Genomic DNA, 57,671 nt, shown 5'->3' on the forward strand with positions numbered 1-57,671 from the left:
TTATGGCAATAAAATGAGCGGTGTCATGGCGATAGAAAGCCTCTATGACATTCCCCAATACAAACATAGTCTGGGTGTAAGCTTCATTAATGCCAGAGCCGGGTCACAGGGCACATTTGACGATGATAAAGGCACCTGGCTGGTATCAGTCAGACGCGGTTATCTTGATCTGGTACTGGATGCGGTAGAAGATGAATCGAACAAATTTGAGCCCATTTATGCGGATTTATTTGCGAAGGTCAGTTATGAGCTGACGGATACCCAGTCTTTGTCAGGACACTTTCTTTACGCCTGGGACGATGAAATACTTGATGACACCTTTACTGAATGGGATGGAGTCCGGGAATATCAGGTGAAGGAAAAGGTCAGTGGCGAGTACAGCAGCGCCTACGCGTAGGCGGTCCTGCACTCAGACTGGCGTGAGGATCTGAGCAGCCAGACGTTATTGTCAGTTGCCAGAGTCGAGGAAGACCGTAGCGGCGGTCAATACGACCCGACCGAAGTGTGGCTTACCCTGGACGATAACAAGTTCTTTTATGCCTACTCACTGAAACAAGACTGGCAATGGCGTGTTAGTGACAGTCATTATCTGGAGTCGGGTTTTGAAGCCAAATACCTAGATGCAGAGTATGATTACTGGCTGGAAGCCTGGTATCAGGTGAACTATGACGGTGAAGACTATCGTCAGCAAAAAACACAACTAACTGCATCCGGTAATGTGTTTGGTGCCTATATCAGTGATCGTTGGCGACTTAACCCTGACTGGGTAGCTGAGCTGGGTTTGCGCTGGGATCAGCAGGATTATTATGGGTTTACCAAAGCGCAATGGAGCCCGCGAGTTGCGCTCTTGTATCAGCCAGCCGACGAACAGCGGGTTTCCCTGAGCGCCGGAGATTATTACCAGCCTGAGGATATTCTCAGCTTGCAGGTCGCTGATGGCACCACTGAGTTTCATGGCGTAGAGAAAGCGCGTCATGTCATTCTATCTTATCAGCATGCGCTGAGCCCGGCTTTTCAATGGCGCGCTGAAGCGTATCTGAAAAAACTGTCACAGCTGCGGCCCTGGTATGAGAATGCGTTTGACCTTTATGAATTCTTACCAGAAGGGCAGGCCGACAGGTATCGGGTTGCCCCGGACTCAGCCAGAGTTAAAGGCGTTGAGCTGAGCTTTCAGCATCACATTACTTCTCAATGGCAGTGGCAGGCGAGTTACAGTTGGTCTAACGCACAGGACAGCATTAGCGGACGCTGGTATCCGCGTAGCTGGGACCAAAGGCATGCTATAAAGCTGACGAGTCGTTATCAGTTCGATAATGGCTGGCAGATCAGTGGGCTGGTGTATTTTCATTCCGGTTGGCCTATGACTGGCGAGTCAGGCCGTTTGGTAAAAAATACGCCCAATGGCGGTTACGAAATCCAGCGTAGTCTCAATGAGCGTAACAAGCTTAAACTGGGTAACTACAAACGTATAGATATGCGAATTCATAAAATCTATCCATTATCAAACAGTGAGTTAACTGTTTTCTTTGAAGTTTCTAATTTACTGAACTTTGACAATGAATGTTGTATAGATCGAACCAGCTACTCAGTAGATGGGCAGGGAAAGTTGCGTAAAAAAGAAGAGCGCGGGCACTGGTTGCCGATTATTCCGTCGTTCGGTGTGAAGTGGGCATTCTGATTTTTGGTGAGATAAAGCCCGGTTTTTACACCGGGCTTAAATCAGACGGTGGATCAGTCCTGAACTGAGCGAAGCAGGGCGTTGATCCCTACTTTTTCACGCGTTTGCTGGTCCACTTTCTTAACTATGATCGCCGCATACAGGCTGTGAGTACCATCTTTGCTTGGTAATGAACCTGGGACGACAACGGCACCTGCTGGAACTCGGCCGTAGTGGATCTCGCCGGTTTCGCGGTCATAGATACGCGTACTTTGTGAAATGTACACACCCATTGAAATTACCGCGCCTTCTTCAACAATGACCCCTTCAACAATTTCAGAGCGGGCACCGATGAAGCAGTTATCTTCGATAATGGTTGGGTTGGCTTGTAATGGCTCCAGTACACCGCCGATACCTACACCGCCAGAGAGGTGTACATTTTTGCCGATCTGAGCACATGAACCGACTGTGGCCCAGGTATCAACCATAGTGCCTTCGTCGACATAAGCGCCAATGTTGACATAAGACGGCATCAAAACCACATTTTTGCCGATGAAGCTACCCTGACGTGCAACGGCATTGGGGACCACACGCATGCCACCTTGCTGAAACTGCTCTGGTGTATAGTCGCTAAACTTTAGCGGGACTTTATCGAAAAACTGGTTTACCCCGTCATGCATAGGCTGGTTATCGCGAATACGGAATGACAGCAGAACCGCCTTTTTCAGCCACTGGTGCACAACCCACTCGCCACTGACTTTTTCAGCAACGCGTGCTGCGCCTGAGTCCAGTAAAGCCAGTGCATCAATGATGGCATTTTTTACCTGAGGTGACACATCACTGGGTGTGATGGTATCGCGTTGTTCCCAGGCTTGTTCAATTGTGGTTTTTAAATCCGACATAGTGTCCTCATTTATTCAGATTCTGCATTGAGTTTTTTCATCAGTGAGCGATGTAACGATGCTTTGGCATCTTCACTGAGACGTTGATAATCTTTGTCCGAGACCACAAAGAAATCCTCCGCGCGTTCGCCCACTGTGGTAATACGTGCGGCGTGAATATGCAGTGAATGGACTTGAAAAACTTCGGCTATTTTAGTCAATAAGCCTGGAATATCCACTGCCTGGATCTCTATTAGGTTTCGGTCACTGCGGGCGTGGGGGCGTACCACGACCTTAGGTTTAATATTAAAGTCTTTGAAACGTTGTGAGCGGTTTTTCTTCAGCCGGATTTTCTTCTTCGGATCTGTGAGGATCACTTCCAGGCTGCGCCGCAAAGCTTTGGCGCGGGTACCGCTGATGGGGCGACCATCTACTTCTAGTATGACAAAGCTAAAGACCACATAACCGTCTTTAGTTGTCAGTACCTGAGCATGCTGGATCTGGGCCTTTTTGGAACCAATTACTGCCACCAGTTTAGCAAACAAACTGGCTTCATAAGGCGCGTAAACAAAAACCTGGGTTCCGCCATGCATCGGTTGTTCTGAGACAACCACGCAGGGCTTGCTCAGGTCATCTCGGCCGAGTAGATATTCAGTTTGCCAGGAAATTTGTTGTTCGCTGAACGCGGTAAAATAGTTGGCTTTAAAGCGCGCCCAGATCATGTCAATTAGGTCTTCGCGGTAGTCTTTATTGATCAGCCGCTGTTTTGCCTGTTGTTTCTTATCGCGGATCTGATCACGCATATCCATGGGGTTTTCCAGACCCAGACGCAATGCTCGCTGCGTGAGCAAGTAAAGCTCCCGCAACAGGGTGTTTTTCCAGTCATTCCACAGGTTATCATTGGTTGCACGAATATCGGCAACGGTCAGACAATAGAGATAGTCGAGCTGGCGTTCATTCTTAATGCGCGAGGCAAATTCGTTGATCACTTCCGGATCATTGATGTCTTTACGCTGCGCGGTGACCGACATCAACAGGTGATTTTCGACTAACCAGGCAACAAGCTTGCAGTCGGATGAAGAGAACCCATGCATTTGTGCAAACGCAGATGCATCAACGGCCCCCAGCTCAGAGTGATCGCCACCCCGGCCTTTGGCAATATCATGGAAAATGCCTGCCAGATACAGCAACTCAGGTTTATCCATGCGCGTGACGATTTCAGTACACAGCGGAAATTCGCCCTGGTGCTCATGACTAAAATAGCGATAAATATTGTTGATGAGCTTGTGTGTGTGCTCATCAACGGTATAGGCATGAAATAAATCGAATTGCATCTGCCCGAAGATATTTCGCCATTGTGGCAAGTAGGCTGCAATGATCCCATGTTTGTGCATCAGGGTAAACGCGCGGCCCATGCCGTTGGGGTGTTTAAGCAGCCGCATTAATGCATCGCGGCAGGCGGCATAATCTTGCAAATCACCCAACAGGCGGCGTCTTACCTGGCGCACAGTGCGAATGGTGCTGGGATCGATGTCGGTAATTTCCGGGTTATCGGCAATATGTTCAAACAATAAAATGAGATTTTCCCGGCGAAAGAACACTGAAGGATTCTTTACCCGAATTTTATTGCCAACACGCTCAAAGTGGTTATCGAGCGGTATCACGGTTTGTTCGCTTTGATCTGGTAAAATGCTCTGCTCAAAATACGCCAGTAGCATCTGGTTCATTTCGCGCACACGACTCATGATCCGGAACAGACGTTTCATCATGCGTTCAACGGAAGCCTTGCCCTCGGAACCAAATCCTAACAGCTCAGCGGCATGAGGCTGGTAATCAAACAGCAAGCGATTTTCACTGCGTCCGGCTGCCAGATGGAGTGCAAAGCGGATATTCCAGAGGTTTTCCAGGCATTCCAGCAGTTCCTGGTACTCCTCGTGAGTCAGATAACCATGACTAATCAGCTCTTCGAGTGTTTCTGCATGAAAGTGTTTTTTAGCGACCCAGAAGATGGTCTGGAGATCGCGCAGGCCACCCGGATTTTCTTTGATATTCGGCTCAAGGTTATAGGCGGTACCGTGACACTTTCTGCGACGTAGTCGTTGCTCTTTGACCTTGGCGATAAAGAATTCATCTGATTGCCAGATGGGCGTCTCAACAATGTGACTTTTGAGGCGTTCAAACTCAACATGATTGCCGCAAATTAATCGGCTCTCAAGCAGGCTGGTGGTGAAGTGTACGTCTTCACGTTTTTGTTCGAGTACCTGCTCGTGGGTTCGGACACTGTGACCAATATCCAGGTTGAGGTCCCATAACAAGGTCATGAATGACTCGAGAGACTCTGTCAGTTCAGGTCCGGGTTCTTGTTTGCACAGCAGCAGAAAGTCAATGTCGGAATATGGATGTAATTCTCCACGACCATATCCGCCAACCCCTATTAGAGCCAAATCCGGGAATTGGGCCAGCCCGGTGTCGGAGTATAACTTAATCAATAAGCGGTCAATAAACTCGGCCCGGGCATTGATCAGCTGTCTGACGGGTTGCTTAGAAAACTGGTTGTTCAGCCACTTGTAAAAATAGGTCTGACAGTTTTTGTAATCGTTCAAGGTTTGCGCTTCGTCGAGAAGCGTTTTTACTTTGTTTGGTAGTGCCACCTGGACTCCCTATGTTGCGCGCAAAACTCACAGCTCAGTTTTACACTAAGTGACAAAAAAATGCGAGGTTGTGATTGGCGAAGGGCGTTTAACTGGATGAAAAGGCAGCATAGTGGATTAATGACAACGCCACCGCAAAGGTGGCGTTGTTTTGGAGTGATTAAGCGCTGTGCTCAATTACTCGCTCAATGGTGTCGTCGCTGCGTAATGTCAGGATCTCTACACCGTTTTCTGTGACCAGCAGCGTGTGTTCCCATTGCGCAGATAAGCTGCGGTCTTTGGTCACAACAGTCCAGTCGTCTTTCAGTAACTTACAGTGGCGTTTTCCGGCATTGACCATAGGTTCAATGGTCAGACACATACCTGCTTCAAGCGCTTCTCCGGTGCCTGCTTTACCATAGTGGACGATTTGCGGTTCTTCGTGGAATTCCGCACCAATGCCATGGCCGCAATATTCACGGACGATAGAGTAATTAAAGCCTTCCGCATATTTTTGGATAGCAGCGCCGATGTCGCCAATGCGTACGCCAGGTCTTACCATACGAATACCAATGTACAGCGCTTCTTGAGTGACTTCGCTCAGACGCTTACCCTGAATACTCGGTTTGCCCACGAAAAACATTTTTGAGGTATCGCCATGATAACCATCTTTGATAACCGTCACATCAATGTTGATGATGTCGCCATCTTTGAGTGGCTTGTCGTTTGGAATACCATGACAAATTACGTGGTTTACTGAGGTACAGATCGACTTCGGGAAACCGTGGTAGTTAAGAGGGGCAGGGACGGCTTGCTGCACATCTACAATGTAGTTATGACAAATGGTGTTTAGCTCATCGGTCGTCACCCCTGGTTTGACATAAGGTTCAATCATTTCCAAGACTTCAGCGGCTAACTTACCGGCAACACGCATCTTTTCGATTTCTTCAGGGGTTTTGATCACTGCACTCATTGAGACTCCAAGTCATAGTTTCGACGCAACAACACCGGGCTAGTTTATGAACGATTTTTAGCCCAAACGTTGAGTTAATTTCTTTTATATGGTATAAAGCGCGCCGTCTTTTTACAAATAAATCTTTTCGCCTTTCTGGTGGTCCAATTGACCACTGAATGATGCAAGACGGTTTTTTGTAACGAAGACAACACGAAATTTAATTTTAACACACACACATATCGACACATACACTTGGGTGCAGGCGAGGGGCAAATAACCGGGTTACCGGATTACCGAACTTGTTGGTGTTATGGGATATGTGGAGGCCTAACCCTACTTAATTTAGAGGAAAATACAAATGGCAAACGTTTCAATGCGCGATATGCTTCAAGCTGGTGTTCACTTTGGTCACCAGGCTCGTTACTGGAACCCTAAGATGAAGCCTTTCATCTTCGGCGCTCGTAACCGTGTTCATATCATCAACCTTGAAAAGACAGTTCCTATGTTCAACGATGCACTTAAGTTCCTTTCGAACGTTGCATCTAACAAAGGTAAAATCCTTTTCGTTGGTACTAAGCGCGCTGCAAGCGAAGCAGTTAAAGAAGCAGCTATTCAAAGCGAGCAGTTCTACGTAAATCACCGTTGGTTGGGTGGTATGTTGACTAACTGGAAAACAGTTCGTCAATCAATCAAGCGTCTTAAAGACCTTGAGACTCAAAGCCAAGACGGTACTTTCGAGAAGCTGACTAAAAAAGAAGCTTTGATGAAAACTCGCGAAATGGAAAAGCTTGAGAAGAGCCTTGGTGGTATCAAAGATATGGGCGGTCTTCCAGACGCTATCTTCATCATCGATGCTGACCACGAGCACATCGCTATCCGTGAAGCAAACAACCTGGGCATTCCAGTAGTATCTGTTGTTGATACTAACTCTAACCCAGACGGCGTTGACTTCATCATCCCAGGTAACGATGACGCGATCCGCGCTATCCAGCTTTACACTGGTGCTGTAGCGACTGCTATCACTGAAGGTCGTGAAAGCAACATCGTTGCTCAAGCTGAAAGCGACGACTTCGTAGAAGCTGAGTAATTGATTGCATACCGCGCCACTGGCAACGCCTAGTTTGCGGGTGGCCGGTCGCAACGCACTAAGCTGTCATCAAGTCTTCATCTTATTTTTCTGAAGACTTGATATTCTTTACAAGCGGTAATTCGCTTATCAAAAAACCGAATTCAGAATTGAGGATATTCTAATGGCTGTAACTGCTGCCCTAGTTAAAGAACTTCGCGAGCGCACTGGCGCTGGCATGATGGATTGTAAAAAAGCACTAACTGAAACTAACGGTGACATCGATCTAGCTATCGAAAACATGCGTAAGAGCGGTGCTGCTAAAGCGGCTAAAAAAGCTGGTAACATTGCTGCTGAAGGTACAATCCTTATCAAGCAAGGTGAAGGTTTCGCTGCACTTCTTGAAGTTAACTGTCAAACTGACTTCGTTGCTAAAGACGAAAACTTCCTGGGTTTTGCAAACACTGTTCTTGACGCTGCTGCTGAAGCGAAAACAGACATCGAAACTTTGAAAGCTAAGTTCGAAGAAACGCGTGTTGCACTAGTTGCTAAAATCGGTGAAAACATCAACGTACGTCGCGTTGAGTACATCGATGGTGCAAACATCTCTGCTTACCGTCACGGCGACCGTATCGGTGTTGTTGTAACTGGTGAAGCTGACGAAGAAACGCTGAAGCACGTTGCAATGCACGTTGCTGCTTCTAAGCCTGACTACCTAAACCCAGAAGATGTACCTGCTGAGGTTGTAGAGAAAGAAAAAGCGGTTCAGGTTGAAATCGCTATGAACGAAGGCAAGCCTGCTGAAATCGCTGAGAAAATGGTTGTTGGCCGCATGAAGAAGTTCACTGGTGAGATCTCTCTTACTGGTCAGGCTTTCATCATGGAGCCTAAGAAGTCTGTTGGTGAGTACCTGAAAGAAAAAGGTGCTTCTGTTTCTTCATTCATTCGCCTTGAAGTAGGTGAAGGTATCGAGAAGAAAGAAGAAGACTTCGCTGCTGAAGTTGCTGCTCAAATCGCGGCTGCTAAAGGCGAATAATCACGCTTAGGTGATTAAGTGATGCAAAAGCCTCCTCGAGATGAGATTTGCTTTTGCGTCACTGCACAAAATTCTCTAAAATAACCGCGCATTTATGTCTTTCATAAGCGCGGTTATTTTGTATCTCACTTTTAATTTGGCCCGGAAATTATGACTATCAATCGAAAACCTGTTTTTAGACGCGTTCTTCTTAAACTTAGCGGCGAAGCTTTGATGGGAGATGAAGGCTTTGGAATCGATCCTAAAGTATTGGATCGTATGGCCCAAGAAATAAAAGAACTTGTAGAACTCGACGTAGAAGTGGGTTTGGTTATCGGCGGCGGTAACTTCTTACGTGGCGGCTCGTTAGCCGAAGCGGGCATGAATCGCGTAGTGGGCGATCACATGGGAATGCTGGCAACTGTGATGAACGGCCTGGCAATGCGCGATGCGCTGCACAGAGCGTTTGTGAATGCACGCCTGATGTCTGCCATTCCTCTAAATGGTGTTTGTGATGCGTATAACTGGGCAGAAGCAATCAGCTTGCTGAAATCAGGTCGCGTGGTTATCTTCTCTGCGGGTACCGGTAACCCGTTCTTCACAACTGATTCAGCCGCCTGTTTGCGCGGTATTGAAATTGAAGCAGACACGGTTATCAAAGCGACCAAAGTAGACGGCGTATTCAGTGATGACCCAGTGAAAAACCCAGATGCAGAATTACACCGTCACCTGACGTACAATGAAGTGATTGAAAGAGAATTAAAGGTTATGGACCTTGCGGCATTCACGCTGGCCCGTGACCACAACATGCCTTTGAGCGTATTCAACATGAACAAGCCTGGCGCACTAAAGCGGGTTATCATGGGTGAAGAAGAAGGTACGTTAATCAGTACACAACCAGCTGCAGAGTAAGCGCTCTGGCGCATTGGCTGGCTACACCAGCAACTTAACCTGCAAGCTGAGTCCGATTAATACAGTAAAGAATAGGATAGCACTGTGATTGATGATATTAAAAAAGATGCGCAAGAGCGCATGACAAAAAGCGTAGCTGCGCTGGCAAGCCAGTTATCTAAAATCCGTACTGGCCGTGCACACCCGGCATTGCTTGATGGCATTTCTGTGTCTTACTACGGTGCTGACACGCCGCTTAACCAGGTTGCTAACGTGACGGTAGAAGATTCACGTACACTGGCTATCAGCGTATTTGACAAGTCTTTGGCACAAGCGGTAGAAAAAGCGATCATGGCGTCTGATTTGGGTCTTAACCCAATGTCTGCGGGTACGGTTATCCGTGTACCACTTCCTCCGCTGACAGAAGAGCGTCGTAAGGACCTGATCAAAATCGTACGTGGCGAAGTTGAAGGCGGCCGTGTTGCAGTGCGTAACATTCGTCGTGATGCCAACGGTGACGTGAAATCACTGCTGAAGGATAAAGAGATTTCTGAGGACGAAGCACGTCAGGCAGAAGACGAGATCCAGAAGCTAACTGATAAGTTTATCAAAGAGATGGACACTCAGCTGAGCGCTAAAGAAGCAGAGCTGATGGAAATCTAAGCAACCACAAATTTATTAGGTTTGCAGCGCCGTCTAAGGTATACTAGACGGCGTTTTTTTTTACTTAAATAGGCATTATGATTTTAACCGCTGACGCAATTTCACAGCAATCTCTGCCCAAACATGTCGCTATCATTATGGATGGAAATGGCCGCTGGGCTCAGGCGCGTAAGCGTCCCCGTGCATATGGACATAAAAAAGGGGTAGATTCAGTTCGCAATGCTGTGCAGTTTTGCTCTAAGCTAGGGATAGAGTCATTGACGTTGTTCGCTTTCAGTAGTGAAAACTGGCGCCGTCCTGAGGACGAAGTCAGCACTTTGATGGAATTATTCCTGTTTGTATTGAGTAAAGAAGTTAAGAAGCTCCATAAGAACAATGTGAAGCTGTCAATCATCGGAGATATCTCGCGCTTCCCAGCCGGGTTGCAGCAAAAAGTGGTCGATGCAGAACAATTGACCGAGCATAACTCGGGATTAAAGTTGAACATTGCGGCCAATTATGGCGGTCGCTGGGATATTATGCAGGCGGCTCAAGCCTTGGCTGAGCAGGTCGCTGAAGGCGCCATCCAGGCGAGCGACATTACAGAAGAGGCGATTTCGTCACAGTTGACGATGGCGGACCAAAGCCCGCTTGATCTATTGATCCGCACCGGTGGAGATTACCGCATTAGTAATTTCTTACTGTGGCAGGCAGCGTATGCTGAGCTCTACTTTACCGAAACATTATGGCCAGACTTTAATGAAGAAGCGTTTTCAGAAGCGCTTGCCTGTTACGTTTCGAGAGAACGACGTTTCGGTTGTACCGGCGAACAAATAAAACAATTACTCGCCGAGAGCAAAACAACAAGTTAAAGGTATAAAATTTGTTAAAACAACGTGTTATGACGTCGGTGGTGCTGGCGCCACTGGCTTTACTATTGGTATTTTTTACACCGCTGAATTTATTTAGTGTGATTGCCGGCGCCATTATCCTGATGGGTGCCTGGGAATGGGCTGCCTTTATTGGCCTCACAAATCGCCTGCACAAAGGTATTTATGTTGTCATGATGGCAGCAGTTCTGGCCGGCCTTCATATCCACTGGCCGATCACAGAGCTTTGGCATCAGGGGCGTCTGGTCGCTGATGCAAACTACGTCTTTACCCTTGCCGCTGCCTGGTGGCTGGTTGCAACCGTTCTGGTTATGAATTACCCGCGTATGGCCAAAGCCTGGAATGAAGGCATGATCATGCGTACCATTGCCGGCTTTTTGACCTTGATTCCACTTTGGCTGGCACTGAATGTGCTGCGCAGCGCTGAGTATCATCAGGCAGAGCAATACGGCTCAGTGTTAATCATGGTGGTGCTGGGCATCGTGTGGAGTGCAGACATAGGTGCTTACTTTGCCGGTAAGAATTTTGGCAAACACAAGTTAATGCCGAATGTCAGCCCCAATAAAACCATCGAAGGCTTGATCGGTGGCTTACTGACGTCTGTCGTGTTTGTGGTCATTTTCTGCTACTGCAGTGACGTAGCGCAACATCAATGGGTATTGTATGCAGGATTAACCGTTGTGATTGCGTTGTTTTCCGCTGTCGGTGATTTGCTGGAAAGCATGTTTAAACGTGAAGCCGGGTTAAAGGACTCAGGTAAATGTCTGCCGGGACACGGCGGTATTCTTGACCGTATCGATAGTTTAACTGCGGCTGCGCCGATTTTTGCCTTGCTGTACGCCTGGACGGTGACACTATGAGTGATAAGCAAAACCTGGTTATTTTAGGGTCAACTGGCTCTATTGGCACATCAACGCTGGATGTTGTCGAGCGAAATAGCACACAGTATCAGGTTTTTGCGCTGGTTGCCGGACGTAATGCACAGCTGGTTATTGAGCAGGCGTTGAAGCATCAGCCTCGCTATGTCGTGATGGGAGCTGAAGACGCAGCCACAGAGGTAAGGGAGGCACTTAACAGCCAACAGACTGAAGTGCTTAGTGGCACTCAGGCCATGTGTGACATCGCCGCTCATACTGACGTAGACATTGTGATGTCGGCCATTGTCGGTGCGGCGGGGTTATTGCCAACACTGGCGGCTGTAGAGCAGGGCAAGAAAGTCCTGCTGGCCAATAAAGAATCTCTGGTCATGTCCGGGCAGTTGTTTATGGACAAAGTAAAGCGCCATGGTGCAACTTTGCTGCCCATTGACAGTGAACACAATGCCATCTTTCAGTGCTTACCTGGTGTCTTACAAAAGGGCGACAGCACGGCACTTGATACTCAAGGGATCCGCAAAATTCTCCTGACAGGCTCCGGCGGACCATTCCTGACACGCGCCATTGATACGCTGGCCGATGTAACCGTTGCTGAGGCCGTCGCACACCCTAACTGGTCAATGGGACAGAAGATCTCTGTAGACTCCGCGACCATGATGAACAAAGGGCTGGAGTTCGTCGAAGCAAAATGGCTGTTTCATTGCCAGGCTGATGACATTGAAGTGGTTATTCATCCACAGAGTATGATCCATTCCATGGTGCAATACATAGACGGCTCTGTGATTGCGCAAATGGGCCAACCAGATATGCGAACTCCCATTGCTTATGGTCTTGCTTACCCAGAACGGATAGAAGCGGGCGTTAAGCCACTCGATTTTGCGGATATTGTCGATTTCACCTTTACCAAGCCTGATTTCAACCGCTATCCCAACTTAAAACTGGCAATCGATGCGTGTCGTAGCGGCCAGTCAGCTACAACGACACTGAATGCGGCGAACGAAATTGCTGTTGCGGCCTTTTTGAATGAGCAAATTGGCTTTTGTGATATTTATCGCATAAATGCTGAAGTGCTTGAACGTTGCCACCTCGAACCTTTACACTCTGTGGACGCGATAATGGCACAGGATGCGCAAGCCCGCAGACTTGCCAGGGAACTGATCAGTAAGTAGGAGTCACTATGTTGGAATTTTTCTGGAACCTGGGTTCTTTCATTGTCGCACTGGGGATCTTGGTGGCTGTACATGAATATGGCCACTTTTGGGTTGCCAGAAAAGCCGGTGTGAAAGTACTCCGGTTCTCAATTGGTTTTGGTAAACCTCTGGTCCGTTGGTATGACAAGCTCGGTACTGAATATGTCATTGCCGCCATTCCTTTGGGTGGGTACGTTCGTATGTTGGATGAGCGTGTGGATGAGGTGCCTGTTTCAGAACAACATCTGTCATTTAACAACAAACCCGTACTTTCCAGAATTGCCATTTCAGCCGCCGGACCCCTTGCGAACTTTCTTTTCGCTATTTTTGCTCTCGCACTTATGTATATGGTTGGCGTTCAGAATGCCAAGCCTATTGTTGGAAATGTGACCGACAGCAGTATTGCGGCTCTGGCTCAGGTGCAGCCGGGCGATCGTATTATCAGTGTCGACGACGAGGTTGTTCAGTCCTGGCAGGAAGTCACCTTTGCGTTGATGGGGGGACTGGGTGAATCGCAGGTTATCCTCAAAGTTCAGGACAGTCAGGGTCAGCTCGCTTTGCGTCAGCTAGATACTCGTGAGTGGCGATTGGATGAGCAAGATGTGCCACCTTTGACGTCTGTGGGTATCCAACCTTACCGCCCTAATCTGAAACTAGAAATTGCGCAAATAGCGTCAGGCTCTGCTGCCGAGCAAGGCGGTTTAGCGGTGGGTGATAAACTGCTGCGTTATAACAATGAAACGCTCGACTCATGGGAACAATTTGTACAGCTAGTACAAACCTCAGCGCAACAACGCAGTCATCTGGTCGTGCAAAGAGCTGGTGTTGAGGTTGATCTTTACCCTACGCCACAGGGCCGAGAAGACAACCAGGGGGTACTTATTGGCTATTTGGGCGTAGTACCAGTGCTTGAACCCTGGCCAAAAGGGTATATTGAAACTAGACAATACGGGGTATTCGATAGTATCGTGCTGGGCGTTAAAAAGACCTACGACTTAACTGCGCTCAGTTTTGAGATGATTGGTAATTTGTTGACCGGTCAGGTATCGGTTAAAAATCTCAGTGGGCCGGTTGGCATTGCTGTAGGGGCCGGAAATAGTGTGAGTTATGGGTTTGTCGCATTTTTAGGCTTTTTGGCTTTAATTAGCGTCAACCTAGGGGTTTTCAACCTTTTACCCCTGCCGGTCTTAGATGGCGGGCACTTAATGTATTACTTTATTGAACTTATTCGCAAAAAACCGGTCTCTGAAAAGACACAAGAGTTAGGCTATAAGGTGGGTGCAGTTGTGCTCCTGGCGCTAACTTGTTTTGCACTACTTAACGATGTATCGAGGCTTTAGGCCGCAAGGTGCGATAGCAATTGAGGCGCACTGTTCGCCGTAAGCTGTAAAGGATAAAGATAATAAAATGCCTATAAAAAAACATTTAGCTGTAACGAGTTTACTGGGCGCGAGCTTTGCTGCTCTGGGGCAAAACTCCTTTATCGTAGAAGATTTGAAAGTTGAAGGCCTGCAGCGCGTTGCGCTGGGCGCTGCGTTAACACACATTCCTATCAACGTGGGTGATCAAGTTGATGACTATACAGTGTCCAAGACGATTAAGGCGCTGTTTGCATCTGGCCATTTTGATGATATTGCTGCATTTAGAGATGGCAATCAGGTTATTTTCAAAGTTAAAGAACGTCCGACGATTGCTTCGATTGAATTTGATGGCAACAAAGACATCAAAGATGAGCAGCTTCAGGAAAGCTTAGATCAGCAAAATATCCGTGCCGGTGAAACTTTAGACAGAACGGTTATTGATAGCGTAGAGAAAGGCCTTATCGAATTCTTCCACAGTATCGGTAAGTACAACGCTAAGATTGAGATGACCATTGTTGAGCTGCCACGTAACCGGGTAAGACTGAAGCTGGACTTTAATGAAGGTGACGCGGCGTCGGTCAGGCAGATCAACCTGGTTGGTAACGAACTTTTCTCAGATGAAGAGCTGTTGAAATTGGTTGAATCGCAGCAGGATTTACCTTGGTGGAAATTCCTGTCTAGTGACCGCTATCAGAAGCAAACCATTGAAGGCGACTTGGAAAAGATCCGCAGTTACTATCTGGATCGTGGTTACCTGCGTTTCAACATTGACTCTACCCAGGTTTCCGTGAGCCCAGAGCGTGAGTCAGTCTATGTGACGGCAAACCTCACCGAGGGTGAGCAGTACATGGTAAAAGACTTTGAGTTTATCGGGGACTTGCTGGGTCGTGAAGAATTGATCCGCAGTGTTGTACCGTTAAGAAGTGGTGAGCTGTATAACGGCTCAATCGTCACTGCCACCGAAGAATTTATCAAGAGTTATCTGGCGCGCTTTGGCTATGCCAATGCTGAGGTACGTACCGTGCCTGACATTGATGACGAAAGCAAAGAAGTGAAGCTGACCCTGGCGGTTGACCCTGGCAAGCGTGTTTACGTACGCCGTATTGCAGTCAATGGCAACCAGGTGACTGCTGACCACGTTGTTCGTCGTGAAATGACACAGCTTGAAGGCGCCTGGCTATCTAACCAAAGCCTTGAACGTTCTAAGTTACAGATCCAGCGTCTGCCGTATATGGAAAGCGTTGACTTTGAAGTCAAGCCAATTCCGGGTGTTGACGATCAGGTCGATGTTGATTTTAAAGTTAAAGAGCAGCCCGCTGGTAGCTTCCAGGCCGGTGTGGCTTATGGCTCATATGGTGGCTTGCAGTTTAATGTGGGCGTGAGTGAGTCTAACTTCCTGGGAACTGGTAACCAGCTTGCCTTTAATATTAATACAGGCCGAGGGTCGAAGCGTTATACCGTTTCTTACACAAACCCATACTTTACGCCAGACGGTGTGTCACAAGGTAGCAGCATTTTCTACAGCGACTTTGATGGTAGTAAGCTGGGCCTGATTGATTATGACCAGACCAACTATGGTATTGGCACTAACTTTGGTTTCCCAATTGATGCCGTTAACCGAATCAACTTTGGTGTACGCTGGATTGAAGAAGAGCTGGATCGTATCCCGGATTACGAACAATCACGGGTGATGCGATTGGCGTTTACCGATCCGGAAAACCCGGATGCTGGTTTTGACTTTACTAAATATGAGTTGAGCGTTGGCTGGTCACGGATCACTGTTAACCGCGGTATGTTCCCGACAGACGGTTCACGTCAAAGTGCCACTTTCAGAGTCACGACACCTAACTCAGATCTGAATTTCTTCAAGCTGAATTATGACTCGCGTTTTTATTGGCCAATCAGTAATGACCATCGTTGGGTGTTCTCGGCGCGTGCCGGCCTTGCTTATGGTAATGGTTACGGTGAAGTCAATGGCTTTGAGCAAACCTTGCCGTTCCAGGAATTTTATCGCATCACAGAAATGGAGCTACGCGGCTTTGATCGTAATACGATCCTGCCACGTGCGTTGCAGCGTTCACCTTCCTCAATTGGTGGCACGCCACTGCCGGATGGCACAGTACCAGGTTCGATTGGCGGCGATCCGCAGTTTGACAACCTGATCCAAGGTGGCCGTATCGGTGGTAACGCAAAAGCCCTTGCAGGCATTGAGATGATTGTACCGACGCCTTTCCTGGAAGAGGAAAACACCAGCTCAGTGCGTACCAGCTTCTTCATTGACGCTGCGAACGTCTGGGACACGGAGTTCGATGCTGATCGTTATACGAACTTGTCGCCGGATGTATATAAAACACTATCAGATTACTCTGATCCCAGTCGGTTCAGGGTATCTACAGGCCTATCTGTACAGTGGATCTCGCCAATGGGACCAATGCTGATCAGTTTTGCCTACCCACTGAAAAAAGAAGAAGATGATGAAACTGACTTCATCAGCTTTAACATAAGTAATACGTTCTAAGGAGCTAATTGTGAAAAACCTTTTTAAAACTTCGGCCATGGCGCTGATGGCTACACTCATGATGGGGGCTTCTGCGTCTGCGTTTGCACACAAAGTTGGCCTGGTCGATATGCAAAATATCTACTCAAAATTGCCACAAATGGCAAAAATTGAGCAGACTTTACAAGCTGAATTTGCAGAGCGTCGTCAAGAATTAGAAAAACTACAAGGTGACATCCGTTTCGAAGCTGAAAAGTTCAAGCGTGAAAGCGCGACAATGAGTGAAGATCAGCAAGTTGCATTGCGTGAAAAAATTCAGGGCATGCAGCAAGAACTGGCTACAAAGGGTCGTCCTCTAGAGCAAGAAATCAAAGTACGTCAAAATCAGGAACTGGCAAAAGTACAGAAACTGATCGTTGATGCCATTGAAGAAGTTGCCAAAAAAGGAAAATACGACGAAGTTCGCGTAAAAGATACGACAATTTACTTCAACCCTGATAAAGTTTCTGACCTGTCGGATAAAATTGTTGAAGTAGTCAGTAAAAAGTAATGACCAAACACTACACTTTGTCGCAGTTGGCTGAAGCTGTGGGCGCCGAATTGCAAGGCGATCCGGCTCAGCCAATTGGGAAAATTGCCACCTTGCTTAGTGCGGGTGGTCAGGACATCGCGTTCCTGGCAAATAAAAAGTACCGCAGCCAACTTGCATCAACGCAAGCGGGTGCCGTGATCCTGGCACCTTCTGAGGCTGAACACTTCTCTGGCAATAAGCTAGTCTGTGACAACCCTTATGTTGCGTACGCTAAACTTGCGCAATACATGGATACCACACCCGATTCAGCTCAGGCGATCCACGAGCGCGCTTCAGTGCATGAGTCTGTGAAACTTGGCAACAATGTCAGTATCGGTGCCAATGCTGTGATAGAAGCGGGCGTTGAGCTGGGTGATGATGTACAGATTGGCCCAGGTTGTTTTGTCGGTAAACACACGCGCATCGGCGCAAAAACAAAACTTTGGGCAAATGTCACGATTTATCATGAGGTCGTGATTGGTGAATCCTGTTTATTTCAGTCAGGTGCTGTGATCGGCAGTGATGGCTTTGGTTATGCCAACGAAGGTGGAGAATGGGTTAAAATTCCTCAGCTTGGCAGCGTCATTATCGGTAACCGCGTAGAAGTCGGGGCGAGCACGACGATAGACCGTGGTGCGTTAGACGACACGGTGATCCATGATAATGTGATTTTGGATAACCAAATTCAGATCGCACACAATGTTGAAATTGGCTACGGCACAGCGATTGCGGGCTGTAGCGTTATGGCTGGCAGCGTTAAAATCGGCAAGTATTGCCAGATTGGCGGTATGGTGGCTGTCAATGGACACAATGAGGTGTGTGACGGAGTCGTCATTACGGGGATGAGCATGGTGACAAAAGGGATCTCCGAGCCGGGGATTTACTCGTCAGGTATGCCACACACCACTAATAAAGAGTGGCGTAAGAACATTGCTCACCTACGAAACCTTTCGGATTTTAAAGCGCGATTAAAAGCGCTGGAAAGCCTCACAGAACAGCTTAAACATACTGATAACTAAAGGATGTTATTTTGGCCAACGAATTAAATAGCTTCGATATTCAAGAAATCCTAAAGCTACTGCCGCACCGTTACCCGATGCTGCTGGTAGACAAGGTCATTGATCATAAGCCTGGCGAATACTTACATGCAGTTAAGAATGTAACTGCGAACGAGCCTATTTTTACAGGCCACTTTCCCGATCAACCTATTTTCCCAGGTGTGATGATTTTAGAAGCGCTGGCTCAGGCAACAGGCCTGTTGGGCTTCAAGACCGTCGAGAATCGCGGTGATAATGAACTATACTTGTTTGCAGCGATTGATAATGCGCGCTTCAAGCAGCCTGTTGTGCCTGGTGACACCATGCATTTACACGTTGAATTTGTTAAAGAGCGTCGTAATATCTGGAAATTTTCTGGTGTTGCAAAAGTTGACGATAAAGTCGTCTGTAGCGCTGAATTAATGTGTGCAAGAAGAGAGTTTTAAGCGTGATCCATCCTACTGCAATTATTGAGTCAGGTGCTCAGCTGGGCGAAAACGTATCGGTTGGACCTTATAGCTATATCGGTAATGATGTTGTTATCGGAGACAACTGTAAAATTGAATCTCACGTGGTAATAAAAGGACCTAGCGTGATTGGTTCTGGTAACCATATTTTTCAGTTCGCATCAGTGGGCGAAGCCTGCCAAGATAAAAAGTACAAGGATGAACCAACCAAACTCGTGATTGGTGACAACAATATTATCCGAGAGTGTGCCACTATCCACCGTGGAACTATTCAGGATAAAGGGATTACTGAGATAGGCAGCAACAACCTGTTTATGGCATACACCCATGTCGCACACGATGCCATCATTGGCAACAACGTGATTTTTGCCAACAACGCAAGCGTTGCAGGGCACGTTCACATCGGTGACTTTGTGATTTTGGCGGGCAATTCAGGTGTGCATCAGTTCTGTAAAATTGGTGCGCATGCCTTTGTTGGCATGTATAGCGGTGTGAATCAGGATGTCCCACCATTTGTGACGACGACCGGTACACCGGCAAGACCTGCGGCGATTAACACAGAAGGGTTAAAACGCCGTGGTTATGAGTCAGATGAGATTATGGCCATTCGTCGTGCATACAAGACCTTGTTCCGCAAAGGCCTGAAGCTGGACGAAGCACTGGAAGCCATGCGCGAAGATGCGGCAAAATTTGCTGGCGTACAGCAAATGATCGACTTTATTGCGACTTCTGAAAGAGGATTGGTACGTTAAATTTATATAACGATCGATAACCTTTCTACATCGTATATCTGTATCTGATATACTAACGCCATACAGCCTGTATGGCGTTTTTTTATTCTAAAAGAATCACATGGCCAACGAAAAAGAAATTACGATAGGGATTGTTGCCGGCGAGCTGTCTGGTGACATCTTAGGTGCGGGTTTGATCCATGCACTGCGTGAACATTACCCTAATGCTCGGTTTATCGGGATAGCCGGTCCAAAAATGCTCGATGCCGGGTGCGAAACCTTATTCGATATGGAAGAGCTGGCCGTGATGGGCCTGGTGGAAGTCCTGGGGCGTTTGCCACGATTACTGAAAATACGTAAACAACTGGTCGAACACTTCATTGCTCAAAAGCCGGATATTTATATAGGTATTGATGCACCCGACTTTAACCTGCGCGTAGAAAAACCACTCAAAGCAGCCGGGATTAAAACGGTTCAGTACGTTAGCCCCTCAGTGTGGGCATGGCGGCAAAAGCGAATTTTTAAAATCGCAGAAGCGACCAACCTGGTGTTGTCTCTTTTACCATTCGAAAAAGCTTTCTACGACAAGCATGAAGTGCCGTGCACTTTTGTCGGGCATACGCTGGCAGATGAAATCCCGCTGGATGTGGATGTCACAGCCGCGCGTGCGCAGCTGGGGTTAAAGGACTCTGATACGGTGCTGGCTCTGTTACCGGGTAGCCGTGGCTCTGAAGTAAGCCAGTTGAGCGAAACCTACTTGCTCACAGCCAAAGCTCTAGCTGACAAAATCCCCAACCTGAAAATTCTTGTGCCCCTGGTGAACGAAAAGCGCAAGGCACAGTTTCAGGCAATCAAATCGCAGGTGGCCCCCGAGCTGAGAACCATTCTACTGGATGGTCAGTCTTCTTTAGCGATGACAGCGGCCACCGCGGTATTACTGGCGTCTGGTACAGCGACACTCGAAGCTATGCTATACAAAAAGCCAATGGTCGTTGGTTATAAGCTCAAGCCAATGAGCTATTGGATTTTCAATACCTTTTTTACTTTCAACATTAAGCACTTTTCTTTGCCAAACTTGTTGGCGGATGAAGCGCTGGTTGAAGAGTTTTTACAACAGGATTGTAACCCAGATGCACTCACGGACGCCTTGCTACCTCTGCTGAGAGGCGATAACTCAGCCCTGATCCAAAGATTTTATGATATTCACCAGAATATACGCCGCGACGCCAGTAAACAGGCTGCGCAGGCAGTAGTGGAGTTAATGAATGCAAATTGAACGTCCTGATATGCAGTATATTGCAGGCGTAGATGAAGTAGGCCGTGGCCCTCTGGTAGGTGACGTGGTAACAGCAGCCGTGATTTTAGATCCGGCCAATCCGATAGCCGGGTTGGCAGATTCCAAGAAACTCACCGAAAAAAAACGCCTGCTACTGGCTGAAGAGATTAAACAAAAGGCGCTGTGCTATCATGTTGCACGTGCCACTGTGAGTGAAATTGATGAGCTAAATATCCTGCATGCCACTATGTTGGCTATGACGCGTGCTGTTGAAGGCCTGGCCGTTAAAGCACAGTTTGTGTTTGTCGACGGCAACCGTTTGCCCGAACTGAGCGTCCCTGCGCAGGCCGTGGTCAAAGGAGACAGCCTGGTTGCAGAGATCAGCGCTGCGTCTATACTGGCCAAAGTAACGCGCGATCAGGAAATGCTCGACCTGGACAAAGAGTATCCTCAGTATGGTTTTGCTGCACACAAAGGTTATCCGACCAAAGCCCATTTTGCGGCGCTGAGTGAGTTTGGTGCAACACCGCATCACAGAACCAGCTTCAAACCTGTACAGCGCATTTTGGCGGAGAAGCAGTAGTTATGGCAGCACCTGAGTTTGTTCATTTAAGAGTACACAGTGACTTTTCTATGGTTGACGGGCTGGCTAAAACTAAGCCCATTGTGGCGCGTGCCGCTGAACTGGGCATGCCAGCCTTTGCGATTACCGATCAGATGAACTTGTGCGGCCTGGTCCGTTTTTACGGTACTGCGCATGGTGCAGGCATTAAACCTCTGGTGGGGGCGGATTTTTGGCTGAAGAGCGATCAGTTTCCTGATGAGCCGAGTCGCATTGTGGTGCTGGCAAAAAACAATGAAGGCTATAAAAACCTTACTTTACTGATCTCCGAAGCCTATTTACGCGGGCATGTATTTCATCGGCCTGTTATTGATAAGGCATGGCTTGCCAAATATAAAGAAGGCCTGATCTTACTCTCAGGTGCCAAAGATGGCGATGTCGGTAAAGCCCTGCTCAAGGGTAACCCGCAGCTGGTTGCCGATACGGTTGAATTTTACGAGACCCATTTCGCCGATCATTATTATCTTGAACTGCACCGTACCGGCCGTGAGCAAGAAGAAGAATATCTGCATGCTGCAATCGCACTGGCCACACAAAGAGGCTTGCCTGTCGTCGCAACCAACGAAGTGGTGTTCCTGCATGAACAGGATTTTGAACCACACGAAATTCGTGTGGCCATCCACGACGGCTACACACTGGAAGACAAAAATCGACCCAGACGTTTCTCCAAAGAGCAGTATCTAAAAACCCCTGAGCAAATGCAGGAGTTATTCAGTGATATTCCAGAGGCGTTACAAAATACCGTTGAGATAGCCAAGCGCTGTAATGTTACGGTGCAGCTTGGGACCTACTTCCTGCCTGATTACCCAACTGGTGAGTTAAAGATTGAAGACTTCCTGGTCAAGGTATCCCGCGATGGTCTGGAAGAGCGACTGTTATTCTTATTCCCGGATGACGCGGAACGTGCCGAAAAGCGTATCCCTTATGATGAACGTCTGCAAATTGAACTTGACGTAATCAACCAGATGGGATTCCCGGGCTACTTCCTGATCGTAATGGAGTTCATCCAATGGAGTAAGGATAATGATATTCCGGTTGGACCGGGGCGGGGCTCCGGTGCGGGTTCTTTGGTTGCTTATGCGTTAAAGATCACCGATCTGGACCCACTTGAATTCGACCTGCTATTCGAACGTTTCCTTAACCCTGAACGTGTCTCGATGCCCGACTTCGACGTCGACTTCTGTATGGACCGACGGGATGAAGTAATCGACCACGTATCTAAACTGTATGGTCGTCAGGCGGTATCTCAGATCATCACCTTTGGTACGATGGCGGCTAAGGCGGTTATCCGGGATGTAGGCCGGGTGCTTGGGCACCCTTACGGCTTTGTTGACCGAATTTCTAAGCTGGTGCCTGGTGACCCGGGTATGACATTGGCCAAAGCGTTTGAGGTTGAGCCTCGATTGCCTGAAGTGTATGACGGCGATGAGGAAGTCCGCGAGCTGATCGACAAGTGTCGTATTCTTGAAGGCTGTACCCGTAACGCCGGTAAGCACGCCGGGGGCGTGGTTATCTCGCCTACCAGCATTACTGACTTCGCTGCATTGTATTGTGATGAAGAAGGTAAGTTCCCGGTCACTCAGTTTGATAAAAACGACGTTGAAACGGCCGGTCTGGTAAAGTTCGACTTCCTGGGTCTGCGTACTTTAACCATTTTGCAGTGGGCGTTGGACATGACCAACGAGCGACTGGCGCGCGACGGCATTGAGCCGGTCGATATTGCGGCCATCCCACTGGACGATCCGGCCAGTTTTGAAGTGTTACTGAGAGCCGAAACCACCGCGGTATTCCAGCTGGAATCACGGGGGATGAAAGATCTGATCCGCCGTCTGAAGCCGGACTGTTTCGAAGATATGATCGCACTGGTTGCTTTGTTCCGTCCGGGTCCGCTGCAATCGGGGATGGTAGATAACTTCATCGACCGTAAGCATGGTCGCGAAGATATCTCATATCCGGATGCGCAATACCAGCACGAGAGCCTGAAACCCATCCTGGAGCCGACCTACGGGATCATCCTATACCAGGAACAGGTAATGCAGATTGCCCAGGTCCTGGCGGGATACAGCCTGGGTGGCGCGGACTTGCTTCGTCGAGCCATGGGTAAGAAAAAGCCCGAGGAAATGGCGAAGCAGCGAACGACCTTTGAAGACGGTGCGAAAGACAACGGAGTTGATGGCGAACTTGCAATGAAGATCTTCGATCTTGTAGAGAAGTTCGCAGGTTACGGCTTTAACAAATCTCACTCTGCTGCTTATGCACTGGTGTCATATCAGACGCTGTGGATGAAGACCCATTATCCGGCCGAGTTTATGGCTGCGGTAATGTCGGCGGATATGGATAACACCGACAAAATCGTGACCCTGGTCGATGAATGCGAAAACATGAAGTTGACGCTGCTTCCACCAGACGTCAATGCGGGTGTCTACAAGTTTGCTGTAAACCGTCAGGGTGAGATAGTTTACGGTATCGGTGCCATCAAAGGGGTGGGTGAAGGCCCGGTAGAAGCCATCCTGGAAGCCCGGGAGCAGGACGGTCCGTTTAAAGATTTATTTGATTTCTGTGCCCGGGTTGACCTGAAACGCCTCAACCGTAGGGTTATTGAAAAACTGATCTACGCAGGCGCGCTGGATCAGCTGGGACCAGAGAAGACACAACCAGGCCGTGCTACTTTGCTTGCGAGCCTCAAAGATGCCATGAAGTCAGCCGAGCAGCATCACAAGGCTGAATCGCTGGGGCAGAGTGATTTGTTCGGTCTGCTGGCCGTTGAACCCGACGAAGTAGAACAAGCGTTTGTCAAAGCCATTGGGCTGTCAGACGATGAATGGTTGCAGGGTGAAAAAGACACTTTAGGCTTGTATCTGACGGGTCACCCGATCAATCAGTACAGAAAAGAGTTAAAAAATTACACTTCTGGTCGTCTAGTAGAATTACAGCCGACGAATCGCGATGTGCAATCGACGGCTGCCGGACTGGTTATCAATGCAAGGGTGCTGATCAATAAGAAAGGCAAACGCTGGGGTCTGATAACTTTAGATGACAAGAGCGCACGAATTGATGTACGCTTATTCCCTGAACAGTTTGAAATGTACCAAGATATGCTGCAAATGAACCAAATCTTGGTAATATCCGGACAGGTCAGCTTTGATAACTTCTCCGGCGGCATTACAATGACCGCCAGAGAAGTCTGTACCATAGCTCAGGCCCGCGAAAAGCGGATCAGTGCGATAAAAATGACATTGAATATGGTGCAAATAGACGCGAATTTCATAGATAATCTGAAAAAAGTACTGGAACCGTACAAATTTGGTACGTGTCCGGTAAAAATCCAATATCAGCGCCCAGACGCGATAGCGGAAGTGACATTAGGTATGCAATGGTGTGTGACGCCCAGTGATGATCTCCTCAGACGATTATCCAAGATGGCGGCGCAGGAAATAGAACTAGAATTTAATTAAACAGGTAGTTTAGAGCATGAGCCTCAATTATCTTGAATTTGAGCTTCCGATTGCAGAATTAGAAGCAAAAATCAATGAATTACAAAACGTAAGCCGCTCTGGCAGTCTTGATCTCAGCCTTGAAGAAGAGATCAGCCGCCTCAAGGAAAAAAGCGTAGAGCAAACGAAAAAGATCTTCGACAACCTGGGTGCCTGGCAGGTATCTCAGCTGGCGCGTCATCCGCTTCGTCCATATACTCGCGATTATATCGAGCGTATTTTCACTGAATTTGACGAGTTTGCAGGTGACCGTACGTTCGCAAACGATCCGGCCATTCTGGGCGGTGTAGCACGTCTAGATGATAAGCCAGTGATGATCATTGGTCAGCAGAAAGGCCGTGATACTGCTGAGAAAATCAAGCGCAACTTTGGTATGCCTAAGCCAGAAGGGTATCGTAAAGCACTACGCCTGATGGAAATGGCTGAGCGTTTTAAAATGCCAATCATCACCTTCATCGACACGCCGGGCGCTTACCCGGGCGTTGGCGCTGAAGAGCGTGGTCAGAGTGAAGCAATCGCACGTAACCTGAAAGTGATGGCTGCGCTGAAAGTACCGACCATTTGTACTGTCATTGGTGAAGGTGGTTCAGGTGGCGCACTGGCCATTGGTGTGGGTGACCGCGTTAACATGCTGCAATACAGCACTTACTCAGTTATCTCGCCGGAAGGCTGCGCGTCGATTCTGTGGAAGAGTGCTGAAAAAGCCCCATTGGCGGCAGAAGCTATGGGTGTTTCGGCAACGCGAGTGAAAGAGCTGGATCTGATCAATACCATTATTGACGAGCCTATGGGCGGCGCACATCGCAACTACGATACGATGGCGAAAAACCTTAAAGCACAGCTGAAGCGTGATCTGGGTGAGCTTGAAGCGCTCAGTACAGAAGAAATGCTGGAACAACGCTACCAGCGCCTGATGTCATTTGGTTACTGCTAAACCAGAGCGACACAGCAAAACCGAAAAAAGCCGCATCGCGGCTTTTTTTGTGCCTGCTAAATCGGGATAATACTGCCTAAGTACCTACAAAACCCGTGATTATGACTCAGACACCGCTTTATAAACGTTTTTCAGCCAGTTTAGACGTCTTACTGGCAAATGAGGTAGCACCTGATGAAACATTTGCGGTAACGCATACGGCAACACGCGGCCTCACCGTCGCGCTTTCGGGTGGTGTTGATTCAATGGTACTGCTGCACTTGTGTCACCACTACGTGCAAATCCATCCTCATCTGGCCCTGCATGCGATTTATGTTGATCATGGCTTGTCGCCCAATTCTTTGCAGTGGCAGACATTTTGCCAGGCACAGTGCGATGCATTGGCGGTTGCGTTTACCCCCGTCTCCGTCAAGGTCTTGGCACAAAACCGGCAAAGCCTCGAAGCTCAGGCCCGCACAGCACGGTATGAAGCATTGGACAAACGGGCGGATCAGGGGCATGCACTGGTGCTCGGCCAGCATGGTGACGATCAGGTTGAGACCTTTTTACTGCGTCTGAAACGGGGTTCAGGTCTGAAGGGGCTCGGTGCCATGCACGCGCACAGTACACTGCCATCTGGGCGCGTCTGTTTAAGGCCTTTGTTGTCATCAGAGCGCGCCGACATAGAGGCGTTTGCACAGACATTTGGCATTGCTCACATCGAAGACGAGTCAAATCTCAGTGATCGATTTGATCGCAATTTCTTGCGTAATCAGGTACTGCCTTTGCTAAAATCCCGTTTTTCGGGATTTATTCCCAGCGTTATGCGCACCGTTGAGTTGTTGCAGGGGCAGCAGGCCTTGCTGGACGAAATCACCCAGGCTGATCTGGCGCAATGTCGCAGTGAGCTGAGTTTATCTATCAGCCGCCTTGCACAGTTTGCTCCATTGCGGCAACAAAATCTGGTACGTGCCTGGTTAGCGGAGCTGGGTGTCCAGATGCCATCGCAGAAGCAGCTTGATCAGATCCTGAGCCAGGCACTTAATGCTCGGGCTGACGCACAAATGACGGTTTCGCTGTCTGGCGGGCAGGTCCGGCGCTTCAGAGATCAATTACATTGGGTGATCGAGCAGCCGCCGCGACAAGCACAGTGTGATGTTGGCCTGAAAAAGGTGGCGCTGGATGACAATACAACCTTAAGTGTGATTGAAGGTCAGGGAGTTCGTCACCCGACTGCAGATGAGCAGGTGTCAGTGCGGTTTAATTGCCTGAATGAAAAAGTTAAACCGCCCGGGCGCAGTGGCCGTAATACGCTTAAACATTGGCTCAAAGACTATGATGTGCCCACCTGGGAGCGCAGTCGCGTGCCTTTGATTTATTATAACGACGAGCTGGTGCAGGTCGTTGGGTTTTTCGTCAATGAGGCGTATGCATCGTCTCAGGGACTTAGCTGGAAGTTAGAAGATGCAAGAAACACAAAAAATCGGTGAATCGCTGGCAAATAAGGCCATCTGGGCAGTACTGGGTTGCGGTGCCTTGTTTATTGTTTTGGTGATGAACGGGGGTCTGAATATTGGAAATGTTGTGCTCAGCCTGAGTGTCGGCGCACTCAGTGCAGCATTGTTACTGGCGTACTGGCACGGTAAAGGTGGCAGCTTTTTTATCTTTGGTCTGGGTGCGCCCATGCTGGCAATCATCTTCAGTGACCTGCCCAACTTTTTATCACTGGCCTGGGTGATCAACAGCTTCTTTTGCGGCTTCTCTGCATTGTTATTGCTGTATAAATTGATTTTGCTGCGTAAGTAAAATTACCTGCAATACACGTTAAATGCCAGGTGGAGAACTCCTTTTACAAACCTTTCGGGGTGGTTTTTGACATCATTAATAAGGTAATTAGATCCCTGAAGCAGACGGGGATAAAGGCCATATTGCGTTAGGGGACGCAATATGGCGAGGCTGTCTGTATTAGAGTGTACGGGCGCAGTTTCGACCGGCGTCCTTGGCGCGATACAGACCTTTATCTGCCCGTGAGAAAATCTCGTTCGGGCAATCCTTGCTGGTTGCCAGTGTAAAGCCGATACTGGTGGTCACGTCATGATTCTTCATAATCGTACAGGTTCTGACGGACGCCATAATGCGCTCTGCAATCACCTTATTGGTGGTAAACGCCGGGTCGTCTATCAGTATTGCGAATTCATCGCCACCAAAACGGAAGACCGTATCGGTCGCACGCACCGAAGACTCCAGAATGCGGGCAAATTCAATCAACACATTGTCGCCCATTTTGTGGCCATACAGGTCGTTAACTTGTTTAAAGTTATCGAGATCCAGTAGCATCAGGCTAAAGTTGCTGTGATGACGACGACTGCGCTCCAGCTTTTTAGCCAGAAACTCATTAAACTGGCTACGGTTCGACAAGCCGGTCAGTGAATCTTTGGTTGCCAGCTTTAGCACCCTTTGATACATCAGGGCATTTCTCAGCGGATACAATAAGCAGGTGTGCAGCTGGATAAGCCGGGCCTGCAAAGCCTCGCTGAGACGATATTTACTGAAGTACACAATCTGACCCAGATGCTGGCTGTTTAACTCCAGATCAAAGGTATACGGGCTGAGCTGATTGTTGCTCTGCTGCATCTGAAACACCCCTTCGCTGGAGTGAAACTGTAATCCGGCCAGGTTGATAATACGCTTGATGTAGCCTGCAAAGATGTCAAGCAGGGCGTTGACATCCAGCGTTGTTTGTAATTTTTCGGTCAAACTCATCGGGTTTTCGGGGACGTGCGACATTTGCATTTGCGCATTAAACGGCAAAAAATCCCCGCGCGTCGGCGCCCGTTGAGTCAAAATATGGACATTTTCCATCTAGTATTCCCCTAAGTACAACATTCGAACTGTTCTAAGCGAGTTTCATGCCAAAAATTTAAACTGGCTGAAAAACAGCTGCTTGCTATATTTAATAGTGGATAAAAATTGCTCAACACTATTTTATTGACGCTTGGGAGGCGGTTTGCAGCAAAATTTTGCCGGGTTTTTAGGTGAGGATGTCACCAGTACGCTAGTTGCCGCCCTGGAAGGTCAGTTTGCCGGGTTGATAGCCTTATTGCTCTGCGCCGTTGTTTTGGTGTGGTCATTTAAGCGGGTTGGGCTGCCGCCTATTCTGGCTTATCTGCTGACGGGCCTGCTGGCTGGCAGCTATGGCTTTGGCTGGATCAGCAACAGTCACGAGATCCAGCTGATTGCCGAATTGGGCATCGTTTTTTTACTGTTTAGTCTTGGTCTTGAATTCTCTATTCCCAAATTAATGGCTATGCGCAGCGTCGTGTTTGGTCTGGGCAGCTTGCAGGTGCTGGTCACCACTGTGGTGTTGGCGGTGATATTAAAGTATCTGGGGTTTAACTGGATAGAGGCACTGATCATCGCCAGCTTAATTGCGCTGTCTTCAACCGCCGTGGTGGTTAAAGAACTCAAAGAGCGGGGAATATTGAATATTCGCCGGGGTCAGCTGGCTGTGGGGGTGTTGTTGTTCCAGGACATTGCCGTGGTGCCTTTGCTGATCACCATTCCTTTATTAAGTCAGTCTGATAATCAGGTGCTGGTGGGGGCACTTATACTGGCTCTCGCCAAAGGCGCATTCGTGTGTATGTTGTTATGGGCCATCGGCAAATGGGTCTTACCCAAAGTATTTAATGAAGTGGCCATGGCACGCACTGATGAGTTATTTGTACTGACTACCTTAGTGGTGGCGCTGTGTGCGGGTGCACTGACTTATGCATTTGGCTTGTCTATGGCGTTAGGGGCATTTCTGGCGGGAATGATGCTGGGCGAAAGCCAGTTCAGGCACCAGCTGGAAGCTGAGATCCGGCCATTTCGCGATATTCTGATGGGGCTGTTTTTTGTTACCGTTGGCACGCAACTGGATGTGTCTTACGTGATCCAGTCCTTTATTTATATCGTGCTGGTGCTGGCGCTGCTCATTGTTCTTAAACTGGCCATTATATTCCTGTTGGCACAACTGATGGGAGAGCGTCGCAAAGACGCTTTTGCAGCCGGGATCTTGCTATGGCAGATGGGTGAGTTCGGTTTTGTACTGGTGGCACTGGCCGGCAAGCACCAATTGATCAGTGCAGAAGTGGCGTCATTCCTGATAGCGCTGGGGGTGTTGTCTATGGCGTTAACCCCGTATTTGATCAGTGAAACAGACAGGCTCATTAAGCTGCTACGCATAGACAGCGAAGGTCGGCCAGAGCCACACGAGCAGGGTTTTATTACCTCCAGTAAAATTAAAAATCATGTGGTCATCTTTGGCTATGCCCGTGTCGGCCAGACCATAGCGCGCTTTTTGCGCCCGGAAGCCATTCCTTATATTGCCGTGGAGCGTAACCCGGCCATTGTTCAGGAGGCGCTGACCGCTGGTGAGCCCGTGGTGTTTGGTGATCCGACCCAGCACGAAGTGCTTAAGTCGGCCAATGTCAGTGAGGCGCGTCTGGTAATTGTGTCATTAAATGATTTTGACAAAGCTCAGGCCGTGATAGATGCGGTTAAACGCTTTGCGCCCGAAGTCAAAATTCTGGTCAGAATGAAGGACGATACCCATCTTGAGGCGCTCAAAGAACTCGGAGCCACTGAGGTGGTGCCAGAGTCGCTGGAAGCCAGTTTGATGATGGTGTCGCATGTGTTGTATATGTCTGGTGTACCCATGCGGCGGATCCTTAAACGGGTAAGCATTGAAAGGCAAAATCGCTACGAATATCTGCACGGCTTTTTCACCGGGGACAGCCAGGAAATGAAAGAGTACGCGGGGGCTGAAGGATCAGGCTATAGCTCTGATCGGCTTGAATACCTGCACGCCATAGCCTTACCGGACGAGGCCTTTGCGGTAGACAAATCAATCGCTGAGCTGGATCTGGCGCGGCACAAGGTGGTAGTAAAAGCGCTGCGGCGCAACGGCGAAGAAATTTCTATGCCCGATGAAGAGATCACCCTGTGTGCCAGTGATGTATTGCTGCTAAAAGGCAAGCCGCGCCGGGTCGAGCGTGCGGAGCAATTTTTGTTAGATGGCCTGCCATAACGCAGGCCCACAATTAATCCAGCTCCAAAAATGCCCGGATCTCATCCAGCCGGGCCAGTCCATCCTGATAACCATACTCTATCAGCTCCCGGGTATAGGCTTTTTCGAACAACAGATAACTGGTTAAACTCGACGGAGAGTGCCGTTTAACCCCGATGGAGCGCAGTAAGAGTTTAATGGCCATTGGCAGTTCATCGTAATAATGCAGCGCCAGTTCATTAAAATTATGCGTGGGGTTAACCACCAGAGTCTGGATGTGTTTAAGTTCTTTGTGTTTGTCTCTGGCGGGCAGTAATCCCACAGTGCGGTTAACCCGCTCCATGCGCTCCAGATCTGACTGTAACGTGTCGCTGAACACGCTATCGAGCAAATGACCCGCCACCACCGACATACCGGGAAAATGCGGCTCATAGCCAATGGGCGTTGGGATCTTGGGCTGCTCAACACCAATGACAAAAATTTTCTCGGCGCCCAGGTGGATTGAAGGGCTAAGTGGTGACAGCTGGTGGATAGAGCCATCGCCGTAATAATGGTGCCGAACCCGCACACTGGGAAATACCATGGGAATGGCACTGGAGGCCATCAGGTGGTCCAGTGTAATGTGGTCTGGCACACCAATGCGCTTGGCACGTTGCCAGGGGCGTGCATCTTTCGCCTGATAAAATGCCACCGAGCGGCCGGTTGAGTAGCTGGATACCGTCACCGACAGCGCATCCAGATAGCCGCGCTGAATGTGGCGGTCGATGCGGGACAGGTCGAGTACATCATTCAGCAGCTGGCGTAGTGGCGTGTTGTCCAGCAGGCTCGCGGGAGGCTGGTTGATATATTCAGCCTGAAAGCTGCGCATCATATTGCCCAGGATATGACCAAACGCACCCACAAAGCCGCTCTCGTAAACCATATCGGTATGAAAGTTCTTCCAGATTGATTCAATTTTGCGTATCGCCAGGTGCATATTTGAAGCATAGCAGGCCAGGCCTGCGGAATTAATGGCGCCCGCCGATGTACCATTAATAATGCGAAAGGGCAGCGGTGCAGTTCTGGGCAGGCTGTGTGCCAGCGCTTTCAGGACCCCAATCTGATAGGCTGCACGGGCCCCACCACCGGTTAGCAGCAGTGCCGAGCGAGGACATGAACGTGAACTGTGATGCTTACTCATATGCTTCCTTAACCGCTTATATGGTATGGGTTGATTTGAGAAATAATTGCCAGCCAGCACTGGCTTGATAGTGTTACTATAACGATTTGTTTAACTTAGTAAAATAGCAATACATCGCGGCTTGGGAACAAATTCATAGGCGATTCATATTGAGTCCATATGCTCACTAAGCACGAATTGGTATTGCACCTTGTCACGGATGCGATATCTTTTAATGGATACTCACCAATATTGGATGCATTTGTGAGTATACGCGTTTAAAGAGACTAAAAATGCCATAGGTTGCAGCTGCAAAGGTCGTAATAACGACCAGCAATAAGCTATAATCTTTTGTATATTATAGATTATTTTTGTTGCCTTACTGTGCGGTGATACGCCTTGATGGTATTTTAATCACCGTATGTGCAACTTATTCGTTTAGAAAAATTAATGGAGCTTCCATGTCAGAGCACAACTCAGCAGAACCAAGGAAAAGCAAGCCATCTAACAGCCACTTATTGCTTGCCGTAAGCGTGGTCATAGCCCTCGTTATTGTGGCCATATTTGTGCTTTCAAACCGGGATAATCAGCAGGAAAACACCAAATTTAAACAGGATGTCGTCGTACCGGAGAAAACCCCGGCGGAAGTGGTTAATACTGCCCGTCCGGAGCCCGTGCAGGAAGTCGAAGAAACCATTGAACCCGCGCCGGTTGTTGAGCCAGAACCTATGCCTGAACCCGAACCAGAGCCGCTGCCACAGCGTGAGCCTGAGCAACCTGTTGTTGCACCGCTGCCATCGCTGGACGACAGCGACGTAGCCCTGAGCGAGCAAATTTCGAATTACCTGAATGATACCGCGATGGATTTAGTGGTAACGGAAGACATGATCCGCCGCAGCGTGGTGTTTGTTGATAACCTGGCACAGGGTAAAGTGGCTAAAAAGCACTTCCCGGTCAGCAAGCCCAAAGACAGCTTTATGGTTATTGAAGATGACATCATCATCACCGATCCAAACAGCTTCGAGCGCTACACGCCTTATGTGAACATGCTTAATGCCATGAGTACTGCGCAGCTGGTACGTACGTACAACAAATTCAGACCCTTGATAGGTGAGGCCTATGAAGAAATTGGCTACGACAGCGGCGAATTCGACCTGACGTTACAAGAAGCCCTGGGCGAGCTGCTGGAAACCCCAATCCCGGAAACCAGCCTGCCGCTGTTGCAAGAGTCTGTGACCTACAAATATGCCTATGCAGAATGGGAACAGTTGTCTGATGCGCAAAAACTTTTCCTGCGCATGGGCCCGGAAAACATGAAAAAGATGAAGAAACGTCTGCAGGACCTAAAAGTCGCGCTGGCAAAGTAAGCTAAAACCGAAGAAAAAACCAACCAAAACAGCAAAGCTCGTCTAATTGTATATTCACTATGCAGTTAGCCGGGCTTTTTAATATTTCCCCTTGCAACCAGACGCGAAACTCGCGATAATCCCTCCCGCGCCAAACAAGGCCCTCAATGGTAGTCTTATTGGTCCTCTCGCAACGATAGTTCGTGAACCTGGTCAGGTCCGGAAGGAAGCAGCCACAGCGAATGACTCGTGTGCCGGGATGTGGCTGGTAAGACTGCCACCCAAACTCCAAAGTTTGCGGTGTCAGAATTCACTTCATAAAATTCATATATCATCCAGATTACAATTCCTATTTTTAATACGATACTCAATTACTCTCTAAACTATTTGATCCTGTATATCATCCGGTTAGGTTTTACATCGAGTCAATCGGTGAACACCTTATTTGCGAATGGCAATTGTGCGGTTAGCATCTAGACTAAATAAGCTCTACGCGATTTAATGTCTAGAAGCCCCGGAATGATTGCTTTTAAGCTGTGCTAGCGATGAATTCACTTATGGGAAAACTACAACAATAGGTGTGTAAAACTCAGCCTGATTTTAGCTAAGTGACAATTAGGTTGATCAAGCGCTGGAAATCGCAGTTAAATCGATAAGCAATTACCTAGATCAACAGTCCGACTCTTAATAAGTGGAAAAATAAAGAAGAGGATGAGATGCTACTTTGAGAATGTTAATACTCAATTATGTTGCCAAGCTCAAGTCCTGACCTTGAAGTACCTAACCTTTTGGAATAAGGAGAGAAGTATTATGGTTCGCCTGGAAGAACTCAAGCCATCTAGCAAGCAGCGCGTTTACGATATATTAAACGCGCTTGAATTTGATATGGCCGACTGGACGGAATCACTTGCCGATAAAGAACGTAGTCCCTCATCAAACCCTAAGTATTGCTATAATTGGTCGTTTGTTCGCGATGATAAAAAAGTGATTGTACTCTTTTTATGGTACGAAGAAATGGAAACTCTCCATGGTAGGATTTATCAAGAACACAGCTTTAGACAATATGCAGAAGAGCAAGAAAAGGGTAGAAAGAAAAGGTCGCTTGAAATTGATTATGCAATAAGACTGGCATATGAGACGAAGTTACCCCTTAACGTTGTAATATGTCAAAGAAGTGCAAATACCAATGGGGTTCTTAAAAGAGAACTAGACAACGAGAAGTGGTCTGTTACCGGTTATGATCAAGATACAGGGGCTTGTATTATAGAAAGAGGTTTTAACAAGTCTGATGAAGGATATTTCGATCAATTTGAAGTAGATGGTATTACCGAAAAAATACACAAATTTGAAAGGCATAGTTTTGAATATACCAGATCAAGCGTTATAAGAAGAAAGGTATTGCTAAGAGCCAATGGAAAATGTGAGGTTTGTTCATTAGATGGTTTTACCACAAAAAATGGTGATAAATATCTAGAGACACATCATATTGTACCTTTGAGTGAAGGCGGTGATGATTCCTATGAGAATGTGATTGCGTTATGTCCTAATGATCATCGAAAAGCTCACTTCGGAATAGACTCTTCATTAACGAAGGAAAAATTGATCAAAAAAGTGAAGTCCAAAATTGCTGGTGGTTAAACCAAAGTATTGTATAAAAGGATAGTGCTCTACATTCAGCCTTAATGGTGCTGGTTAGTTAGGGCATTTTAATCGGAGGTAGTATACTTCGAATGAGCTTAAGTGAATACAACGACATTATTTTAAAACATGAGACTGTAATAAAAACTGTGTAACTGCCTGTTATTAATACCGTGTTGGTATAGGCTGCCCTCAATGCTGAACTGGGTGAGTATTTGGGTTATCGAAAAATGGTAAACCGACTTCTCTAAACAGCCGAATTGGCTACTCCAATAAAACCATTGTTACTGAAGATGGCGCTATTGATGTAGAGACTCCGAGGGTCCGCCTCAGCACCTTTGAGCCTCAGCCGGTGAAGAAACAACAAACCGGTTTTACCAGCGTCCACTTCCACTCTAGTGTCTCAGCTTATGTGAAGTGGACACTTTATTTCAGTCATTCATCAGCTCTTAACTACTAACTGACTGTGAAAAAGCCCGGGATTTTAGACACTAATCAAGGGCTCAGAGCCCAACCTATCTGAAGTACACATCTTAGCAGAAACCACACTGAAAGCCGCTTGCACATTGCTTTTCGCTGGGTTTGAACTAGCTTGTAATAATCAAAAGATATGAGCCTACGGAAAATATGATAGGGACATTTCACAGCCCTGAGCTAGAAATCGTCATGGATACGGTCCTGGACGGATTCATCATCATTGATGAACATGGGGTGATTCAGAGTTTTAACAAAGCGGCCGTTAAAATATTTGGCTACGAACCTGCTGAGGTGAGGGGCCAGAATGTCAAAATGCTAATGCCGGCCCCATATCAGGATGAACATGACCAGTATCTGGTTAACTATCGAGAGACCAGGCAGCCAAAGATCATTGGCACTGGCCGGGAAATCATCGCAAAGCGCAAAGATGGGAGTTGTTTTCCCATGGAGCTTGCCGTCAACGAAATGAAGCTTGAGGGCCGCCGACTGTTTTTGGGGACCATTCGCGATATTTCTGAAAGGAAAAGTGCAGAGCAATCGATCCGTTACTACTTAGAGTACATCGAGACCATGATGAATACGGTGTTAGATGGGTTAATAACGATTGACTCGGAAGGCACCATTCACAGTTTTAACCTTGCCGCAGAAACTATTTTTGGTTATTCCAAATCCCAGGTGGTTGGCCAGAATGTTCGAATGCTGATGCCAGAGCCGTATCAGTCAGAGCACGATGTTTACTTGCATCATTATCATCAAACGGGAGAAAAAAAGATCATCGGCCTGGGCCGCGAGATCAAAGCACTTAAACGTGATGGCACTGTGTTTCCGATGGAGCTGGGCGTGAACGAAATGGTGGTGCAAGGAAAAAAGATGTTTGTGGGCACCATCCGCGATATATCCGAGCGTAAAGCGGCTGAGCGTGAGATCCAAGAGTATATCAATAAGCTAAAAATCAGTAACCAGGAATTAGATCAGTTTGCCTATATTGCTTCTCATGACCTGAAAGAGCCGCTTCGTGGACTGGCGAATAATGCCATGTTTTTGCAGGAAGATTATGAGGAAACACTCGGCGACGATGGCAAAAAGCGTTTAGGGCGCATTCGATTTTTGTGTGGGCGTATGGAGCAGCTCGTTGACAGTTTGCTTTATTACTCTCGCCTGGGCAGGCAAGAGTTAGCGATTGAAGTCGCAGATCTGAATACACTCGTTGCGAAAGTTAAAGAGCTCACCGTGCCTGAAGAAATCGGCGAGCATGTTGTGTTGTCTTTACCTGCCAAGTTGCCTCAAATCACCTGTGACGTACCCAGAGTCACTGAACTTTTTCGCAACCTCATTTCAAATGCAATTAAATATAACCACAGTGCAATCAAACATATTGAAATAGGAACAATACAGGCGACTAATCCGCTAACCGGCACTTCCGAACCCCTGGTTTTTTACGTTAAGGATAACGGAATAGGGATTGAATCTCGTTTTTTTGAAGACATATTTCGTATTTTCAAGCGCTTAAATGAGGAAAATGACTCAGTAAGAGGCACTGGGGTTGGCCTGACGTATGTTAAAAAAATTGTGGAGCGGCACAACGGTCATGTGTGGCTTGAGTCTACCCCGGGTAGCGGCTCTTGCTTTTACTTTACATTAAAACTGGAGCGTTAGAATGAGCCAGAATTTGGGATTGATCTTGTTAGTGGATGACAATGAGGATGATTATGAAGCCACACTCCGCAGCTTACGTAAAAACCATTTACTGAACCCTGTGCACTGGTGCAAGTCTGGGGGAGATGCCAGAGATTATTTATATCGTCAGGGGAAATACACAGATGATGACTCCGTGTGTCGCCCAACGCTGATGCTGTTGGATCTGAATATGCCGGGGTTAGATGGCAGGCAGTTACTGAGGGAATTAAAATCAGATAGGGATATGCGTGCTATCCCTACAATTATTTTGACCACCTCTAACGACCCAAAAGATATTGAAGAGTGTTATACCCTGGGTGCAAGCACCTTTATTCAAAAACCTGTCGAGTTTGAAGGACTAACAAAGGCCATACAAACAATGAAAGATTATTGGTTTGGTATTGCTCTGTTGCCAAAAAGTGACGAGGCGAACAATGGATAAACGCCATGTCCTAATTATAGACGATAGCCCTGATGATATTGAGCTGATAGAAAGGTCACTCGGGAAAGTGGCAGATTTATGTTATCAAATCGACTCTGCAACCCAACCTGATGAGCTGTGGCAGTGCCTTAAAAAGTCACACTATGATTGCCTTCTTATTGATTACCACCTGCCATCAACATCTGGTCTGGAAATTCTGAAAAGGGTCAGGAGGGAGTTCGCTTCTCTGCCTGTTGTTGTGTTAACCGGACAAGCCAATGAGTTACAGGCTGCAAACCTGATTAAGGCGGGCGCTCAGGATTATATTAATAAAACTCGCATTAATGGCCAGCGCTTACATGAGGTGATATCTGAAGCCATTGCTCGCGTTCAAAAAGAATCTCCGAGAAACCTTTTACCGGGAACTCAGTGTAATGTTTTGATAATAGATGATAACCCTGATGATATAGAGTTTTGTGTACGTAGCCTTAAACGTAAATCCAAACGTTATCGTTATCAGAGTGCCTCTTCAGGAGAAGAAGGACTATCACTGATAGAAACGTTTTTGCCAGACTGTGTCATCTTAGATCATTCACTTCCCGGCACCTCCGGGGTCGACTTTCTTCCGCAAATTCTGAATGTTCATCCGCACCTGCCTATCATCATTATGACCGGACAGGGTAATGAGCTGATTGCCGTAGAGGCAATGAAACGCGGGGCAGAAAATTACCTGATTAAATCAGAGCTTGATGGGGATACGTTGGATCAGAACATCACAGCGGCAGTCCGGAAGAAACAGCTGGAGCATGAGTTATCAAAAAAGGAGCGGGTGTTGACGAAAAAACAGCAAGAACTCAATGATGCCTATGCATTTCAGGACCTCGTATTTGACTCGTTACCTGATTATGTTTTTGTCAAAGATCATGAATTCAGGATTGTGCGGGCAAACCGGCCGTTTTTAGATCTATACCCTGACAAAAGTAAGGTCATTGGTTACACAACAGTAGAAGATTACCCGAAGGATGAGGCTGACGCCTTTTTGGCAAAAGACCGGGAGGCCTTTGATGTGGGTTTCAGCGAAACACTAGAGACCATTACTTTTCCTAACGGAGAAGTGCGTATTCTTTCTACGCAGAAGAAGCGATTTGAAAACGCAATAGGGGAAGTGTTTATACTCGGGGTCGCAAATGATGTAACCGAGCGAGAAACCACACTAAGGGCATTGCAAAAGTCCAATTATGACCTTGAACAGTTTGCTTATGTTGCTTCTCATGATTTGAAGTCACCACTCAATGGTATTAGAAAGCTGGTTAGTTGGATTGAAGAAGATCATCATGACGAGTTATCTAAAGAAGCCTTGCAGCATTTTACGATGGTAAAAAGCAGAGTTGACCGCATGAACCAGCTGCTGACTGATTTACTGGAATATGCCAGGGTCAACACCAAGTTATCTGATAGTGAATCTGTTAATTTCCATGAAATTTGCCACTACCTCCATGGGTTGAATGAATTTAGTGACGATTTTGTTTTGAAGGTGCCTGAGGTTGAGGTACAGCTGCCCAGGGTTGCATTGCAGCTTGTTATGATGAATCTGATTGGTAACGCCATTAAGCACCATGACAAGCCAACTGGACAGATTGAAATTGACATCCTTCCGTGCCCAGGAGGGTACAGCCTCACCGTTACTGACGATGGGCCTGGGATTGAAGCTAAGTACGCAGACAAAGTCTTTGAAATGTTTCAAACATTACAGCCCAGAGATGAAGTGGAAGGCAGTGGTATGGGGCTGGCTATGGTCAAAAAGGTAGTGGAATATTACTCCGGCCGAGTTGCGCTCGATACAAACTATGTTGCTGGCTGTAAGGTCGCACTTTTTTGGCCATCTAAAGACAATACTTTCAATCTGTCTAAACAAGCAGAGGTAACCGTATGACAATAGACGCTAATCAAGTCACTCTGTTTGTTGTAGAAGATGACGATATTGATTATATGACCATTAAGCGCAGCTTTAAGAAAATGAAAATTGTAAATCCATTAGTCAGAGCGAAAGATGGTCAGGAGGCTCTGGAGCAATTGGAGGCAAATATGATCCGCCTTCCTTTCATTATGTTACTGGATTTGCAAATGCCAAGATTGTCGGGTTTGGAGCTACTTGGAAAGTTACGTGACAGTGCGCAGTTAAAAGATACCGTGGTGTTTGTGCTGACCACATCAGCAGATGAACGGGATATTTTCGACAGCTACCAGCATAACGTCGCAGGGTATTTTGTTAAAGATGAGGTAGGCCGGGAGTTTTTGGAAGTACTTTCATTACTTGATGGATATTGGCGCATCGTCCATATGCCGGGAGAAAAGCAATGAAAAAGGGAGACATCAAAGTCTTGTTGGTAGACGACGATGCGATAGAAAGAAAGTCACTTAAAAGAGAGTTAACACTTAACCGCTGTGAATATCACGTTGTAGAAACCTCGACTGCTGAAGAGGCGTTCGTTTATTTAGACAACATGACATTTGATGTCGTGATCATTGATTACCATATGCCAAAAGTGAGCGGTATTGAGGCTGTAATACGTTTGCGTAGCATGCCTAATTTAAAACACACCGCAATTGTAATGGTAAGCAACAACAGTGATGAATCATTAATGCTTGAGTGCATTAATGCAGGTGCTCAGGATTTTTTATTAAAGTCAGAAGTGACAGAAAGTCAGTTAACCCGGACTATTTTACAGTCCAGGCAGCGTCATGAGTTGGAGCAGCAGCTTTATGAAAGCTATCAGGAGGTTAAAAAACTGGCTGAAAGGGATAAGCTCACAGGCCTGCACAACCGTTACTATTTTGATGAAGCACTGGTGCAAATGCTGGCACATCAAAAACGTCATCCCGACGAACTTACCGCGGTCATGCTGTTTGACTTAGATAAGTTTAAGCATATCAACGACACCTTTGGTCATGAAATGGGGGATAAATTGCTTGTTGCCGTCGCTGAACGACTATTTAAAGCGTTAAGGGGAGATACGCTGTTTGCTCGCTTTGGCGGTGATGAATTTGTGCTAGCGTGTTCTCAGCTACGTTCAATCAGGCATGTAAAGGGGCTCCTGAAACGACTGCTCAAGACATTTGATACCGCTTTTATCGTTGATAACCACGAACTTTTTTGTTCATGTAGCGTAGGAGTGGCTATCGCGCCGGCAAACGGCGAGTCTAGTGAAGAGCTACTCAAGTTAGCTGATATCGCTATGTATCGGGCTAAAAGGTCGCCTCAACTACAGTATTGTTTCTTTGAAGACAATATGCAGGAAGCCTTCTTGAGCAAATATAAGATAGAGTCAGAGCTCAGACACGCGGTTGAGCATGGTGAGTTTGTGCTGCATTATCAGCCAATTATCGATATGCAGAGCAACAGGGTGGTGGGTGCTGAAGCGCTCATTCGCTGGCCACAAGCGCTAACAAGCAAAAATCCGGGTGTGTTTATTCCTGTCGCTGAGGAGTCAGGGCTGATACAAGCGATTGGCAAGTGGGTGCTTCAGCAGGCATTTAAAGACCTTAAAAAAAGACTACGAGAAGGTTTTTCAGCGTATATTTCTGTCAATGTGTCACCATGCCAGCTGTGTGAAAGCAGTTTTTTTTCTTATGTAGAGTCTCTAATAAAGCAGCATGGTGTGCCGGCTTCAGCGCTCGTATTTGAAGTAACAGAGACTGCGCTGCTGAGTGAAGATACTGTTACGCTGAATACTCTGAACAGCTTGCATGAGCTGGGTATTCGAATTGCTTTAGATGACTTTGGAACTGGCTTTTCCTCTATTTCACACTTGCTCTCTTGTCCGATTGACATAGTCAAAATCGATAAATCGATTATCCAGAATATTACTTGTCCAAACTCAAAGCATAAGAATATGCTGGAAGGGCTAACGTATTTATTAAGTCAGTTAAACATCAGCATCATTGCTGAAGGTATAGAAACCCAAGAGCAGTCCGCTTTGTGCCAACGACTTGGTATTAAGCTGGCTCAGGGCTTTTTGTATTACCGCCCGGCGAGTGAAGTTGAGTTGCAGTCGTTGCTGAACAATACCATTGAACAGTAATGGCAAATTTGTTGTCAGGTTTTCTCACATAATTTGTATTTGGCGGGTAAACAGGTCACAAATTTCTCAAATATCGATTCTGAAAATGGCTCTGTCATTTTTCAAGGGCTTGTCTGTGAGCGCAGAGGGGGGCTTAAAAACCTTCAGGCAATAACGAAAACGCAATTCAAACAGAACCAAATTGCGCTTTGTAAGGGATTGGCTGTTTATCTAGCTATAAGCCAGGACAGACCTGCAGATTAATAACACTCTACCGCAACGGTGTTCCAGGTATTCGGGCTACCATCGACGTATTTGTTGCAAATGCCTTTGGCAAACAGGTTTTCCAGGTGGTAGCCAAAGCTGGTGAAATGGACCAGATTGCCGAAGAAGGAGAACTGGCCGTAGAATTTCAGTTCGGTAAGCATGTCGTCGAGGTTGTAATTCGTTTGCTCCGCAATAAAGCTCTGATCAATGGCTTGCAGGTTGATGATGGTTGGATCCGGGAAGCCGGGGACTACGACATGCAGGTATTCTTCATCATATTTACCGTCGTAAAACTTCACTGTTTTCATCATTTCAGTTGGTGACAGCTGAGTCATGGCAAGTCTGTAATCGGTGACTTCGAACACTTCCCGCGTCAGGTTACGGTTCACGTAGATTTTGCCTGGCAAAATATCATGCAGTGCGCGCATTACGCCTTGCTCATCATCCGTGACGCTTTGCGCCAGTGCGTAGTCAGGGAATCGGGCATTGGTGAAGCGCTCATAAGACTCTTTAACCATACCTATAAAGAAGGCAACCGTTTGCTGGCGGGCGATGATGTGTGCCTGTTCTTCGGTGACCGTTCTGGACATCAGCAATGCGGCTTTTTTACCCGCATAGAAGCTCACCAGGTTCTGGGTGATTGAATACACTGCTGCATTTGACGAGTTTTTAGGGTTACCGCCCTGATGAATGCGGGTGCCATCGGCGTAATCAAAAATCGTGCTCAGATCAAAACGACCATTTTCTTCATTTTCGCGGGTGGCGCTGTTCCATTGGAATAAGTCGTGAGAGGCAAGCCCCATCACACCCACATCAACCACACGGATTGGCTTTTTAGCAAACGCTGGCAAGGAGCACAGCAAAAGCAACAGGACAGAGAGTATTTTCATTTTGTAACGTTTCCTTTTATGCAAATGAGAATCATTATTGTATTGCGTTTTTCTGTGTGGATCAATCTAAGTGCCTGAGTAAATGTGAAGTTAATTACGCTTGAGGTGTAAAGCTTAGCAACCGCTTGTCTGGCTTTTGGTTTTTCTCTTCTGGTCATTAAAAAGCCTTAAAAACGTCATGCCACTCCAATAAAACCTTAATTGAAATAATAGTTTGTCGAAATCCAGGTGTCATTTTTTATCACTAATGTGTGCTGCGAAATTTTTTACTCACAGGTCTGTCTGTGCGGATCCCGGGTGTAAAAAATCATTAACAAAGACAAAAACAATAATGAGATTTCGGAGACGTAAAATGAAAGCTAAGCATGCGCTGTTATGTGCACTGATGCTGAACAGTACACACAGCATGGCCGATTCACTGAAAGTAATGGCATACAATATTATGCAGCTCAATGTGCAGGACTGGGATCAGGAGAACCGGGCGGAGCGCTTGCCTGCTGTACTGGCCTCAATGAGCGACAGCCCGGATGTAATCTTGATCAGTGAAGCCTTTAACAGCGATGCTGAACAGGCACTGGCTGAACTCTCTGCACTTTACCCTTATCAGACGCCCAATGTGGGTCTGGATTGTAGTGGCAGCGGTTGGGATGGCCTGACAGGTAACTGCTCAAACAGTCCGTTTGTGATCCGCGGCGGTGTGGTGATTTTGTCTAAATACCCGATTGTTACGCAAAAGGCCCATGTGTTTGAAAACAGTCTGAATGGCAGCTGGGATTATCTGTCAAATAAAGGTTTTGCCTACGTCGAAATCGAGAAAGACAGCCAGCGCTATCACCTGATCGGCACGCACTTGCAGGCAACCCACGACGGCGACACCGCTCAGGAGCACCGCGTGCGTATGGGTCAGTTAAGTGAAATTCAGTCGTTTATCAGTGCTGAAAACATTCCAGCCAGCGAGCCGGTTATCATTGGCGGCGACATGAACGTTGAGTGGAGCAAGCAAGACGAAGTGGCCGATATGCTTACAACCTCACGTGCTGAGTTAAATTTTGAGACGCCAGAGGTTGGCTCATTCCCGGCAAAATACAACTGGTTTACCAAAGCCAACGCGTATTACTTTGATTACAGCCTGGATTACAATGACACGCTGGACTACGTTTTCTGGCATCGCGATCATAAGCAGCCAACCAATGCACCGAGCATGGCAGTACGTTACCCGAAAGCAGAGCAAAACTGGTACTGGAGCTACCTGCGCGGCAACTGGAACTTAAGCAGTGGCCGTTACTATCACAATGGCTACTATAACGAATTATCAGATCACTACCCGGTACAAGTTAACTTTGAGTTTTGATAAGTATCACTCGCTGGACTGAGCCCTAGTGTCACCCCGGCCGCGTGCGAGCCGGGATCTACACAAATTCAGCACAGTTGTATCCGCCAAAAGCAATACTGACAGTCGTTACCCCGGACGCGCGTGAGCCAGGACGGCATGAAACCAGTATAGTTGCACCCGTCATAAAGCAAGACAGGCAGCCTCAATCGTCATCCCAGACGCATCTGTTCTGGAATAAACTTGGCCAGCTAATTCTTCCACATGGTACCAAGCACCTGAGCTAAAGCCTGTTTATATATACAGGTATAAATGAATGTGACCAATAATCATGTCAAATTTCTCGTTTTCTCCACGCATTCAGGTCTCGTTTAAGTCAGCCATCATTTTTAGTTAAATAGATTCAAAAGGTTAATAGTTTTACATAACGAGACCCCCAAGTCTCGCTATGATCACGGCTCGGTTTTAACAGCGCTGTTTTGGCTTGAGCAACTAGTAAAATAGTGGTAGGTTATTGTTCTTATTATGAATAAATATTTCTTAGTGGTGGATTAGGTAGGCTTTGGGAGCGGGGTTTAACCGGTATTCACGCTAATAAGCTGTTATAAGTACAATTTGGCCTGTTCGATATTATTTGAATAACAAGTTTAAGGAAAGTTATGGGTGAGCTATCAAGAAAAATTGGTGAAAAAGGAGAAAAGCTTGTTTCTGAATTTCTAACTATTATAGGTTGGGATAATTTTCTAGACGATGAATCAATAAGTTGTCATTTTCCAGAAAAACATAAAAGAGCAAGTGCAAAAAAGAATAGAACAACTCATGGTATCGATGTGTTCCATTCATTTAGATCTCAACTCCAAGATTACACACTCGAAAATATTGTATTATCGGTCAAATATACAAATGATCCTTACCCAGCCAACCCATCATCAAAATTTAAAGAGCATTTAAAAGACTTAGCCCAAACGGTAGAGTGCTTTATGAAGTCTGACTTGAGGTCGTCTAATAACGAAGACTATGAAATGTCAGGGATTAATAAAGCTAGTGATGTTGGAGTTCTCTTTTGGCTAAGTAACCATAAAGAGTCAGACCAAGATGTTATAAGTAAAATTGCAAATATAAATTTAGATAAAAGCCTTAACTTCTCAACAGTACATGTTGTTGATAATAGTCGTGCAGCATTCATTTACGATTCTGTGAATTATATTCGTAATAATTACAGAAACTATGAGTGTTACTTTCATTATGCATTTAGCTCCTCCAACTTTAAAGATCCTGATATTGATAAATACGGAAGCATCATGCCTGTTGAGTATTTAACTTCAAATTTATTACCATTCAGGATAATTGATAAGCAGACAAAAAAAGTATCATTTTGTTTGTCTAGTAGAGAAGATTTTTCCGAAGAAGCTATTAATCGACTCTTGTATTTGGCCAGTGACGTTTCACAAGATTTCACCGGTGACTTTATTTTCCTTTTTCCAGAATACGACCCTTTGAAACATGACCCAATCTTAAAAAGAGCAAAACGTTTAAAAAAGGACACTAAAAGTTCGCTTAATGTAGTTGTAAAGTCTTATAGCTCTGATTTTAGGAATTTAATAAATGAATAAAAAATACCTATTACCATTTGGGGATTCACTAAGAGAGTTCTTAAATGATTCAGGCGTAGTTAAATCAGATCTTAGAGGATTGGTTCGTAGGAGAGGGATTTTTGTTGCTCTAGAAGAGAAAAGTTCATATATCCCTATCTTAGTGCGGACAGGAATAACCCCCTTAGAGTTAATTGAACTCAACGAAAACCTAAAGGTAAGAGAAGCTAACCCCAAAAGGCAGACACAATCAATTAAATGTGAAGCAGTAGATGTAAATTTAATTGATGCAATACCATTAGGTTACAATGTAAACCAACTTACTAAAAAAGAGTTTGCGAACTATAAGGTTTTGGGGAATCCAAGCTTTAAGACCATAGATAACGATCCTAACAATATTGAGTTAGATTTTAGTGTAGAACGATATGACTACACTCAAAGTTGGAATAAGAATACGACTCAATTTAGTGGAAAAGTTAAACTAAAAAAAGATGGAGATGCTTTAGATATTAATATCAGTTTGTCTCATACGTCAGATGAAACAAAGGAGGTGGCTAATAAAATAGCCGCTGATGTGATTGGACTTCTAAAGAAATCGGGTCACGTTAAAATTGAAGAAAAAGTGAAAAAGATAAGGTTTTCTGATTTCACTAATGAAAAAAGAATTAAGTTCTTACAAGAGTTGAGTCAAAAGCAAATAAATAACGAGCTTTACTTCAAAGATACTAAGGATATTGGCTTTAGCCCTGATACATCCCTAGAACTTCCAGAAGAAATTTCTTGGATGCAAGAAAAAGTTAGTAACTTAGAAATTCAAGGTAAAGAGCTACATTCCACATTTTTCATTAAAAATAAAAGGTTACATAAAAACATTCAAATGCACAGGATAGAAGCTTCTTATACATTTGATTTTATTAATTATAGTGGAACATGTGTAATATCTTTTGAATTTCCTGAGTTTGTCGCTAAACAAGATAAAAGTGCAGAACTCATAATTCGAGTAAATAGTGTAAGGTTTAAAGAGAACAAAATAGGCATAAGTCAAAGCAAAATGAAAGAAGTGCTTTTGAGTCAGTTAGAAAGTTCAAAGTTAGCTTTATACAAAAAGCACTCTGAGTAATGTACTTATAACAAACGCATCAAAAATGACGTAAAACGCTTGGCTGGCGCTCATTCTTCGTTAATTATAGCCAAGCATTATCCGCATTTTATGCGGGCGTTAGCTCATCAAGGAGTTTATCATCAGTGGAATTATTTCAACCATTAGTGAAAGAAGAAGATCTACACAAAAACTATACCTCTATAATGCGACAATCAAAGGAAGGTGATCGACAAGAGCTACTTAGATGGTGCGAGGGTTTTCCAGATCGAGATAATAAATTTGTAAAAGAATTTCAAACAACTTTTAATTCAAGTTTTTGGGAAATCTATCTCTACGCCCTTTTCCGAGAAATTGGTCACTCTATGGAGTGGAGCTATTCTACGCCTGACTTTTTAGTTGAACATAATAGTAAAAAAATTGTTATTGAAGCTACGATAGCTGCTGCTGCATCAGGTAAAACCCCAGAGTGGGAAAAGGACTTAATGGAGTCACCTCCAACAAAATTTAAAGAAATGAATATGGAGTCTATTATTCGACTCTCAAATTCTATTATCTCAAAGTATCGAAAGTATAAAGAAAAATACTCTAAGCTTGAACATGTCAAAGGAAACCCTTTTGTTATAGCTGTAGCTCCGTTCGAACAGCCCCACTTCAATTTACAATGTGAAGTTCCCATTATGGCACTGTTATATGATTTTTATGTCGATGAAGATGCTTACAATGACAATCCTCATTTATACCCTAATGGCCCACCAGATGTTAATTTAGGCTTTGTTGAAAAGGACAACGGAGCTGAAATACAGCTAGGGTTATTTGAAGATGACCAGCTTTCAGATATAAGTGCGATTTTTTTAAGTACAACTGCCACTTGGGGTAAAGTTGAGAGTATGTCAGGTAATAGTGATACCATGAGGTTTGTAAATACCGTCTGGTGGTCGGAAGAGGAAGGTTCGCCTATAACCAAACAAGCTGCAAAGGAGAATATTCGTGATGGTTTATTTGTATTCCATAACCCGTATGCAAAAAGACCTTTAGATCCAGAAATGTATAACCATTCTGGTATTACTCAAGTATTTGTAGATCCAGAAACGAAAATAATAGATAAGAAAAGAAACGGCTTGTTTTTAATGCATAGGCAATCAATAAATATTGGAATAAAGTGAGCTAACAAGTGCGTTAAACCGGACAAATTTCAGTTGGCTGGCCCCGCTTCGCTCCACATTATAGCCAACTAAAATTAGCCGTTTACGCAAGCGTTATGTGCCAAGGAGAGTGTGGATGAAAGTTTTAGCCTTTTTGTTTTCTTTAATCTCTTTCCATTCTTTAGCTTGTAGTTGCATGGGTTACGACATTGAAGAAGCATTTAAAGATTATCCAGTGGTTTTCTCTGGAGTTGTCGAATCCATCGACACTATAAAAATGAAAGAAGATGGCTGGTTTGAGTATTCAAATTTGAAAGCTGTCACTTTAATTGTAGAGCAAAGTTATAAAGGTATGACAGCTGAAAAAGTTAAGGTCACAACAAGAATGGATTCTGCTGCATGTGGTTTTCCATTCGAAGAAGAAGTTAAATATGTTGTGTTTGCTATTCCTGATGAAAATGGACTTTTTGTTGGCTCTTGTGGGCCGACTATCCATATGGAAAAACGTGAAGAATACTATGAACAGGAACGTCTGAGAGTATTACATTTCTTGTCAAAGCAAATTGGCACATAACAAGAGACAATGGCGTCAATAGCTAACTTAAACCACATCAGCCATCCCAAAGACGTCATCCGGGATGGCTATTTTGTCCTTTAAATCTGTGTGACTCAGTCCTCAGTGTGCGTCCGTTCAGCGATCCGCGCCTTCAATGTTTGTACAAAACTCCGTGATACCGGGATTGGGTTATCTGCGCCTGCCAGCAGTACAAAGTGTTTGCGAGTCTGGTATTTGAGCGCTAGCAGCTGAGTGGCATTAATAATGTAGCTGCGGTGCAGCCGGTAAAATTGTGACTCGGGCAATTGGCTGCAAAAGCCATCAAGCGTTTGCTCAGAAATAATAGTCTCTGTGTTGTGAATCTCTGCCCCGGGTTGGGTCAGGTGCACCCGCCGATAGCGGCCAATACTTTCAATGTAATTGATGTGATCAAATTCAATGATTTTTTGCTGTGCATGATCACTGAGCGTCAGGCACGCTGTGGAGCCCGACGGCTTAATCTGAGTCTGCTGACGAATGATTTTGCCTATGCTTTTGGCAATCAGCTCCGGCCTGGCGGGTTTGACTAAGTAGTCGATAGCATTGGTGTCAAAGGCTTTCAGTGCGTATTGCTCGTAAGCTGTCATAAAAACCAGCTGATACTGTAAATCCTGTGTCGCTTTGGCAACATCAAAACCATTGAGTTCTGGCATTTCAATATCCAGAAACACAATATCCGGGCGCATAAGCATGATCTGTTCAATGGCGGATTTGCCATCGGCTGCCTCGGCAACAAGGGTAAGCTCATCAAAGCCACTGATCACTTCTTTCAACTGTTGTCTGGCTGCCTGTTCGTCGTCGACGATGATCACGGTTTTCTTAGTCATACACGGCTCGGTTTGGTTATCGGGGTAGCTGGATAAATGCACTGGTGCCTTCATCGCAGGAGATCAGTCTGAAACTCGCGGCGCCCCGATAATGCAGATTCAGGGTTTCACTAATAATGCGCAGTCCCTCGCCCTGACTGAGCTGGGTGTCATCAAAAGGCGCGCCCGTATCCTGCACTTCAATGAGCAGGTCATGCTCCGTTGTTTCAATAATGATACTGATATGGCCTGCGCGTGCGTAGGGTGCAATGCCATATTTCACGGCGTTTTCAACAATCGGCAGCAACAGCAAAGAGGGGACCGGCAGCGGGTCAAGTTCACCCGGGCAATCCAGGTCAAATGTCAGCCGATCGACGAACCGTTTTTGTTGCAGCACAAGGTAAAGCTCCACCAGTTTGAGCTCCTGCTCAAGCGTAACGAATTGCTGTTTGGCCAGTTCAACGGTGTGGCGCAGCAGATCACTCAGATCGTAAATCAGCGCTTTTGCTTTGTGCGGGTGCTGGGTTACTTCACTGGCGATCAGGTTAAGCGTGTTGAACAAAAAGTGCGGATTCGACTGCATTTTCAGCATTTGTAACTCAGCTTGTTGTGCCTGTAGCTGCGACTGAAAGTGATAGGTTTGTTGCTTGAGCATCAGCATGACCGCAATGTAGACCAGGGTCTCAAGTAACATAATCACTATGGGCAAAAAGGTCACCTGGGTCACTGCATTGCTGGTGGGCAAGCTGACGATAGGACCAATCAGCACGTACAGCAGAATGATGGAAAACGGCCTGAGTAGCCAGATGTTATGACGATACCACGCAGGCAAAAACTGGGACGGCAAAAACCGCGCACAGATTGACTCACACAGGTTAAACAGCAGGTAGCCTGCACAAAACCCGCTCCATATTTTCACTATCACCTGAGCAAACAGGGTCAGCGTAAATATATCGAGCAGCAGCAAGACACAGGACAGCAGCAAGATATTGAACCAGGGCCAGATCAGTAAAAATATCCAGGCCTGGGTGGTGCTTTTGTTATAAAGCCCGGTCTGGCTCGCTGTGGTAGGTGCTGTATTCACTCGGTGATCCGCTCGTCATTGATGGAGTAAATGGTACAAGCAAATTTGCCTGGATGAAACGTTGCCACGACACCATTGGCGCAGACTTTTACACCATCTGCACGCAACAGGCTGGGGCGGCCAATTGTGCGGTGTTATTCCTGTGTCCCGGTAAGACAAGTCATTGTCATCTGATACATAAGGAAAAACAAACATGGTTTACAACATCCGAACATCACAATTCAAATTAAAGCAGTCAGTTATGACGTTGAGTAAGGTCATCGGCGTGTGCTTGCTTAGCAGCATATTGGTGGCCTGTAGTGACAACGATGATGACACGGCCAGTGTCGAAGAAACGGTCAGCGCAGATACCCCGGTAGAAACCCGGCCGGCAAGCGGGCCGCTCAGCGAGGCCTGCCTGGAGGCAGAAATGGTGCCATCAACCACCAGCAAAGGCGTGGAATTTATTCGCACTCCGGATGCGTGTTTTGATGAGTTACCCGGCTATGACTTTGCGGCGAATTATCTGGACATTGAAGGGTTAAGGCTGCACTACGTGGATGAAGGACCAAAAGACGGTGAAGTGGTACTCATGCTGCACGGCCAGCCGAGCTGGTCGTACTTATATCGAAAAATGATCCCCATTTTGGCTGAGGCCGGTTATCGTGTGATTGCCCTTGATAATATGGGTATGGGTAAGTCAGATAAACCCCTCAATGTGGCAGTGCATCAGTACGAACATCATGTCGCCTGGACTAAGGCGTTTATTACTCAGCTACAACTCACTGATATCAATTTATTTGTGCAAGACTGGGGCAGCCTGATCGGGTTGAGAGTGGCAGGGAATATGTCTGAGCGCTTTGCCAGGATTGTCGTCGCAAATGGTGACATGCCAATTGTTCCGACCGGTACTAACCCCTATCACTTGCCCAGCTTTGAGATAGACGAGTCACAAACTGCGGATGCCAGCACTTTTTTTGATACCCGTTCAAGCGATCACATAGAAGGGTTTCAGCAGTGGATCGATTATGCAGCCAGTGTGCCGGAGCTGATGGCGGGCGATGTGGTGCAAAAGCTCTCCGTGATTGAACTGAGCGAAGATGAAGTCACTGCATACAACGCGCCATATCCTAATGTGCAGTACAAAGCCGCTATTCGGGCGTTTCCTTCCATGCTCTCCGGGATAGAAATGCAAACGCTACCGGCATGGCAAACCCTGGGCGCTTATCATAACCCGTTTATGTTCAATGCAGGCGAGTATGATAAAGGGCTGGGCAGTGAAGTCATTCAGGCCAAATGGGTGGATCATGTACCTGGCTCAGAGGGGGTAGATCACAGGCGCTTTCAGGCCGGACACTTTATTCAGGATGATGTAGGAGAGGACCTGGCGCTGCATGTGTTAGATTTTCTGCAAACTACTGTGCCACAGGTACCGTTGGTTACGGGTGGACCAAGCTACAACATGCGTTACTGTGAGATCTTATTACCCTACCTGCAAGATGACAAAGTAGTTGCCCAGGTGTGGGGGACGCCGGGCGTGGACATGTGTCGACAGGCTCAATGGGATGCCATTGATTTTGAAAACATTGCCGCAGAATACGGCGCACTAAGTGCGATCCCTAACGGTCCACGCTTTTTTGTGGTGGACGAAAGTCGCGGCGCGGAGGTGATAGCGCAAGAGGCTGAAACGCAAATTCGCCAGTTCGGAGAGATAAACATGCGTTTATTAACCACCGCTGATTTGAGCGCTGCGCAGGGCGAGCAACTTCCTTATGTTGCCGGTGAGGTGTCGAGAAGCAATACCTGGCACTTCTATAAAGGCAGACGCATTTATGAGCTAACCGATAACACAGGTCAGGTTTTTGTGATGCAGTCGTTCAGCCGTATTTCGGACGCTTCATTGCAAATGGATGACTTGGCAAACCTGGGAGATCGGCTCACGCTGCCTGAAGGCTGGACGTTTTCCAGTCGTATCCTGACGGAAGCGCTGGATATGACGCCCGCAGAGGGCATTGCTTATGTATTGCAGGATGAATTAGGCAATAGTTATCAGCTGGTGCAGTAGTCTTATCAGATCACTTACCTGAGACAACTATTCGCTTGACATGGCTCAGACACCAACATTGGAGTCGGTGTCTGAGTCAGGGCTCTGCAAACCATGACAAGGACCAAAGTCAAGGAGACCGATACTCAGCGAAGCGGTTTTTTTTGAGTGAATTCGCTATGGCTTTGGCCGGTCAGCGCGGTGAGAAAATTGACACGTCTATCGTTGAACAGTGGCATCCTCGCATTAGTTAAACTATCCCGTTTTGATTAATAAACTGCAAGACAGTATGAGCGTTACTTAGTATCTTTTTTGGGTTCAGATTGACACTTTTAATTACAGGAACAGCGTTCTGAGTTTGCGTATCGAAGTGTCAGGTTTGATCGAAATTAATGTATATTTTCATAGGGGAAGCGTCAGATTTCAATATTTAATCCATGTGCAGTAGTGTCTTATGCGTTTTCAATTAAAGTACATTGATGGTTACTTTCCAACCAATAATCTTGCAGGTATAATGCGCCCAATTTTGCAATTATAATGGAAGTTCATTTAATGAATAAAACAACTCTACCACTGAGTCTGGTAATGTGTTTAGCTCTGGCAGGATGCGGTTCAGGGTCAGGTGATGATAACAAACAAACTAATGTCGGTTCTGAAGAGCAAAAAGTGACAGAGCCGGAGACTAACTCAACAACAAAGCCAGAAGAGTCTAAAGAGTCAGAAACTGAAGACGCTGAAGAGTCGAAAGAGACTGAATCTGAAGAGCCGGAAAAAGAGTCTGAAGAGCAGCCTCTGTCTATCTCAGTCACTTCTTTATCCAGCACAAGTATTGTCAGCGCAGCTTCAACTGAAGTAAAAGTTGCCGTCTCTGATGAAAGCTTGGTAAAAGAACTGTCTTTGCTGGTTAACGGTGAGAAAATCAGTACTATCAAGACGGCTCCCTGGACATTTGACTGGAATGCGTACTTTTGGGGCAATTCATCACCGACTATTACAATTGAAGCCGTGGACCAACAGGATCAACGTCACCTTCTGAATAACCCGTTCACCGTAGAAGTGACAAACGAAGTGATTGACCCGTTGGTGTTTAATGCATTGCAGGCTGAGGTGCGCAATGTCGATGCGCTGCAACTTGCGCTAAATCCAGTCGAAGGCGCTACTAATTACGAGGTAAAGGTCGCGTTTAATGACGAAGAAACATTCGTTACATCTGATAGTGTCAATGTTGGACTGAGCGACTTATCCCCTGGCGACTACAGTATTAGCTACCGTGCAAAAAATGCACATGACCATACCGGCCCTTGGTCTGCACCAGCTGAATTCAGCTTATTGAACCCTCTTGCTCCAGCAGCACTGGATGAACCCGAAATCGAGTTCAGCGAACAGGGCTACAAATTGACTTTTGCAGCGCCGGAGCTTGAAGACGGATTTTACATGCAACTGTCCGTGTCAGGTTATGACCAACTGATGGCCACAACTCAAGATGGCGGTGCTTTAGTGTTTGAAGGGCTCAATCCAGGTTACATGCAATTTGAGGCTAGGATCGTAAATGCTTACGGTCATATCTCTGAACCCGCTATGACTTTAGTGAACCTTGCCGCGCCACAGACGCCAAACAACTTCTCCGTTAACATGACACCAGAAGCTTCTCAGCATCGTGTGGCATTCAGTTGGGATGGCGTTCAGAATATTGATTCATACACGTTGACAGCGATTAATACTAAGACTCAACAGTCTTTTACTGAGTCAGTTAGCGGTGCGAACAATATCGAATTGTTATTGCCTGCGGGTAACTACAGATGGCAGATGCAAGCGACTGACATTGCAGGTAACCAGTCACTCTGGAGTGAATCATGGTATATCGACGTTGCGCAATATGATGTTAGCTTTCCAAACGACGGTCACTCGTTTACCAGTATAGAGACTCAGGATAAAGGGCTTGTCATCCTATCTTCAGTACGAAATGACAACTGGCTTACAAAGCTAGATGCTTATGGGGGTGTTGAATGGGAAAAAACCATTGAGAAGCCCGGAAGTGCGCCTCTGAGGGAGATTCATGAACTTGCCAATGGGGAGTTGATCGCCAGTGGTGACATTTATGATGGGACTGTTAGAGCCTATTTTTCAGTAAGTGCTAAGTTCAGTGCGAGAGGCGAGTTAATCTGGTACAGCGAAGCGGAAAGCGCAACCGACATGGATCACATAGGTAATATGCACTCTGCGGTTGTGTGGAATGATCAGTATTATCGCCTGAAAGTGTATAAGCCACAAGATGGAGACTACGATGCGCAAATACAGCAACTGGACTTGTCCACGGGGGAGATAGTCAAAAGCACAGCGCTGACTAACCCGAACGCTGCTTACCATAACATCCCGGAGCAGCTATTGGTCGTAAACTCTGAGCAACTGGCAATTGGCGGTGTGTTGAGCTCGCGTTCGGACTTTAGTAGTGGTCTGTATGTTGTTAAAGTTGATACTGACTTTCAGCAGACACACTTCTGGGAAGGCATTCTCAATTACGTAGAGCTTTTCACAACATTTAAGTTGGATAATCAAAATAACCTGTTACTTTTTGGCGCTGATCATGCTTCGAGTGACATTAGAATCAAGTTGGATCCTGACCTAAGTTTGCTGTCGGAGGTTCGTGAGTATGATGATTTCGATATTAATTTTGAACATGCGACTTATGTCAATGAAGATGGCTCAGTTTCCGGGATAGGTTATAACCACAGCAACGACGAAGTCGTGGAAGTAAAACTTAATAGCAACCTCAACTATGTATTTGCTAATCCCATTGCGGAGCTAGACTTACCTAGGGAACCAGTATGGGTACATAAATCCGCAGATGGTACAACGAATATCGGGAGCAAGAATTATAGTACTAATACCCTGCGTGTAATACGCAAAGTGCTAAATTAACGGCTTCCATACCAAAACGAAACCCGGAGCAAAAGTAATAAAGACGCTCCGGGTGACGTTTACGGACCGGCCTTTAGCAGCAGGCAGTTTTTCCAGATTATATCGTTTCATATTCCTATCTTTGGCTGGTTTTTTTCCCATAGGGCCAGAAAGCACATCGACCGCTTCCATCACTTTGATTTTCAACTTTTAATTCGCCTCTTAAATCGGGACTAAGCTGAAAACGTCGTACTTACCGGGTTTTGTGTTGCAACGTCCTGAAATGCGCAGAGTTCATCATAAATATAGTTACCATAAACAAATTATGGGTTAGCTATCAGGGGTCTATTGTTTGGCACATTGTCGAACCCAAAAGACTATGTCCAGCTAGTCGGTTTTGATGAAACACGTAAAAACAGAGTCTACGACATGCGCAAGACCAGGGACGTCTATAAATCATAACCACTAGTCTATAAGTCAATTAGCTTAGTGATTCATGGCGGTTGATTGAGCACACGCTGAGCGTGCTTTTTAGTCTCGTTTTTCTCATTGTGATTTTCATCCTGCATTGCGTATTGCAATAACGCAAATCAGCAAAATAAAAACCTTTAAAAATCAGTGTCATAAAGTTGGCCTCATGCTTGCAATCTCTCTAGCAGCAAATCAAAACGTTGGAGAGTCACATGAAAAAGATATTGTTTGGAGCTTGCGTATTTTCGGCAGGACTATCAGCCGCCCCGTTCGACACATGCCCGTCAAAAGCCTTTTTGGTCCAGGGTAGTACAGCAACTATGTATGGGGTTAACCTGGTCTCAGGTTCGTACACTACGTTCGCTGAAAATGTTGGTACCAACAACAAGCTTAATGGCATCGGGTTTAGTGTTCACGACCGTTACATTTACGGCTGGGATTACAGCAACAAAGACATCGGTCGGGTGGGAAAAGACTACGTTCTTGAGCCCATCATGACGTCGGGATTCCCCGATACCAACTTTTACGTGGGTGATGTCGCCATTCACGAGAATGCATTTTACGTTTATAAAAAGGGCGGTAGCTTAGGCCTGTATCGTGTATCGCTTGATGAAAACAGCGATGATTATTTACAGGCAGAGCGCATCATCGATGGTAGCGCGCTGAACCTGAATATCTTTGACATGGCATTTGCGCCTAATGAAAATGCCAGCCTGGCGTATAGCGTAGACAGCAATGGTAATCTACACCGCATTGACGTATCAAACGGCACCAGCACCAACCTGGGCAATGTGGGCCAGTCCGGGACCTTCGGTGCCGTCTATTTTGATGTAGAGAGTAATTTTTACATCAGCAGAAATCAGGACGGGCATGTTTATAAAATAGATATAAACGATACAAATAATACCCAGCTTTTCGCGTATGGTCCGGTTTCAAATACTAACGATGGCGCACGCTGTGCAACAGCCCCGATTATTGATGATACAGAAGACCCAACCATAGACTACGGCGACGCACCGGATAGCTATGGTACCTCGCTTAACGCCAATGGTGCGCGTCATAATGTGGGTGACTTATTTTTCGGCCAGAGTGTCAGTGCAGAATATGTACCTAAAGCCACAGATGACGACAACGGCATTAGCTTTTTAACTAACCTTGAAACAGGCTATGAAACGCTGGTTTCGTTCACGTTATCGAAATCCGGATATGTGAATGCCTGGGTTGACTGGAACGGTGATGGCCAGTTCCAGGAGTCAGAGCGTGTGATCAGCGAGTATCAGGGGGTTGCCGGTGAAAACCGTGTGCTCATTCCCGTGCCTGTTGATGCTGTTGCAGGTAGCACCTGGGCCAGATTCCGGGTCTCGAACACCAGTGATATTGCACCACAGGGCGGGATTGATAATGGTGAAGTGGAAGATTTGAATGTCTCTGTTGTTGCCAGCAGCCTGATCCAGAACTCGACCTCGTGGAAAACCGCCGCGTTTGAAGATTTATGGCCGCAAAAAGGTGACTATGACTTTAATGACGTGGTAGTGAGATATCGTGTGACGACCAGCCAGATTGGTAACCAGGTTGTGCGCTACAACATTGAAGGCGCGCTGATCGCAGTCGGGGCCGGTTATCACAATGCCTTTGCCATTCGTTTAAAAGACATTGCCCGTAAGCATGTGGATGAAGCCCAGGTTGAACTGACTGTTGACGGCACGTTACAGGATGGCAGTCCGCTGGAAGCCAACCGAAATGAAGCCATTGTCGTCATCTTTGCCGATACCAGAGAGATGGTGCCGGTGCAGCCAGGCTGCAAGTTCTTCAGAACTGAAACGGGCTGTAGTGACATCCAAAGAGCGCCTTATTCGTTTGAAATCAGCATTCCGCTCGCGACTAGTTACAACGCGAATGTGGCGACCAACAGCAAAGTTGACCCGTTTATCTTCGCGGTAGATGGTCATTACCATGGGCCATTCGTAGACCAGAACAACGGTCG

General features: G+C 46.5%; 46 protein-coding genes and 1 other RNA gene (2 of these 47 running past the window's edge). 39 read left to right on the forward strand and 8 right to left on the reverse strand.

Annotated features, from left to right (window positions below; genetic code table 11):
- Together CWC22_RS06885 and CWC22_RS06890 are read left to right on the forward strand one after the other, a co-directional pair.
- Positions 1 to 397: the 3' portion of a TonB-dependent receptor plug domain-containing protein gene (locus CWC22_RS06885; protein WP_171045108.1), read on the forward strand. It extends 554 nt beyond the left edge of the window; 397 of the gene's 951 nt are visible here — the last part of the coding sequence; the start codon falls outside the window, past its left edge; its stop codon occupies positions 395 to 397.
- A 48-nt stretch (positions 398 to 445) separates the two neighbouring features.
- Positions 446 to 1,678, forward strand: coding sequence for a TonB-dependent receptor plug domain-containing protein (locus tag CWC22_RS06890; protein WP_138538978.1), 1,233 nt, complete (start codon positions 446 to 448; stop codon positions 1,676 to 1,678).
- Between the two features lie 53 nt (positions 1,679 to 1,731).
- Here CWC22_RS06890 and dapD read toward each other — a convergent pair whose 3' ends face one another.
- From dapD to map, 3 genes are all read right to left on the reverse strand, one after another.
- A complete protein-coding gene (gene dapD / locus CWC22_RS06895) occupies positions 1,732 to 2,559 on the reverse strand; it encodes a 2,3,4,5-tetrahydropyridine-2,6-dicarboxylate N-succinyltransferase (protein WP_125564079.1) in 828 nt (275 codons plus the stop codon).
- A gap of 11 nt (positions 2,560 to 2,570) precedes the next feature.
- On the reverse strand, positions 2,571 to 5,189 hold the full coding sequence (gene glnD, locus CWC22_RS06900; RefSeq protein ID WP_125564077.1) for a [protein-PII] uridylyltransferase: 2,619 nt from the start codon (positions 5,187 to 5,189) through the stop codon (positions 2,571 to 2,573).
- A gap of 160 nt (positions 5,190 to 5,349) precedes the next feature.
- Positions 5,350 to 6,141, reverse strand: a complete 792-nt coding sequence (gene map / locus CWC22_RS06905) for a type I methionyl aminopeptidase (RefSeq protein ID WP_125564076.1) — start codon at positions 6,139 to 6,141, stop codon at positions 5,350 to 5,352.
- Positions 6,142 to 6,481: 340 nt separating this feature from the next.
- On the opposite strand from map, the gene rpsB reads away from it, so the two are divergent.
- From rpsB to CWC22_RS07000, 19 genes are all read left to right on the forward strand, one after another.
- Positions 6,482 to 7,210, forward strand: coding sequence for a 30S ribosomal protein S2 (rpsB, locus tag CWC22_RS06910; protein WP_049866374.1), 729 nt, complete (start codon positions 6,482 to 6,484; stop codon positions 7,208 to 7,210).
- Between the two features lie 163 nt (positions 7,211 to 7,373).
- Positions 7,374 to 8,225 carry a translation elongation factor Ts gene (tsf, locus tag CWC22_RS06915; RefSeq protein ID WP_049866373.1) on the forward strand — a complete coding sequence of 284 codons (852 nt, stop codon included), beginning with the start codon at positions 7,374 to 7,376 and terminating at the stop codon, positions 8,223 to 8,225.
- 150 nt (positions 8,226 to 8,375) lie between these two features.
- Positions 8,376 to 9,116, forward strand: a complete 741-nt coding sequence (gene pyrH / locus CWC22_RS06920; RefSeq protein WP_010385750.1) for a UMP kinase — start codon at positions 8,376 to 8,378, stop codon at positions 9,114 to 9,116.
- A gap of 84 nt (positions 9,117 to 9,200) precedes the next feature.
- On the forward strand, positions 9,201 to 9,758 hold the full coding sequence (gene frr, locus CWC22_RS06925) for a ribosome recycling factor (protein WP_010385751.1): 558 nt from the start codon (positions 9,201 to 9,203) through the stop codon (positions 9,756 to 9,758).
- A gap of 77 nt (positions 9,759 to 9,835) precedes the next feature.
- The gene (locus CWC22_RS06930; protein ID WP_125564074.1) at positions 9,836 to 10,609 is read left to right on the forward strand and encodes an isoprenyl transferase; all 774 of its coding nucleotides are present in this window, start codon (positions 9,836 to 9,838) and stop codon (positions 10,607 to 10,609) included.
- A gap of 11 nt (positions 10,610 to 10,620) precedes the next feature.
- Complete coding sequence (locus tag CWC22_RS06935) at positions 10,621 to 11,487, forward strand: phosphatidate cytidylyltransferase (protein WP_138538979.1); 867 nt, start codon at positions 10,621 to 10,623, stop codon at positions 11,485 to 11,487.
- Positions 11,484 to 12,671, forward strand: a complete 1,188-nt coding sequence (gene ispC / locus CWC22_RS06940; RefSeq protein ID WP_138538980.1) for a 1-deoxy-D-xylulose-5-phosphate reductoisomerase — start codon at positions 11,484 to 11,486, stop codon at positions 12,669 to 12,671. Before CWC22_RS06935 ends, ispC begins: the two co-directional genes overlap by 4 nt.
- Before the next feature lie 8 nt (positions 12,672 to 12,679).
- On the forward strand, positions 12,680 to 14,032 hold the full coding sequence (rseP, locus tag CWC22_RS06945; protein ID WP_138538981.1) for a sigma E protease regulator RseP: 1,353 nt from the start codon (positions 12,680 to 12,682) through the stop codon (positions 14,030 to 14,032).
- Between the two features lie 67 nt (positions 14,033 to 14,099).
- On the forward strand, positions 14,100 to 16,571 hold the full coding sequence (gene bamA / locus CWC22_RS06950) for an outer membrane protein assembly factor BamA (RefSeq protein ID WP_138538982.1): 2,472 nt from the start codon (positions 14,100 to 14,102) through the stop codon (positions 16,569 to 16,571).
- A 10-nt stretch (positions 16,572 to 16,581) separates the two neighbouring features.
- Positions 16,582 to 17,100, forward strand: a complete 519-nt coding sequence (locus tag CWC22_RS06955) for an OmpH family outer membrane protein (RefSeq protein WP_125564067.1) — start codon at positions 16,582 to 16,584, stop codon at positions 17,098 to 17,100.
- On the forward strand, positions 17,100 to 18,140 hold the full coding sequence (gene lpxD, locus CWC22_RS06960; RefSeq protein WP_125564065.1) for a UDP-3-O-(3-hydroxymyristoyl)glucosamine N-acyltransferase: 1,041 nt from the start codon (positions 17,100 to 17,102) through the stop codon (positions 18,138 to 18,140). Before CWC22_RS06955 ends, lpxD begins: the two co-directional genes overlap by 1 nt.
- Before the next feature lie 11 nt (positions 18,141 to 18,151).
- Positions 18,152 to 18,604: a 3-hydroxyacyl-ACP dehydratase FabZ gene (fabZ, locus tag CWC22_RS06965; RefSeq protein ID WP_125564064.1), complete on the forward strand. Its 453-nt coding sequence runs from the start codon at positions 18,152 to 18,154 to the stop codon at positions 18,602 to 18,604.
- Positions 18,605 to 18,606: 2 nt separating this feature from the next.
- A complete protein-coding gene (lpxA, locus tag CWC22_RS06970; RefSeq protein ID WP_125564063.1) occupies positions 18,607 to 19,377 on the forward strand; it encodes an acyl-ACP--UDP-N-acetylglucosamine O-acyltransferase in 771 nt (256 codons plus the stop codon).
- 100 nt (positions 19,378 to 19,477) lie between these two features.
- A complete protein-coding gene (lpxB, locus tag CWC22_RS06975; RefSeq protein ID WP_138538983.1) occupies positions 19,478 to 20,632 on the forward strand; it encodes a lipid-A-disaccharide synthase in 1,155 nt (384 codons plus the stop codon).
- Positions 20,622 to 21,215, forward strand: a complete 594-nt coding sequence (gene rnhB / locus CWC22_RS06980) for a ribonuclease HII (protein WP_138538984.1) — start codon at positions 20,622 to 20,624, stop codon at positions 21,213 to 21,215. The genes lpxB and rnhB overlap by 11 nt, the downstream gene beginning before the upstream one ends.
- Before the next feature lie 2 nt (positions 21,216 to 21,217).
- Complete coding sequence (gene dnaE / locus CWC22_RS06985) at positions 21,218 to 24,709, forward strand: DNA polymerase III subunit alpha (protein ID WP_138538985.1); 3,492 nt, start codon at positions 21,218 to 21,220, stop codon at positions 24,707 to 24,709.
- A gap of 16 nt (positions 24,710 to 24,725) precedes the next feature.
- Positions 24,726 to 25,682, forward strand: a complete 957-nt coding sequence (gene accA, locus CWC22_RS06990) for an acetyl-CoA carboxylase carboxyl transferase subunit alpha (RefSeq protein WP_010385769.1) — start codon at positions 24,726 to 24,728, stop codon at positions 25,680 to 25,682.
- Between the two features lie 101 nt (positions 25,683 to 25,783).
- Complete coding sequence (gene tilS / locus CWC22_RS06995) at positions 25,784 to 27,151, forward strand: tRNA lysidine(34) synthetase TilS (RefSeq protein ID WP_138538986.1); 1,368 nt, start codon at positions 25,784 to 25,786, stop codon at positions 27,149 to 27,151.
- Positions 27,126 to 27,467: a hypothetical protein gene (locus tag CWC22_RS07000; RefSeq protein ID WP_138538987.1), complete on the forward strand. Its 342-nt coding sequence runs from the start codon at positions 27,126 to 27,128 to the stop codon at positions 27,465 to 27,467. The genes tilS and CWC22_RS07000 overlap by 26 nt, the downstream gene beginning before the upstream one ends.
- A gap of 159 nt (positions 27,468 to 27,626) precedes the next feature.
- Here CWC22_RS07000 and CWC22_RS07005 read toward each other — a convergent pair whose 3' ends face one another.
- A complete protein-coding gene (locus tag CWC22_RS07005) occupies positions 27,627 to 28,523 on the reverse strand; it encodes a GGDEF domain-containing protein (protein ID WP_138538988.1) in 897 nt (298 codons plus the stop codon).
- A 205-nt stretch (positions 28,524 to 28,728) separates the two neighbouring features.
- On the opposite strand from CWC22_RS07005, the gene CWC22_RS07010 reads away from it, so the two are divergent.
- A complete protein-coding gene (locus CWC22_RS07010) occupies positions 28,729 to 30,729 on the forward strand; it encodes a monovalent cation:proton antiporter family protein (protein WP_138539056.1) in 2,001 nt (666 codons plus the stop codon).
- Between the two features lie 13 nt (positions 30,730 to 30,742).
- On the opposite strand, the gene CWC22_RS07015 is transcribed toward CWC22_RS07010, so the two are convergent.
- A complete protein-coding gene (locus CWC22_RS07015) occupies positions 30,743 to 31,888 on the reverse strand; it encodes a patatin-like phospholipase family protein (RefSeq protein WP_138538989.1) in 1,146 nt (381 codons plus the stop codon).
- Between the two features lie 440 nt (positions 31,889 to 32,328).
- Here CWC22_RS07015 and CWC22_RS07020 point away from each other — a divergent pair, with 440 nt between their 5' ends.
- From CWC22_RS07020 to CWC22_RS07060, 9 genes are all read left to right on the forward strand, one after another.
- The gene (locus CWC22_RS07020) at positions 32,329 to 33,234 is read left to right on the forward strand and encodes a DUF3014 domain-containing protein (RefSeq protein WP_138538990.1); all 906 of its coding nucleotides are present in this window, start codon (positions 32,329 to 32,331) and stop codon (positions 33,232 to 33,234) included.
- 156 nt (positions 33,235 to 33,390) lie between these two features.
- Positions 33,391 to 33,487: signal recognition particle sRNA small type (gene ffs / locus CWC22_RS07025), an RNA gene on the forward strand.
- Between the two features lie 536 nt (positions 33,488 to 34,023).
- A complete protein-coding gene (locus CWC22_RS07030) occupies positions 34,024 to 34,851 on the forward strand; it encodes an HNH endonuclease (protein WP_138538991.1) in 828 nt (275 codons plus the stop codon).
- 280 nt (positions 34,852 to 35,131) lie between these two features.
- Positions 35,132 to 35,311, forward strand: coding sequence for a hypothetical protein (locus CWC22_RS24615; protein ID WP_419144615.1), 180 nt, complete (start codon positions 35,132 to 35,134; stop codon positions 35,309 to 35,311).
- 167 nt (positions 35,312 to 35,478) lie between these two features.
- Positions 35,479 to 36,984, forward strand: a complete 1,506-nt coding sequence (locus CWC22_RS07040; RefSeq protein WP_138538992.1) for a PAS domain-containing sensor histidine kinase — start codon at positions 35,479 to 35,481, stop codon at positions 36,982 to 36,984.
- A 1-nt stretch (position 36,985) separates the two neighbouring features.
- A complete protein-coding gene (locus tag CWC22_RS07045; protein ID WP_138538993.1) occupies positions 36,986 to 37,447 on the forward strand; it encodes a response regulator in 462 nt (153 codons plus the stop codon).
- A complete protein-coding gene (locus CWC22_RS07050) occupies positions 37,440 to 39,359 on the forward strand; it encodes a response regulator (protein WP_138538994.1) in 1,920 nt (639 codons plus the stop codon). The genes CWC22_RS07045 and CWC22_RS07050 overlap by 8 nt, the downstream gene beginning before the upstream one ends.
- Positions 39,356 to 39,787 carry a response regulator gene (locus tag CWC22_RS07055; RefSeq protein ID WP_138538995.1) on the forward strand — a complete coding sequence of 144 codons (432 nt, stop codon included), beginning with the start codon at positions 39,356 to 39,358 and terminating at the stop codon, positions 39,785 to 39,787. Before CWC22_RS07050 ends, CWC22_RS07055 begins: the two co-directional genes overlap by 4 nt.
- Positions 39,784 to 41,508 (forward strand): GGDEF domain-containing response regulator, encoded by a 1,725-nt coding sequence (locus CWC22_RS07060; protein ID WP_138538996.1) that lies wholly within the window; start codon positions 39,784 to 39,786, stop codon positions 41,506 to 41,508. Before CWC22_RS07055 ends, CWC22_RS07060 begins: the two co-directional genes overlap by 4 nt.
- 239 nt (positions 41,509 to 41,747) lie before the next feature.
- On the opposite strand, the gene CWC22_RS07065 is transcribed toward CWC22_RS07060, so the two are convergent.
- Positions 41,748 to 42,644 (reverse strand): hypothetical protein, encoded by an 897-nt coding sequence (locus CWC22_RS07065; RefSeq protein ID WP_138538997.1) that lies wholly within the window; start codon positions 42,642 to 42,644, stop codon positions 41,748 to 41,750.
- A 352-nt stretch (positions 42,645 to 42,996) separates the two neighbouring features.
- Between CWC22_RS07065 and CWC22_RS07070 the strand changes: the two genes are divergently transcribed.
- The 5 genes from CWC22_RS07070 (at position 42,997) to CWC22_RS07090 (ending at position 48,384) form a co-directional block, all read left to right on the forward strand.
- Positions 42,997 to 43,995, forward strand: coding sequence for a sphingomyelin phosphodiesterase (locus CWC22_RS07070; RefSeq protein WP_138538998.1), 999 nt, complete (start codon positions 42,997 to 42,999; stop codon positions 43,993 to 43,995).
- A 638-nt stretch (positions 43,996 to 44,633) separates the two neighbouring features.
- Positions 44,634 to 45,587: a hypothetical protein gene (locus tag CWC22_RS07075; protein WP_138538999.1), complete on the forward strand. Its 954-nt coding sequence runs from the start codon at positions 44,634 to 44,636 to the stop codon at positions 45,585 to 45,587.
- Positions 45,580 to 46,686, forward strand: coding sequence for a hypothetical protein (locus CWC22_RS07080; protein WP_138539000.1), 1,107 nt, complete (start codon positions 45,580 to 45,582; stop codon positions 46,684 to 46,686). The genes CWC22_RS07075 and CWC22_RS07080 overlap by 8 nt, the downstream gene beginning before the upstream one ends.
- 125 nt (positions 46,687 to 46,811) lie before the next feature.
- Positions 46,812 to 47,831, forward strand: a complete 1,020-nt coding sequence (locus CWC22_RS07085) for a hypothetical protein (RefSeq protein ID WP_138539001.1) — start codon at positions 46,812 to 46,814, stop codon at positions 47,829 to 47,831.
- A gap of 115 nt (positions 47,832 to 47,946) precedes the next feature.
- Positions 47,947 to 48,384 (forward strand): hypothetical protein, encoded by a 438-nt coding sequence (locus CWC22_RS07090; protein WP_138539002.1) that lies wholly within the window; start codon positions 47,947 to 47,949, stop codon positions 48,382 to 48,384.
- Positions 48,385 to 48,479: 95 nt separating this feature from the next.
- Here the strand turns inward: CWC22_RS07090 and CWC22_RS07095 are convergent, their stop codons facing one another.
- Both CWC22_RS07095 and CWC22_RS07100 read right to left on the reverse strand, forming a co-directional pair.
- The gene (locus tag CWC22_RS07095; RefSeq protein ID WP_171045109.1) at positions 48,480 to 49,232 is read right to left on the reverse strand and encodes a LytR/AlgR family response regulator transcription factor; all 753 of its coding nucleotides are present in this window, start codon (positions 49,230 to 49,232) and stop codon (positions 48,480 to 48,482) included.
- Positions 49,233 to 49,248: 16 nt separating this feature from the next.
- The gene (locus tag CWC22_RS07100) at positions 49,249 to 50,295 is read right to left on the reverse strand and encodes a sensor histidine kinase (protein ID WP_138539004.1); all 1,047 of its coding nucleotides are present in this window, start codon (positions 50,293 to 50,295) and stop codon (positions 49,249 to 49,251) included.
- Positions 50,296 to 50,536: 241 nt separating this feature from the next.
- On the opposite strand from CWC22_RS07100, the gene CWC22_RS07105 reads away from it, so the two are divergent.
- The 3 genes from CWC22_RS07105 to CWC22_RS07115 form a co-directional block, all read left to right on the forward strand.
- Positions 50,537 to 52,339, forward strand: a complete 1,803-nt coding sequence (locus CWC22_RS07105) for a haloalkane dehalogenase (protein WP_171045110.1) — start codon at positions 50,537 to 50,539, stop codon at positions 52,337 to 52,339.
- Positions 52,340 to 52,870: 531 nt separating this feature from the next.
- Positions 52,871 to 55,237, forward strand: coding sequence for an Ig-like domain-containing protein (locus CWC22_RS07110; RefSeq protein ID WP_138539006.1), 2,367 nt, complete (start codon positions 52,871 to 52,873; stop codon positions 55,235 to 55,237).
- 662 nt (positions 55,238 to 55,899) lie between these two features.
- Positions 55,900 to 57,671, forward strand: partial view of an LruC domain-containing protein gene (locus CWC22_RS07115; RefSeq protein ID WP_138539008.1) — the 5' portion only. 295 nt of this gene lie beyond the right edge of the window; the window shows 1,772 of its 2,067 coding nt (coding positions 1-1,772); it begins with the start codon at positions 55,900 to 55,902; its stop codon lies off the right edge, out of view.

The sequence above is a fragment of the Pseudoalteromonas rubra genome (genome assembly GCF_005886805.2).
Lineage (GTDB): Bacteria > Pseudomonadota > Gammaproteobacteria > Enterobacterales > Alteromonadaceae > Pseudoalteromonas > Pseudoalteromonas rubra_D.

Coding starts and splice junctions, on each gene's coding strand:
- dapD (WP_125564079.1), bottom strand. CDS start 2,559: ATGTCGGATTTAAAAACCACAATTGAACAAGCCTGGGAACAACGCGAT.
- map (WP_125564076.1), bottom strand. CDS start 6,141: ATGAGTGCAGTGATCAAAACCCCTGAAGAAATCGAAAAGATGCGTGTT.
- rpsB (WP_049866374.1), top strand. CDS start 6,482: ATGGCAAACGTTTCAATGCGCGATATGCTTCAAGCTGGTGTTCACTTT.
- tsf (WP_049866373.1), top strand. CDS start 7,374: ATGGCTGTAACTGCTGCCCTAGTTAAAGAACTTCGCGAGCGCACTGGC.
- pyrH (WP_010385750.1), top strand. CDS start 8,376: ATGACTATCAATCGAAAACCTGTTTTTAGACGCGTTCTTCTTAAACTT.
- CWC22_RS06930 (WP_125564074.1), top strand. CDS start 9,836: ATGATTTTAACCGCTGACGCAATTTCACAGCAATCTCTGCCCAAACAT.
- ispC (WP_138538980.1), top strand. CDS start 11,484: ATGAGTGATAAGCAAAACCTGGTTATTTTAGGGTCAACTGGCTCTATT.
- rseP (WP_138538981.1), top strand. CDS start 12,680: ATGTTGGAATTTTTCTGGAACCTGGGTTCTTTCATTGTCGCACTGGGG.
- bamA (WP_138538982.1), top strand. CDS start 14,100: ATGCCTATAAAAAAACATTTAGCTGTAACGAGTTTACTGGGCGCGAGC.
- lpxD (WP_125564065.1), top strand. CDS start 17,100: ATGACCAAACACTACACTTTGTCGCAGTTGGCTGAAGCTGTGGGCGCC.
- lpxB (WP_138538983.1), top strand. CDS start 19,478: ATGGCCAACGAAAAAGAAATTACGATAGGGATTGTTGCCGGCGAGCTG.
- rnhB (WP_138538984.1), top strand. CDS start 20,622: ATGCAAATTGAACGTCCTGATATGCAGTATATTGCAGGCGTAGATGAA.
- dnaE (WP_138538985.1), top strand. CDS start 21,218: ATGGCAGCACCTGAGTTTGTTCATTTAAGAGTACACAGTGACTTTTCT.
- accA (WP_010385769.1), top strand. CDS start 24,726: ATGAGCCTCAATTATCTTGAATTTGAGCTTCCGATTGCAGAATTAGAA.
- tilS (WP_138538986.1), top strand. CDS start 25,784: ATGACTCAGACACCGCTTTATAAACGTTTTTCAGCCAGTTTAGACGTC.
- CWC22_RS07000 (WP_138538987.1), top strand. CDS start 27,126: ATGCAAGAAACACAAAAAATCGGTGAATCGCTGGCAAATAAGGCCATC.
- CWC22_RS07005 (WP_138538988.1), bottom strand. CDS start 28,523: ATGGAAAATGTCCATATTTTGACTCAACGGGCGCCGACGCGCGGGGAT.
- CWC22_RS07015 (WP_138538989.1), bottom strand. CDS start 31,888: ATGAGTAAGCATCACAGTTCACGTTCATGTCCTCGCTCGGCACTGCTG.
- CWC22_RS07020 (WP_138538990.1), top strand. CDS start 32,329: ATGTCAGAGCACAACTCAGCAGAACCAAGGAAAAGCAAGCCATCTAAC.
- CWC22_RS07030 (WP_138538991.1), top strand. CDS start 34,024: ATGGTTCGCCTGGAAGAACTCAAGCCATCTAGCAAGCAGCGCGTTTAC.
- CWC22_RS07040 (WP_138538992.1), top strand. CDS start 35,479: ATGATAGGGACATTTCACAGCCCTGAGCTAGAAATCGTCATGGATACG.
- CWC22_RS07045 (WP_138538993.1), top strand. CDS start 36,986: ATGAGCCAGAATTTGGGATTGATCTTGTTAGTGGATGACAATGAGGAT.
- CWC22_RS07050 (WP_138538994.1), top strand. CDS start 37,440: ATGGATAAACGCCATGTCCTAATTATAGACGATAGCCCTGATGATATT.
- CWC22_RS07055 (WP_138538995.1), top strand. CDS start 39,356: ATGACAATAGACGCTAATCAAGTCACTCTGTTTGTTGTAGAAGATGAC.
- CWC22_RS07060 (WP_138538996.1), top strand. CDS start 39,784: ATGAAAAAGGGAGACATCAAAGTCTTGTTGGTAGACGACGATGCGATA.
- CWC22_RS07065 (WP_138538997.1), bottom strand. CDS start 42,644: ATGAAAATACTCTCTGTCCTGTTGCTTTTGCTGTGCTCCTTGCCAGCG.
- CWC22_RS07070 (WP_138538998.1), top strand. CDS start 42,997: ATGAAAGCTAAGCATGCGCTGTTATGTGCACTGATGCTGAACAGTACA.
- CWC22_RS07075 (WP_138538999.1), top strand. CDS start 44,634: ATGGGTGAGCTATCAAGAAAAATTGGTGAAAAAGGAGAAAAGCTTGTT.
- CWC22_RS07080 (WP_138539000.1), top strand. CDS start 45,580: ATGAATAAAAAATACCTATTACCATTTGGGGATTCACTAAGAGAGTTC.
- CWC22_RS07090 (WP_138539002.1), top strand. CDS start 47,947: ATGAAAGTTTTAGCCTTTTTGTTTTCTTTAATCTCTTTCCATTCTTTA.
- CWC22_RS07095 (WP_171045109.1), bottom strand. CDS start 49,232: ATGACTAAGAAAACCGTGATCATCGTCGACGACGAACAGGCAGCCAGA.
- CWC22_RS07105 (WP_171045110.1), top strand. CDS start 50,537: ATGACGTTGAGTAAGGTCATCGGCGTGTGCTTGCTTAGCAGCATATTG.
- CWC22_RS07110 (WP_138539006.1), top strand. CDS start 52,871: ATGAATAAAACAACTCTACCACTGAGTCTGGTAATGTGTTTAGCTCTG.